Consider the following 55,080-nt stretch of genomic DNA (forward strand, 5'->3'; position numbering starts at 1 on the left):
TAGTTGATGCGCGCTCGTCTCACGAGGCCCACAATCTCCTTCCCGTGCTGACCTTCTATCCACAGGCACATCTCATGGTCTTCATCGATGTTGGTGCATCGGAGGCGATTCGGGACGTAATGAACGCAGGTGCCCGGGGAATTCTCACTAGTGATGCTTCTGCTCGGGAAATTCAGCGGGCAATTTCCGACGTTGCGGCGGGCCACGTCTTCTTGTCACGATCCGCACTTCTCGGATTGCTAGAGGTATTGCGGAGAACTCATTCCGCCGCCCAGCCAGTGCTGTCACGTACCGACTTACCAGCACTTACTGGCCGAGAACGGGAGGTCGTTGAATGCTTGGGCAAGGGACAATCCAACCGCGATATCGCGAAAGAACTCGGTGTCTCCGAGGCGGCCGTCAAAGGCCACCTTTCACGCATCATGGTGAAGTGGTGCGTCCAAGATCGGCTACAGGTACTTGTCGCTGCTTTCGAGGCCGGCGTGCTCCGCGTCGGGGAGTTAGGCGGGAAGGCCCTCGGCTCCGGGAATATCGACCCGGGCTATGCTGACCAGTTGTCAAATTTTTCGACCAAAAGTATATCCAAAATGGATAATAGGCTACTGCTAAGTTCTTCCTCAAAAAAATAGTGTTGGCAACGTGTCGGGGGATTCCCAACGCATCACTATTACTTTGTGGGGAGACGTAAATGGGTGCAGTATTGAGGTTTGTCTATTGGGTTCTGCAGCAGGCATGGCGCTGGGGATGGACCACCGTCAACAAGATCGCCACGTGGGCTAGGAACAACTGGCCGACGGTTCAGCGGTGGCTGGAGCGTGGTGTGACCTTCGGTACGATCGCACAATGGATCATGCAGATCCTGGGGATTGGCTGACGTATCTCTGATACTGGTGTGGCCGGGGCGCTGCAGCCTTGGCCACACCAGTGGTTTAGGAACACGGGCTATACATGTGGTTAGCAATACAAAAAAGGGGACACGATGGCCGGCACACAGGCTGACGGCCAAGGCACATGGTCTGGGTGGGGCCGGGCCGTGCCTTCGCATTCCTATGCGTCCACGCTGCCACCGGCGGCCTTGCATTACCTCATGATCCGTTCCACCTTCGAGGTGCTGGTGACGGGAGTCGTCTCCTGCGGTCTGGCACTCTGGCTCGTCCCGAGCGGGTGGAAGTCACCAACCCTCATTGTTATGGCGATCCTCATCATCGCCGGCCTGATCATTGATGTGCCGATAGTTAGCCGCCTCACGACGCGCCACACGTCGTACCACGTGGACGCGGACGCGGTGCGGATTAGCCGGGGTTTCTTCCTGTCCAAGGACACGGTTTTATCCACCGCCCAGATCCTGAATATCTCGATCATCGAAGGCCCGCTGTTACGGCGATTTGGCTTGGCTAAGGTCAGGTTCACTACTCTCAATCACGTCGAGCCGTTGGGGCCCGTGGAACGTGGTGTAGCTGTAGATATTCGTCGACAGGCGTTGGCCACATACTTAGAGGCGTCCACTAGTGGGCACTAAAGCCCCGCAACGGCTGCCGATGAGGGCGATGGCGGCGATGTCCCTCCATGGAGCCCCAAGCATGCTCAGCCTGCTGGTCGCAGGATTCCTTTACTGGAACCAGCCAGGGCTGTGGCCCGGGCCTGTCACAATCTACCTGGTAGGCAGCCTGCTCATTCTCCGGTTGGCTAACCCCGTCTACGCTTGGGCGACGGTGAGGTACGAGATTTCCAGGGAGGACTTCTCCCTCACCCGTGGGCTGCTCTTCAGGAAAACGAGCACGACCGCCTGGTGTGACGTCTCCGTCGTGGACATCGACTCACCCTGGGCCTTTCGACGGTTCGGACTGGCGGTCGTCTCACTGCGCTCCGGCGGCCAAGACGATGCGAAAATCGATATGGCCGGCATCGACAAGGCAGATCTAGAGGTGATCGTCCAGTATGCCCGTTCCCTTGGGGCTCCGCGCTCACAGTCTGAACCCCCCGATGGCGAGGCTAACGGTGTCAACGAAACGGTCCCGGAGTCGCTGGAACGCGCGGGCCGGACTAAGGTGTACACCGCCCGGAAGAGGGACCTCGCGGCTGCTAACCTCATCTATGGCCATGTGGTGGTGCTAGGCACAGGTGCTGTTCTCGCAGCGTTCGACGCGGTGGAGCAACTGGTAAATCTTGATCGTGCCGTAGAGATCTTCAGATCGCATCCGTTTGCAGGAGGCATAGTGCTCTGCGTGACGGTCCTCCTCGGCGGATCGGTCGCCGCCGTGGTGAAATATCATGGCTTCACGGTGAGTAGTCTTCCTGGTGGGCTCTCCATCAGATACGGCTGGCTTTCCACCCACCAACGTGACATTAGGTCTTCCGCCGTCGGCGGGATCAGGGCCCGCCGCAACCTTGTCGAGATGCTTCTTGACCGCGTACGGATCGCGCTTCTAACTACGGACTCAGATGCACAAATGGGAACCAACATAGTCTTTCCCTCGATGCCGCGCAGGCAGGTGAAACAAATTCTCAGCACAGGGTTACCGGAGCTTCCAGTGCCGGCCTTGCTGGCATCCTCGGGCCGCGAATCTATCGCCAGATCGATAGTGCTCCTCGCTGCGATCGGTGCACCCGTACTCGCTTCCGGTTGGCTTGTGTACCGAATGACAAATGCTGCCCTCGTCCCGGCCGCGGTGGCAACGACGGGTCTCTGGTTCGTCCTCGCCCTGGCGGCCCGCTTGGCCAAGGCAAGGTTTTCGGTGAATGGAACAAAAATAGGATGGGCCAGCCGTGCCTTCCTTGACCACGAGGTGGTCCTAGCGGCCACTAGTGTGCACTCGATGTCCGCTACCAGGACTGGCACAATGAAGATGTGCCTCGTGCGGGTCCACTACTTTGCGGGTCGGCCCAAAACGTTGGCTGCGCTCTGCTTCTCTCACTTGGTCCCGAATCAGCTGAGTCGCCTAGTGGCCGACACCTCATCTGAAATTGCTGCCGCCCGGCGGCGCCATGCTGTAAAGCAATCCACCACAGAGGAGTTTGTGCAGCAATGATTCGCGTTGACAACCTGAGCAAAAGCTTTGGGAGCAAAAGGGTGCTCCAGGACGTCTCTTTCAGCGCCGCGCCAGGGCGGATTACCGGATTTGTTGGCCCTAATGGCGCAGGTAAGTCCACGGTGCTGAAAACCATTGCAGGATTGGTGCATCCTGATACGGGCTCCGTCGACGTGAACGGAACAAAGTTCGCGCAGGCCCTGCGTCCGGGGGGCACAATGGGACTCTTCTTATCAGCGGAATGGCTCCCGGAGCATGCCACAGCTGCCGGCATCATGGACTACGTCTGCCAACTGCAAGGACTGCCACTTACGTGGGGCAGAGACACCCTTGAGAAAGTTGGACTGGCGGGCGCGGCCCAACAACGGGTCCGTACCTTTTCCTTGGGCATGCGCCAGAGGCTGGGAATCGCAACGGCGACGGTAAGCCGTCCGGCCGTGCTGGTTATGGACGAGCCCATCAACGGACTCGACCCGGATGGAATTGCTTGGATCCGGTCGTTCCTAACATCTGCGGCGTCTGAGGGAGCAACGGTCCTCCTGTCATCACACCATATGGCCGAACTGGCAGAAACGGCGGATGACATCGTTATGATTGGCGGCGGCCGGATCCTCGGGCAGGGGAGCATCGGGGAATTTGTGTCCCATTTGGACGAGACAGGGTACTACCTCGAATCCCCGAACCCTGAAATCCTGCTGGTCGCGATGGCCCAGAAGGGTTTCCGCGCCACCCGAGAACGGGGCGGAATCCTTGCATACCATACGAACCCGACTGAACTCGCATCCGTCGCCTTGGAATCGGGCGCGGGGATCTCTCATCTGTCACGGATGACCCGAAGCCTCGAAGACACATACTTCGAGGTCCTGGCCCGGAGCACATCTGGAGGAACGGAATGACCATCAGCAAATTACCGATCGACGACCGCGCCCCCGTGGCCCAACAAAGGCTCGGCGATGTGGCCTGGGCCGAGTTGCGGCGGCTCCTCAGGAAGGGCGGCGTGCCCATCCCGGTCATCGTAGCGATCACCGCAGGGTTGGTGAGCGGGATAGCGACGATGCTCATCATGAAGTCACTGGCCCCGGAACCCAATAGGGTCTTGACCACTACCTCTGTCGAAACTGGCGCATTCGTCGGTGCCTTAGTCCTCTCTGTTGCCGCCGTCTTTGCGGTTGGGCGGGACCATACGGGGCAGTTGGGCTTGGGGTTGTCACTGACACCGAAACGCGAGAGGCTCTTCATGGCCAGAGCGCTGTCCTGGGCTGCTCTGACAGCAACCACCACAGCTTTAGTCACGATTGTCCTCGCGGGGCTCGGGCTTATCCTGTCCGAAGGCAACTATGCGGAGTCAGGTATGCTGAGCGTGGCAGCAACCGTCGTGGCCAGCACAAGCGTGGTTCTGATTGCCGTAGCCTTGGCCCATCTCGTGGGACGGGCCTTCGGGGCCGTGTTACTGCTCATCGGGGTAAATGTCCTCCTGCCCTTGGTGGTCTTCGCTGTGGGTGCCATGATCCCCGAGCAAGCGGCGGGGGCGGTAGATGCCTTGGTAAACGTGACACCGACGCCACTGTTCATCAAAGCCATCAGTGCGACAACCCTCGAAGAGTTGGGCTTGGGCTCTCTGCTCATCGGCCAACTTGGTCTTGCGGTCTGGGTGCTTGTCCTCGGCGGACTGGCCCTCACGGTCTTTCGCCGCCGAAACCTTTAACGCCTTTGCTAATGCCGGGTCACCACCAGGCATTAGCACCACACCACAATGACGAAGGAAAGCTTTGGCAAAAATTAGAAACACACGTCATGAGGACGGCCCCTCTCGTAGTAAGCCGCCCGGTGAACCGGCGTCAATGCTGGCACTGTTCGCCACCATCCTAATTGTGAGCATCGGGTTGGCGCTGTGGACTGATATGAACATCGGCCTGCGTGGGATCATCGCAATCGTCGCCGGCATCGCCGTAGCCGCCGTCACCCTAGCCCTAGTCAACCGGCGCGTCACACAGCAAAGGCGAAAGTGACAGCGCCAACCGGAGTTTCACCCGTACAGCATCGCTTTTATTGGCTTGCCTCTGCAGTCAGCCGTTGAGCACTACAAGGAGCACGTCGACGTCAATGACAACGCCCCGCGGACGGCCGTACCAGCCGCTACGCCGTAAGTCAGACAGCGCGTCCTGAAGAGGTCCGTTTCCTTCTCGGAGGCGGACCTTTTTCAGGCATCCAAGCACAAAATCGCTCAAACGCGCGAAGTGCCTTCCTCGGACGGTTCACGATGGCGGTCTTCGTCCCGTTCTGGAACGGCCTACCTATAGGTGGCCAAAGCAACCCGCCCGGATGAACCCTTTGACCCCGTCTTCCTGGACTCTAAGATCATGAACCCGGCGCTGGCCGACGAGTTCGAGCCCATGGGTAGCGGGGAAGAAGCTCCGGCGTGATGCTGGAGCGCAACCCCTCTTAGGGCCTCTCCCCCAGAGGTTGAATAAACTGGCATGCACGGGTATCCATGGGGGCGGGAGTACTGGACGCGCCAGACTTCAATGCGTGGGATGTTGGGCAAGGCCGTCGAGTTCTGCTGAGGCGGCCTGTCAATGACATTGTGCCGTGCCCGCTCCGGTAGGGTCTGCGTATGGAGCCCATTAGACGCTTTTCAACTGAGAACTACGCGGCAGCGCTTGAGTCGTGGTCGTTTCTTGAACTTTCCGACAAGCGGCCGTTGTTCACTTCACCCTTTGGCGATGTGTTCTTTGAAAGTCAGGACGGCTTCTGGTTTTTGGACCTGCTTGCTGGTGAGTTAAGCCGTCGCTGGGAAACTGAAGGTGACTTCAGTAATTCTTTGAATTCCCGAGAAGGCCAGGATGAGTACCTCATGATCGGGTTGGCCACTGAAGCTGAAAGCGCTGGCCTTCGACTTGGTGAAGCTGAGGTTTACAGCTTCCGGGTTCCTCCGGCACTCGGCGGTGCGGTGGATCTGGAAAATGTCGAGCTGAGCGACTTTGTCGTGGCCATCAATATTGCGGGGCAGATCCATCAGCAGATCAAGGATCTCCCTCCTGGAACGCCGATTAGTGGCGTGTCTCTGAATTGATCGTTCTCATCTCCCTGTAGGAGCGCGGCGAACGGCCGCCATGTACTGGGCTTACGCAGCGGATGAATCTACTGCGTGGCGTTCGATGGTGGTAAGGGAGTAGCCGAGGGTTTCGGCGATGATGGCCACGGGTGCGAGTTTGGTGAGTTCGTGGAGGGTTCCGAGTCGTGCGGCCCGGGTGCTGAACAACTTGCTAAGTCGGGTGGAAGCGCGACAGAGCCTTCCGCGACCTGGGGTTCCCCGAGTGACCGAAGGGCGCGCCAGAGTGCGGCGCCAAAGAGTGCCGAGGCTGCCACGAGTCCGGCCATCCACCACGGCTTCATGGATGGTCCGCCAGACCGGGTTGGCTTCCCGGCGGGATTCGGGGCGGGCGGTGTGGCCTTCGGGGTGATCCGGGTTATCCGCTTATGAAGTCGGGGAGTCACGGTCCCCGCTCCGCCGGTTAGTTCGTCGGCAATCGTGCGCAGGCGTGCGTGAATCCGCGGAGACGCAGCCTCGCGGCCGCTGTCTATCCTGGTCAGCGCCCGGCGTAAGGCGGCTTCCATTTCGGGGGTTGCCCACTCCCTGCCCTTGGCCAGATGGATGCGGAGGTTTTCTTGGAGATGGTGGGAGCGAGGGGTGGGGCCGGTTTTTGGTGACGTATGCTCGAGTGCCTCCAGGGGCGGATGTCCACGGAACAGCTGACGTTTTCTCTACAAGCAGTCTTGTTATGTCGGTGTCGAAGTTTTCCTTGCGGACTTCCTCCTGGACGCTGACGTCGTCGGTCACGGTGTCCTTGTCGAGGCGGGCGCGTCCGACCGGGACGGTTTCCTTATCGACCACGGGGCGTTCCTCGTGCACGGTGACTTCGTGTTCGTCCTCCTTAAGGTCCGGGCCGGATATCGCGGTGTCGCGGTTACCGGTGAGGGGTTGTGGCCGGTGGCGTCGCCGAAGCGGAGTTCTGAACGAACTTGCCCAGCAGGTAGGGGAGTGCCGCTACTCCTACATGACCAAGAAACCGCTGAAAACACGGCACCTCCTCCAGCCATGACAACGACAAGGAACGCAGTCCGGACGTCTGAGGCCTCGCCGCCTTCCCCCGCGCACCTTCATATTCGCCTCCGCCGCCCCGGCCGCTCTGCAGGAAACCGTACCGTGGATGAAGCTTCCGTTCGCTGACTGCGTGCCTCGATAGCCGCCCCCTACCCCTCAAAGCGGCCTGATGCCGCAGCAGTCGACGGCTGCTGGAGGGCGAGGCTTCCGAGCCCCTGGTGCACCCCGGCGGCATTGCTGGTAGTGGGGTTGGTTGGTTTGGGAGTTAGTGCCCGACCGCGGTTGTGCCGAACATCAGCGTTCTTCTGCTGACGTCGTAGAAAACCGTTCCGGCCGTAGAGAGCAGATCCTGCAGGTTGTCAGCATCGTCAGCGTCAAGAGTCAGCACCTCCTCCCAGGCTCCTTCGTCCAAGACAAGCTGCAAGGTCCACGTGCCGGGAGCGCCAGCTTTTCCTGCCACCCAGCTGAACTGGTAATGGCTGAGCTGGCGCACCTGGATGCTGTCGTCAGTTATCGGCTGTTTGGGAGAAGGGCTCATGACCTGTCCTTGCCGGCTGCGCCGAGCGCAGCCTCCTCGCGGGGATGGGTACCGACCAGCACCAGCTAAAAGCCGCAGGGCCAGCCGGACCATCAATCTAACGGTGCTCCTCAACGCTGGCAATGCCCACAGGCAACCCAAGTGCCGGCAGCGGCCAACCCCTGCTGCTGATAGAGCTCAAATCACCCCTTGGCTCCACATCTGCAACAAGAAAGCTGGGGAGGCATTGTCTGCAGGCCGACGGTTGCAGAACATGGTTGGTTTCAGACGATGGCCTCGTGGTTTTTCTCTCGGCAGTGGCGGCTGCAAGCCTCCTCTGAGCGCCGCCTGGTTGGGTGCTGTTTGGCAGGGTGTACAAGGGGTCTTGCCTCATCGGCGATGTCCGGCCGTCGAGCAGGCTTCCAGCTCTACATTGGGCACCTGTCTGGGAGCCTGTCTATTCCCGGACGGTCCGGTCAGTTTCTGCCGGACGGCGCAGCCCGAAACGCTCGATCAGCTGCGGCAGTGACTCGAAGTCCATCTGCAGCCCGTACTTGCGGTTGGCCCTCGCCATGCCTTCCAGATCCGGGGGTCCATCAGGGGAGGGGGACCCGATCTCTTCGAAGTATCGCTCGAATCCTGCCGGCGAAATGATCTTCAGAACCCGGGCCTGCACTTCACCGGCATTCCAAAACGTGTGCCACTGATTCTTCGGTTCCCGGACGAGCTCTCCCGGGCCGGCGTGAACAACCTCTTCACCGAGAAGAAACCCGATCCGCCCAGCGATGACGATAGTGAATTCATCTTCACGGCGGTGCATGTGTAGGGGCGCCGCGAGTTCCCGCGGGGCGAGCACATACTCGACAACTGAAAAGCTTCCCGCCGTTGCCGTGGCGTCGAGAACGGTCCGGGCAGTCATGGCATCCCCGAAGCGGACCAGGGGACCTGAGTCGGCGCCGACCGGCCCGCTCTTCTTCGTGCCCATGGCACCAATGGTCCGCGGCCTCTTGCTTGCACGCAATGTTCAAAGCGGAAAGACGGATCGGCCGGCCTACTCGATCGGATAGAGTCCGAGCTCCTGCTGCACGGGAGCGCAGCTTTACGACTGCACCGCTGGCGCAGCCGTCATCCTTCTTATCTGGGTGGCAACCCTCATGTCCTGCTGAGATGGTGAGATTTGGTTCAGTGTTCAAAGGGGCAGGAAGCCGGTGGGTTGTCAGGACTTGGTGGACAAGCGATGCCCTAACCCACTGGTCAGTGGCGCATCGTCACCTAATGGGAGATGCTGGCTGCGAACGTCACAGAGGCATTCTTGATCGTTGATTTCCTCATCACGCCGATTGCCACGGAGAGGCGCCATGGCTGCAGCCCAACATTTTTTCCTGTCTGAGATCCGACACCACCCTGTCTTCCACTACGAAGGGCACCGCATTGGCGTCCTCGCCGACGTCGTCGTACAGCAGCAGCGGGAGGACTGCGGGCAGGTCCTTGGACTGGTCGTCACGGTGGGCACTATTCGGGTGTTCGTTTCGGCCACTGGCCTGACTGCGCTCACCCCCGAGCGGGTCGAGCTCGCCTACACCACGGTCGACCTCGAGGAGTACACACGCAGCAGCAATGACATGCTCCTCGTCGAGGACATCCTCGACCGCAGCCTCGTCGACCACGTAAACGGAGGCTCCGTCATCATCTACGACGTCCAGCTGACCCAGACTCTCGACGGATGGGCCTGCACCGGATTCGATGTCCGCCACCCTGTCTGGCCAAGGCTCAGCCGCAGGAACCGCTCCATACGCGATTGGCGTGACTTCGAACCCCTCACCCTAGCGGGGGACGATCTGGCCGGGACATGACATATGCTGACGGCCGGGAGCATGGAAACCCCACTTAGGGCATAGAGCGCCTGGAAAATGCAGATCGACGGTTCCCCACCGCCGATAACCGGCCTTCCGTCAACTAATGCCGAGGGTTTCACCCCAGCTTGGCTTGGCGCAGATACTGATACACCGTCTCCCAACTGATCCCTTTCGAGGGCAAGAACGGAGTTGGGAACACCGCTATCGGCACACCCGACCAGCTCGCCGGCTAGGCGCGATTACCAGGCTCCACAGCACGGTGGCCTTGAGCTTGGCAAGGTCCTCCAGTGACACTGGACTCTGAACCAGCCTTCGATCTCCATACCTATATCCGGGCGTCTGGGACATGAAGGGATCCTTCCGAGGGGAATGGCGGTGTCGAGTTAGTGACATGACCCGTCGGGGTGCCACCATCGTGGAACGCCGGCGGACCGGCCGTCAATCACCAAGCAGTCCGGGCGCTGCTGTGACCGGTACAGGGTGCCAGCTTCCGGCACCTGCAGCGGAAACCGAACGCGTGAGCTCAGCTGGTTTTCAGTAAGAGCAGCATGACGGAAGTGCCCGGCATAAGGGATTAGCCTGACGGACAGAGACGGTCCCCCTGGTGCTGCTCTCCAAAATTCGTGGTGCACGAACGACGATAAAACCGAACCCACCCCTCTTCTGAACTATGAAGCCCAACGCCGATAATGAAGAATCCGTCAAAGCTGCTTTCTGCTGCTGCGGAATAACAGAATCGCCGGCGAGGGCTCCAGGAACGTCTGGCCTGGCGCAGGTACTGGTACCCGATTTCGGGCTCATGCCGTAGTCGAAGGCGAGGACGGATTGGGAATTCCGCTTGCCACCCCGCTGTACGAGCTCGACTGCCCGTTCCGGCTAGTACTCTGCCCATCTCGTTGGCTTGCGGTAGCTTTTATTTCGGTGCGGGACCCGTACCTGCCTCCGTGCCCGGCCCCGTCGTTGGAACCAATTTCCAGTCGAAAGACCCGTTGTCCCGGAGTGTTATCCGAAGGAACCCGTGGGTGTTGCTGAACCCGCTTCACAATGTACGGCGGGCTGCGGCGAACCCTATGAAAAACCTCGGGTAATACCCCGCTAATTGTCTGGCATATCCTGAGCACACTCCGAGTACCGGACCGGGACCGCCCGCTCCATCGGGGAACAGTCAGAAGCTCAGAAAGGCATCATCAATGGAGATGAAGATCAAGGACCACTGGGACCGGCTTAGCCCCGCCACGCAGCGGTGGCTAATCAACAACCCCGGATGCCTGATCCTGCCGCGCACCATGACGGAAGAGATCTGCCAGGAAACCGGCGTACGGCCTGACTGTGACGAGCACGGCCAGGCGGTGCTCTCCCAGCAGGACCTGGATTTCATCCGGGCCAAGGCGGAAGGAACCCAAACAGCCCCGCCGGAGCACCGTTTCTTCGACGCAGTCCAGCCCGGGGAAGGCACCTAGTCCTTCCGTGCGGACCGGCCGTCACATCGGGCGGATGTTCTCCGCCTGGGGCCCCTTCGGGCCCTGGGCTACCTCGTTAAGGGAGTTTGGGACCGGCGGCGGGCTGGGCGTCCACCGGGATGGGGGGCAAACCCAGCGGAGCTTCCGCCGTCGGCCTGTCCTAAGGGTACGCCCGGCGGGCCTTCCCGGCGCGGTGCGATGTGCCGGGACGGGCAGTCGGGACGGGCATCCGAAGCTGCCGTCTCCATACAGGGTCTATGCAGGCCGGGCAGTGCGGGGTAGCTTCAATAAAAGAGCCTGCGTGTCATAGTCTTTCCGCAGGGGACCCCTCCAGGGATTGCGCACTCCCTCGAGCTATCGCCGCTGTAGCCGCATGGCGGCCATCCCGCGCAGCTGAGGAAAGAGCCTGCCATGGCCACCTCTCAATTCCGGCAGCTCCTTGACGCTGCCACCGCACCGGCTCCGGGAACAGACACGCTGCCGGGCGCCGGCTGCCGCTGCGGCCTGAGCACCAGCTGGTGCATGCTCCACGGGATGACGCCCAAGCACGACGCGTCCTTCCGCAACGGCAGGCAAATGCGTTGTTGCATCAACATCCGTGAGGGCAGGCCGAGAAGGCAAGGCTGCGCCGCGCCCGCCTGCATTTTCACCAGCTACCCGCGGGTAGCCTGATCATGTCATTCGGATTTCACGGCTTCCGTCATGGCGGAGGCGGGCGGCACCGTGGACTGCCGGTGATGTGCGGCAACTGCGGCACAGACCGCCACCTCATTATCAGATCCGTCGTGGATATGCCCGGCCAGCCGGCTGATGTCGTGCTGGTTTCCTACACCTGCAACCGGTGCGGCACCTTCAGTGAACACCCAGCCCACGTCCCTGACCTGTCGATGATCCTGGCACGTCCGGAACAGGCAGGGGATGTACTGATATTCGGCGACCACTACATGCACTGCGGGCAGCCGATGAAAAGAGCCGGCTCAGAGCTGCACAAGCTCTCTGCGCCACTGTCCACTGAAGATACAGCCGAGGACACCTTGGGCGTCTACCTCTCCACCCGGGTTCTCAGATGCGACTGCGGCTTCCAGATGGAACTGCCTGAATGACCCAGCCACTGCAAGCGCTAATCGAGCCCATACCCCAACATCAGCCAGCAGTCAGAACCGTCCCGCCGGTTCTGACTGCACTCTCACCCCTTCAAAGGAGATCCCGCCATGAAAGAAGACAACAGCCCCCGCACTGGAGAAACTGCTGCACGGACGGGAGTCAACGACCACGCCTGGGAACGCGAGCACCGCCACCCCACACCCACCCAGACCCGCGGCATACTCCAGCGACGAAGGGATGCCGAGGCAAAGCTGGAGCAGCATCAGCAGGAAGCCCGGCGCAAGATCGCCGAATAACCCGAAAAGCTCACCCCCTGCGCCGCATGGGTGGCCGAGATAACCGGCTCCGATGCGCCTTGACCCGGCCTTCCTGGACATCCCCGCCGTGAACCGGGTGCTGACAGACCAGTTCTGAACATCCGTGTTTTGGGAGTAAAACCGTGGCCGGCTGCCGGAAACAGCCACTTCTGCGGCCACTCCTCCTGCCGTTTTTCAAACGCAGATAACCATGATTCAGTCAGGTTGTCCCGGTTTCAGCGACGGCGGAACGATTCGGGTCGGCAGGGGAGGGGATTCAGGAGAGTTTGGCCTGGCGCAGGTACTGGTACACCGTTCCCCGGCTGATGCCGTAGTCGCTGGCGAGGACGGATTTGAGGATTCCATTCGCTGCCCGCTGGACCAGTTCGGCCGCCCGTTCCGGTGTGAGGGTCTTCTTCCGCCCTTTGTAGGCGCCGCGCTGCTTGGCCAGGGCGATGCCTTCCCGCTGCCGCTCCCGGATCAGGGAGCGTTCGAACTCGGCGAAGGCACCCATTACTGAGAGCATGAGGTTGGCCATGGGGGAGTCCTCCCCGGTGAAGACCAGACTCTCTTTGACGAACTCCACCCGCACGCCTTTTGCGGGTGAGGCCCTGGACGAGAGCGCGCAGGTCATCGAGGTTGCGGGCGAGCCGGTCCATGCTGTGCACGACGACTGTGTCCCCGTCACGGGCGAACCGCAGCAGCTCAGTAAGCTCCGGTCTGGACGCGTCCCCGCCCGAGGCTTTGTCCGTGAAGACCCGGTCCAAAATCTGGCCTTCGAGCTGACGTTTCTCGTTCTGGTCAAGGGTACTGACCCGCACGTATCCGATCCGCTGTCCAGCCACCGATGCCTCCAGACCCCCCTCGCCCTGTCAGCTTGAGTTCTAGGGCCTTCCCAAAAGAACGTCAAGACATCTGGTTTCACGTCGTCAGGTTGGGGTGTACCTCAGCCTGCTATTGGTCGAAGTGCCGTCCCACGTCCGGGAGAATGGGGTCATTCGTACATCTTTTAAACGTACAGCGCCACGGGAACCCTCCTTCGCCGGAGGTTCCGACGGCACTTACCAGGTCTGGGAGCCAGCCGGCGCAGGACGCGGTTGCAGCTGTAACTCACGAGAGCGGATCGCCGCGCCACGTCATTACGGGTGGATGTCAAGGCTGTTCTTCGTCGGGTCCAAACCTTAGGCTGTGCTTCACATTTATCGACCTGTGGAGGCTCCTGTGCGTGTGCTTGGAAAGACCGACCGGGCGGTTCAGGCCCGTCATCTGCAAGAAGCCCTCATCGGCCGTCTTGCCAAGGGCAGGGAATGGGCGACACCGGGTGTCGAATCGGCCCTGCGCCGCGCGCTCGAACGGGTTGATGCTGGCATTGACATCGCCTCGCCCCGTCTGCAGGCCACTTTAAGGGCCATTGCCGACGAACTGGCCGGGGGAGTGGAAACGGTGACCCCGCGGTTGCATGAGCGTATAGCGCGGATCATTCCGGAGGCAGAAGTGTCGGTCACTGAGGCCCGGCGCGGACGCTTGGCGGGGAAACCGTGGTTGGTCGCAGCCGTTGCCATCGCGGCTGCAGTCGCCGGAATCTCCCTTTGGCGTGTGCTGGGAGCCGAACCGGCAGCGGAACGCCAGGAAGAGACCGCACCGGACGTCCAGCCAGTCCCGGCCGAACCTGCCGCAACCACCCTGCCGGGCTCACCTTCAACCCCGCCCTGACAAGACGGCCAGCGTGGGGCTACTGGAGTCCCGGCCGGACTGGCGGGCACGTCCCACGCGGCCGGTGATGGTGGGCGGTAGAGCGAAGAGCACTTCCTCCAGCAACGGCTGAATTGAATCCTCGTTTCGTTGTTGTCGAGGATGGGACGGATGGGTGGGCCCTGTGGAGGTTGTTCTTTGCCCTATGGGCTATCGTTCCTGGGTGCTGCTGCCCTGACCGTTGTTCTCGTCGGGGTGCTGGTTGTTGCGGTGCTTTTCGCGCAGTTCCCGTCCCAGGCGGATGTCTTCTTCTTCCTTTTCCTGGAGCTTTTCGCTTTTCTTGGTATCGCGCGGCGGCAGCTGGAGGGTTTCTTCGGCTTCGATGCCGGCCTGCAGCTGCCGGCCCCGTTCCATTTCGGCGTCGAACTCGGCGCCGAACAGCAGGGACATGTTCAGGATCCACAGCCACAGCAGCATGATGATCACGCCGCCGATGGCGCCGTAGGTTTTGTTGTAGTTGCCGAAGTTGGCTACGTAGAAGCCAAAGCCCAGGGAGGCCAACAGGGAGATGACCAGGGCAATGAAGGAACCAACGCTCATCCAGCGGATTCTAGGCTGGCGGACGTTGGGGGTCCCTGGTAAAGGATGGCGATGACGACGACCAGTGCGATGATGACCGGCCATTTGGCGATGTTCCACACGCTCAGGGCCACCCCTCCCAGCCCCAGGAGGTTGCCGATGGCTTCGGCGACGGGGCCGCTGATGACCAGCATGGCCGCGAGCAGCGCCACGGAAATCAGCGTCACGCCGAGCATGGTGCCGCGGAGTTTCACGAAGCCGCGGCCCTCGTCTATTTCGTAGATCCGCTTCATCACCCGGCCGAAAGCGGTCACGTACCCTGAGGCGGACCAGAGCGCGGTGGCCAGACCGATGACCAGGGTGAGGCCGGCAGCCGGTGAGGTGGTCAGCTCCTGGATGGGTCCGCGGATCATGTCCACCGTTGATCCGGGGTGCAATGCCCTTGACGATTTCCAGGAGTGCCGCCGTCGTCTTTTCCGCCTGGCCAAAGATGCCGAGCGAAACGAGGGCGAGCAGGGCCGGGAAAAGCGAGAAGACGGCGTAGTAGGTCAGCCCTGCGGCCAGGTCCGGGCCCTTTCTTAGCTCAACGCCCAATGGTCTCAACGCATCAGCGGGACCGCGCTCCTGTAGCACGGCCCCGCTGGCGACCCTAGAGAGTTCTACGTGTTTTGGACGTGGTCCTTGGCATCAGGTCCTGGCCCATGTCTTTCGCGGTTTCAGTGAGCTGGCTCGTCATGGGTTCGGCCGCGCCCTTCAGGGCCTCGGCAGCTTCGCGTTCTCTCCTGCTGGGCGGGATCAGGGAGGAGGCGAGCAGCCCGGCGCCGAAGGCGATCAGGCCCGCAGCGAGCGGATTGCCCTGAGTCTTGGCGGCGGCCTTGTGAGGGACGCCGGAGACGGTGGACCGGGCGTCGTGGAGGGTGGAGCTGACACGCAAGCCGGCGTCACTGAGAGTGGAGCTAATGGCGGACACGCCGTGGGTTCGGCTGGTTCTCTCCCATTCTGCCGTCAGTCGTGCTTGGGCTGCCGGCTAATGGGGTGGTTGGCGTGGTTGATGGCTTCCTGGATCAGCCGGTTCAGATGGTCGTCGCGAATGGAATAAATGACTTTGCGCCCCTCTTTGCGGGCGTCGACCAGGCCGCTGAGGCGGAGCTTTGCCAGGTGCTGACTCACGATGGTTCGGGCGGAACCAGTGGCATTGACCAAGTCGGCTACGCAGGCCGGTCCGGCTGCCAGGACCCATAGAAGGTGCAATCGGGTGGGTTCTGCGAGCAGCCGCAACGTGTCGGCTGCCGCCTCGAGCCGGTGTCGGTCCGGTTCGATGGGGTGCCGGAATGGTGCCTGCACGAAGTCGATCATGTACTTGCTTTCGTCAATAGAACCAAGACAGCGCCTCCTCGCTCTCCGACCGAGGCGTACGTCCTCCTGACAATGCCATTATCCCAAGGACCGGACCGCCACTGTGAGGCGTGCGGACCGTGAAGCAGGCGTACGCAGCATGTCACTCCATAGGCTGCCCTTGGCAGGCAGCGGACGTGTTTTGTAGCCGGCCGGGCCTCCGCTCCCTTTAGTGCTGCTGAGTAGTCCCCGACACAGGTCATGTCACTTACCCGCGGACCGGTGGGACTCGCGGAGAGCACTGGTCTATGCTCCGTTGACACCAGGTAATTGCGGGGTGGAAAATTTTTTTAATCATACCGACACGTGCGCAGTTGCTGACATGTTTCTTGCAGCGGCGCAACCTTCCGTCCGGGTCTTAGCTGGTAGGGCTAAGTCATATGGTGTTCGCGCTTCACTGAGGTGGCGCGGGCGGCGCCGAAGGAGGCGTTTTATGGAGGCGACAGGTGGATTTTGGGGAGCGGTCACCTTCCTCAACAGGGATGAGGCGCAGACCGTCGATGTGCTGGCCGGGCTGATAATACCCGGCTCCCAGGAAGATCCCGGGGCTCAGGAAGCGGGAGCCGTTCTCTATATTGACCGGGCCTTGGCGGGTCCTTACCGGAATTTGCAGGGGTTGTATCGTAGCGGCCTGGCGGCCCTGGATAAGAGCTGCGTCGAGCGACAGGGGCGCAGGTTCGTCGAGCTTGACGAGGGCGAGCAGACTTCCGTTCTGGAGTGGCTTGCCGCGGGTGGGCTGGATACGGCGGTGGCTGCAGAACGAGCGGAATCCGAGGACGAGGACAGCAGCGACATTGGGTTCCTGCCTTACTTCTTCGCAGTGGTGAGGCAGCACGTGGTTGAGGGGACGTTCGGGGATCCGGTGTATGGGGGCAACAGGAATGCAGTTGGCTGGCGCTTGGTGGGATTCCCCGGCGCCCATTGGGGTTACGGCGAGGATGCGATGCAATACGGGTTTGATGCGTCTGCCCTGCCGGTCGTAACCCTTCAGGATCTGCGGAACGAGCGAGAGCAGCGTAAGGGAGAGCCGGAACGTGGCTGAGCATGCGGACATTGTGATCGTTGGCCTTGGTGCAGCCGGCGGGGTGCTGGCAAAGGATATGGCGCAGGCCGGGATGCGGGTGGTTGCCCTTGAAAAGGGCCAGCGGTATGCGGGAGAAGATGTCGAAGTCAAGCACGATGAGCTGCGGTACTTCGTCCGGCAGGAAATCTCCCCGAACATGGGCAGTGATCCCATGACGTGGCGCCCGAGTAGGGATGCTACGGCGCGTGTTCTGCCGTGGTCCTCGGGGCCGCTGGCGTTGGGCCCGTTGTTCGTGCCCCCCTCCGTTGGAGTAGGCGGCGGCACGATTCACTGGGCGGCATGGGCGTGGCGGTTCCGTGATGCTGAGCTGCGCCTGCGTTCGACCCTGAGCGAGCGTTTGGGCGAGGAAGCGGTGGCTGGCACGGCCATCGTCGACTGGCCTATGGGGTACGACGAGCTTGAACCGTATTACGAGCGCGCCGAGTATGAGATCGGGGTCGCGGGCAAGGCGGGCAACCTCAACGGAGAGATCCAGGAAGGGGGAAACCCGTTCGAACCACCGCGAAAGCGAGAGTACCCCATGCCGCCGCTGCGCATGACGGCAGGCGACAGGCCCTTCTTTGAGGCAGCGAGGCGGCTTGGCCTGCATCCCTTCCCCGCCCCGGCTGCAGTGAACTCCGTTGAGTACCAAGGGCGAAGCGCCTGCGTGTACTGCGGGTTTTGCCGGGACTACCCCTGCCACGTCGGCGCCAAGTCCAGCAGCGCGGTGGCCCTACTTCCGCAGGCCCTTGAGACAGGCAACCTGGAGATACGGCCATATTCGCGGGTGTTCGAGGTGAAGCGGGACGGAAGCGGGAGGGCTTCGGGCGTGCGTTACCTCGATCTCGTGCGGAAAGAGGAACGCGAGATCGATGCCGGATACGTGGTGCTGTCGGCATACGCGCTGGAGAACACCCGGCTGCTGTTGGCATCGGGCATCGACGGTAACGGCACCGTCGGCAAGTACTTCATGACGCACAACTATGGCTGGTTCACCGGCACGCTGCCGGACTGGACCAACCCATTCGCCGGGCCGGCCGTTGCCACCAGCGTGATCGATGACTACACTTCGGAACTTGCCAGCGGTGACGGCGCGGTCTGGGGCAGCCCCATCATCGGCTTTGGCGGGGACGTCCAACCGGTGGAAGCCACCAGGAATATGCCGGACTCCGCACCGAAATTCGGGCAGGGCTTCAAGGACTGGATGCGGGAAAACTACCGGCGCACCTTCAGCATGTATCACCAGACCGCCACATTTCCCCGCGAAGAGTTTTTCTGCGACCTGGATCCAAACGTTAAGGACGCGTTCGGTCAGCCCGCGCTGCGGATCACTCATGACTGGACGCCCCGGGACGAACAGGATGTGGAATTCATGCAAGGCAAGAAGCGCGAAATCGCACGCGAAATGGGCATGCTCGAGTGGTGGGAGGCGCCGACCGCACCGCCTTACCATGTCTCCACTCATGAGGTGGGGACCCACCGGATGGGTGATGATCCGGCCACCTCAGTTGTCGATCGTTACGGCCAGTGCCACACCGTGCCTAACCTGTACGTCCTCGGTGGGGGACAGTTCCCCACCTACGGCGCCTACAACCCCACCCTGACGATCTACGCGCTGGCCTACCTTGCAGCCGATCACCTGCGGACGGAGGCCGGGGCAGAGACCAAGAGTGAGGTACCGAACCGCTGATCCGAGAGGTGCAGGCAATGCCAGTCGTACAGGTCCACATGAGGGCAGGCCGCTCTGCCGAGGAGAAGCGGCAGCTCATCAATGCGCTGACCGACGCCGTGGTGCGGGTCCTGGGCTCAAAGAGGGAGAGAATCGTCGTTCTCCTGGACGAGATTGATCCGGAAAGCTGGGGACAGGGCGGCCGGCTTCTCATTGACGAATTATCGGATCCGGAGGAAACATGATGGGTACTCCTCACGTCCTGGGCATCGAAAGAACCTTCACAGGCGTCGCCGATTCGGAGACGTGAGATGGAACGTGGCCTGAAATGACTGCCGAATCGGTGGCTGCGCTGCTCGCGACGCTCAGACAAGCCACCCTTTATGATCTCGAGCAGCCACGGTACGCGGGAGCGCCTATCTTCGCGGCGCACCGTCCCGGGTTCGTCTATGCGCTGCACCGCCGGCATGAAGCCGGGATGGGGGAAGCCAGGACGAGCGCCTCGGGTCTGATCATCACGGCTGAACATTCCGGGACCCATATTGATGCTCTCTGCCACCAGGCCGTTGATTTGGAGATGTTCGGCGGGCGTCGTGCGGACGCGCAAGTGCAGAGCTCCACAGGATTCAGCGAACTCGGGGTGGAGACTATCGCTCCCATGATCGCCCGAGGCGTCCTGGTCGATATACCGCGGCACCGGGGAGTGGACCGGCTCCCGGCAGGCACCCTGGTCCGGGCAGACGAGCTGAAGGCCGCCGCCTCCGCGCAGGATGTATCGGTAACCGCCGGCGATGTCGTCCTCGTGCGGACCGGCGATGGATCGCAGTGGCACGACCCCGACGCATACCTTCAGGGCGCGGGCATCTCTGCTGAAGCGTCGGAGTGGCTCGCCGACCTTGGGGTGCAGGCGGTAGGAGCGGATAACGTGGCGTGGGATGCCATTCAAGCGGACCCGCAACGCGGGAGCCTCCCCGGCCATGTGGTCCTCATAGTCCAAAACGGGATCTATATCCTCGAGAACCTCCAGCTTGAAGGGCTCGCGGGGTCCGGGCACCAGGAGTTCATCTTTGTGTGCCTCCCCCTGAAAATGGTCGGCGTGACCGGATCCCCTGTCCGTCCCTTGGCGGTGGTGCCGGCATGAACACGACAAGGCGCGGAGGCGCTACCAGTCCCATACCTAGCCGCAGAATGTCCCACGTGCACGTCCCGAGTCCCCGCACCCTTGAGGGTGAGGACCCGGCCTTCATGCACCCATCAGCCCCACGATGACAGCCTGACCAGGAAAGGAGAAGGCAAAATGGCAAGCACGGACAAGCCGGCCGGCGGGCCGGCGCAGGGAGCTTCCAAGAACCGGGCCCGTGTCCCGGCAACGGCAGTAGGGGCTCTGGTGTTCCTGTGGCTGGTGTACGCGATGAACGCGAATACGCGCCAAATCTTCTACTACGTCCTGCCACCGATGGTTGAAGAGTTCAGGCTGTCACCGGAGGAGGCGGGCATAGTCAGTACGATCGTGACGGTGGCAACGGCGGCGCTGGCAATCCCGGCCGGCGCCTGGTTCGACCGCGGCGGACATGGCTGGGCACGAAAATACCGCAACGCAATCGTGGCGGCTGGCTATTTCCTGTTCTCCATCCTCACCGGCATCGCCGCGCTGACGAAGACGATCTGGAACGTCGTGGTGATTCAGTCGATCAAGAATGCCTTCGGCGGCGCCGGAGAAGCGGTCGAAGTGACCGCCATGGTCGAGTGGTACCCGGTGGAGAAGCGGGGTCTTGCCCTCGGGATACAGCACGCGGCCTATCCATGGGGAACGGGTCTGGGGGCCATCGCCACGGGCGCAATCCTTGCCGCCTTCGGGCCGGAGAACTGGCGGTACGTCTTCCTGATCATCCCGCTGGCGATGATCCCAATCTGGATTAGCTGGTGGTGGTACAGCTCCCCGAAACGCTACCGGAAGTTCGAAGAGGACACCGAGGCGGCGGGCCTCACCAAGCCTCTCGCCAGCGGGGCCGGCGCCGAGCAGCGGCACGCCGAACCCGGTGCGTTGCGCCGGAGCCTGGCTAACCCGAACATCCTGGTTCCCGCGCTGGCATCCATGTTCGGGATCATGATTTACACCGGGATCAGCTTCTGGCTGCCTGCGTACATCGCCTTCGTGGGTGGTTTCAGCTTCGCGGAAGCCGCCGCCTACAGTGCCGTGTTCACGATCACCGGCGGGATCGGCCAGATCTTTTGGGGCATCGTCTCGGACTACATCGGACGAAAGATCAGTCTGATCATCGCGTTCACGTGGCTGGCGATCGGCCTCTATCTGCTGCGGTTTTCTGCGGTGAGCCTGACCGTGCTGATCGTGGTGCAGCTCATCGCTGGCCTGGCCACGAATGCTATCTTCCCCGTCCTCTACGCCTTCGGCTCGGACTCTGCAGAGCCGGGTGCGGTGGGGACGGCGAACTCGATCCTCCTGTTCTTCCTTTACGTTGGAGGCGTTTCACCCCTCGTCATCGGATGGCTGATCGGACTTGGAGGAGGATTCGCAAGTGAAACGGGATACTTCTACGCCCTCTACTTCCTGGTGGCTGTGGCGCTCATCTCCGCAATCATCATCGCGCTGTTCACCCGCGAGACCGTGGGGCGCTTCAAGGACCGTGACCGCGCCTTGGTCTCCCGTGAACGGACCCATGTGCGGCCGGGACTTCCCCAAGAGTGAGGCCCTTACCCGCCCTCCCCGGGCTGAGGCCCATGTCATTGATCTCATCCGATGAACAAGGAGAAACCGATGGGAATGAGTTACGAGCAGGCACGCCAGGCGTTGGACGCGGCACTGGCCAAGGCCAGGGAGATCGGCTCCCCTTCCAGCGTGGCCATCGTTGATGCAGGACGCGAGCTCCTGGCCTTCGCGCGACAGGACAATGCACTCTTGGCCAGCACCGAGATTTCGGTGGGAAAGGCCTACACCGCGTGTTCTATGAAGATGGCAACGAAGGACATCGGATCCCTGACCCAGCCGGGCCAGCCCCTGTACGGTCTGGAGCACACGCACCAGCGTCCCCTGATTACTTTCGGAGGGGGACGGCCGCTGGAAATCGGCGGCGAGATTGTTGGGGCTGTCGGAGTCGCCGGGGGCACTGTGGATCAGGACGATGAGATAGCGGCCGCCGCGGTCGCGGCGCTCAGCCAGCCTTAGGAGGAATGAATGCAATTGGAGGGAAAAAGGGCGATCATCACCGGTGCCGCTACGGGCATCGGGGCAGTCACCGCCCAGATGTTCGCTCGGGAAGGTGCATCGGTCGTTGTAGCGGACATCAACGAGGAGAGCGGCCAGCGCACGGTCGAAGAGATCCGCGACCAGGGCGGCGCAGCTCACTTTGTCCGAACCGACGTGAGCAACGAGAACGACGTCGAGGCACTCATCAAGCAGGGAACCGACGCACTGGGCGGCCTTGACATCCTTTTCAATAACGCAGGAGCGCAGCGCTCGGGCCCTATAACCGAGTTCGATCAGACCCAGTGGGACCTGCTGATGGCGGTCAACCCCCGCTCTTGCTTCTTCGGTGTCAAGCATGCCGTGCCCGTCCTTCGCGCCCAAGGCGGCGGATCCATCATCAATATGGCCTCACTCGCGGCCGTGAAGGGCGGCGCCGGCCTCACAGCGTACGCTGCGTCAAAAGGCGCCATCGTAGCCTTCACCAAGGCACTCGCCCCGGAGCTTGCCCCCCACGGGATCAGGGTCAACTGCGTTTGCCCCGGATGGATCGACACCCCGTTCAACAGGCCCGCCATCGACTACATGGGCGGACCGGAGGAACAGGAACGCGTCGTCAAAAAAATCGTCCCCATGGGCCGCCAGGGAAAACCTGAGGAAATCGCCCCGATAGTCGTGTACCTAGCTTCGGACGGCTCCTCCTACATGACCGGCCAGGCGCTCGTCGTGGACGGGGGCGTGTACTAGCTAGTACTAAGAGAACGCTCAGGAGGGTAGCTAACAATGTCCTTAAGAGCCACCGTCGCTGCACAGCTCCGTCTACGCCGATGACTCTTCCGAATGCGCCAGCTCCGCAAGCTTAAGTCCGTGGCGTCCTCACGCCGGCCAGGCTAAAACTCCCCTATTTGCCCTTGCTTTCAACGCCGATAACCGGCCTTCCGTCAACCTGAGAGCGGGGGGTGTGATACCCAGCTGCGGGTGACGGGCGAGCCGCCAAAGGCGCCCTGGTCAATAATTCCGCGAGGGAAAGTCATCACGCTTTCTACCGATAAGGACCGTGGAGCTGGCAGCTGCCCCCTTGAGCCTGGACCTGCTCGCCGAGCGGTGCCTAAGGGATGGTTAACGCTGGGGACGCCTGAAGGCCTAGCTCCGGGCTGGATCCCCATGGATCCGAGGGGTCAACCAAGGGAGTCATTCTCCTTCTTCATGAAGTAGTCCACGCCGGTATAGCCCCCGTCGGCGACGATGGAGGCCCCGTTGATGAACGATGCGTCGTCGCTGAGGAGGAAGGCGACGACCTTGGCGATGTCGACGGGGCTCCCATTGCGACCCAGGGGAGTGAGGTTCGCGGCTTCGTAGGATTCAGTCAGTATGCCGGAGTCGACCCAGCCAGGGGTTACGGCGTTGACGCGGACTCCCCGGGGTCCTAGGACGTTGGCGAGGCTTCGGGTCACTGACAGCAGAGCCGCTTTGCTGGCCGAGTAGGCGATGCTTCGGAAGGACCCGATGAAGGCATCGGCGCTGGCGATGTTGACGATGCTCCCGCCGGCGGACATCTGGGGGCCGATTGCCTGGGCAAGGATGAGGGGTGCCGTCACATTGACCTCGAAGGTTCGGTCCCAGCCATCAAGACTCATTTCTTCGAACGGTTGCTTCTCGAGGATCCCGGCATTGTTGACCAAGGCGCCCAAGGAAAATTCATCACGAATCCCGCGGGCGAAGTCGAGTGTTCTGGATCTGTCCGCCAAGTCCAGCTGACGTATCTCCACGCCGTGCGTGCGTGCCAGCTCCTTCGCTTCATCGAGGCCGGTGTTGTAGGTTGCTACGACGGTCCAGCCGCTCTCCGCTAAGCGTTCGGCAATCGCCCGGCCGATCCCTCGCGCACCGCCGGTTACGAGCACAGTGCCCTTGCCTGTCATCGTGACGCCTCCGTTGAATAATCGTGTGGGGTACGGATAGACATACTGTGAGACCAGGCACCGTCGGACGCTAGGCCGGTTTCAATGGACTAGCGGCGCCCGGACGGGTTTCCCCTAGACCCTGTCTCCGTCCGTCTCTTCCTGGAACTGAGCGATGAGCGCTTCGAGTCTTGCCCGCCGGGGCATCCAGACTGAGTATCTGACAGGCATGGCAAGAAACAGCGGGCGAGGAAGTGATGGGGGAGGTGTGGGTCGTTCCCGGAATCTCCTCGCTACGCATGTCCATCGATGCATTGCCTGACGGTGCCCCGCCAAGCGGGGCACCGCTTTTTACCTGGCTCTATCTGCTGTCACCATTGGTGGGCGACGTCGATCACGAGCCTGGATCCGTTGCCGGGACCTGCGAGGGTGAAGACCTTGAAGGGGAGCCGGGCGCGGACGCCGAGGCCCAGGGTGGTGCGGCCTTCGAAGCTGCCTGCCCAGGCGACCTGCCGGAAGGTCTGGTACTTCGAAACGTTGGTTACCTCTGAGCGGTTGGCCGGCACGAAGGTGGCCTTGCCGGTGGCGCTGTCATAGCTGGGTGAGTGGGCGGTGACCTGAAGGAATGCACCGCCCCTCAGCTTGATGGGCAGTACGGAGCCGTCCTGTACAACCTTCGAGACATAGCGGACGTTGTAGCCGGATGCCTTCCCCTTGATGTCGATCACCAGGCGGTCGAAGCAGTAGTACTTTCCCGAGCGCACATTGGTTACCGATGCAGCGCTCATGGCCGGGCTGGTCTTGGCGAGTGAGCCCCATGCCAGTCCGCAGTAGGAAGGGGTTGCGGAGGCGGACCCCGGAACCATTAGGCCCAGCCCGAGAGCCATGATGATGGCAGTGAGCCAGGCGCTTACTTTTTTCATGAGGGTACCCCTTTCGGGTGTGAGTGACGGGATGACACCAGAATAGGAGCGCCAAAAGCCCTGATCGAGGGATGTTTCCGGTTCTTCGTGCAACCGTTAAACCGCGGGAAAACCGGTCACGGGAGCGTAAATCCGGGGGCCTGTTTCGGGCCGTCGAAAGACTTTCGTGGCCTTTTCTCAACTCGCCCGTTATCGCCGGTAACAGGCCAATGGGCGCCGGAAGGCGATTCGATAGGGAACGCTGCTCATCTTTCCCGGGAGGACCCAGGACCAAGCCAGATAAGGCAGCGAGCACGCGGTAGACAATACGAGCCTCCAGCCCATCACTTGCGGCGCCGCCTGTTAAGCCCCTTAAGGTCGGCCAAGGGTGGCCGTATTCCCTTGCGGAACACCATGCCTGGGGGCAGTCCCTCCACGGTCACACGGGACGCCGACACATCGAGCGTGACCCGTGCCCCACCTACTGGCAGGTTAGTGGTGTGCAGGCCTCCCCAACTTTCCGGCAACGCGGGATCCATCCAGAGCACGCCAAGGGCGACATCTGCCTCGTAGCGCAACAGGCTCCGGATCAGCATTACGGGCGTCGCCGAGGCCCATGCTTGCGGAGAGCAGGCCGTCGGGTAGGGGAGCGGCTGGGGATAATCCGAACGGCTGAACCCACAGAACAGTTCGGGCAGCCGGTTGTCCGTGTGTTCGGCGGCGTCCATCAGCGCGGAGGAAAGCCGCTGCGCTTCCTTCACGAAGCCGTAGCGCATGAGACCTCCGACGATGAGCGCATTGTCGTGAGGCCAGACGGAGCCGTTGTGGTAGCTGACCGGGTTGTAGGCACCCATGTCCGTTGCCAGGGTGCGCACGCCCCAGCCGCTGAACATTTCCGGGGACATCAGCCGGCGGGCAACTTGTGGTGCCTTATCCTCGTCCACGATGCCTGACCACAGGCAGTGGCCCATGTTGGAGGCGCAGGCGTCGACGGGCCGCTTATCCCGGTCGAGTGCGATCGCGTAGTACCCGCGGTCCGGCAGCCAGAACTGCTCGTTGAACTGTCTTTTCAGCCGCTCCGCACGTTCCCCGAGATCATTCGCGAGAGGCTCGTCGCCTGCCTCGTATGCCATCCACGCCCGGGCCATGTAGGCGCTGTAGACATAGCCCTGCACCTCGCACAGCGCAATGGGCGGCTCGGCAAGCCTGCCGTCGGCGAAGTTGATCCCGTCCCAGGAGTCCTTCCAGCCCTGGTTGGCGAGGCCCTGGTCGTTGAGCCGCTTGTACTCAACGAACCCATCGCCGTCACGGTCCCCGTAGTCCCGGACCCACTCAAGGGCACGGTCTGCATGGGGCACCAGCGCTGCGATGTCCTTGGCAGCAAGTCCCCAACGGCTTGCTTCGCCGAGCAGGGTGACGAACAGGGGAGTGGCGTCGGCAGTGCCGTAGTAGGCCGATCTGCCACCGAGAGCCAGGCTCGTTCCGACATCGAGCCGCACCTCGTGCAGAATTCGGCCGGGCTGCTCTTCGGTCAGCGGATCCACTTTCGTGCCTTGCCGGTCAGCCAGCGTCTGCAGCGTGCCCAATGCCAGCGTTGCGTCGACTGGCAGGACCATAAACGAGGCAAGCAGGGAGTCCCGCCCGAACAGTGCCATAAACCATGGTGCGCCGGCCGCGACAACCATGCGGTCGGGATGGTCGGGGTCAACGATGCGCAGTGCCCCGATGTCGTCGTGGCTGCGCATGAGGCTTCGTTCTACGGTGGGATTGCCCACCCGGGGAAGCGGAACATGTGCATCCCATGCTTTCTGACGCCGCTGCTGTGCTGAGATCATCTCGGCGGAAAGGACGACCGTCGGCAGGCCCGCGTCGACTTCGGTTTCGGCGGTCAGCGGCAGCACGGTCGCCCGTACACTCCACTTCCCATGCGCCGGGACGATCATCCGCACGAGGAGACCTTCGGCGCTGGCCTCGGCGTCGCGCATCCGCACCACGATCCCTTGCCGTGTCTCCTGCCATGCCGCGTCGATCGTCACCGACCCGGCCCGCGTGCGCCGGGTCTGCTCCCACAATCTGTGGAATCGGCCTTCTTTAACTTCGAAAAGGCCCGCGAAGTCTGCATCCACGGCCAGGGCGATCTCGCAGGAGGCAGGCTGAAGGGAATAGTTGTGGACCGTGATGTCCTCCACGATGCCGTTACCCAGCTCGCGGTTTCGTTCCACCGTCAAGGGGCTGTCCGCGCGGCCATCGCCCAGCGCGGCCCTCCCCATGTACGTGCCCTGGTAAGGCGAAGGGGTCCACGCCCCCAACGGCTCCACTGGCTGTCCATTTACGGTGAGCGACCATCGTGACAGTATCCTGGCGTCCCGATGGAAAACACCGTGAGGGTGATGGGGGAAGATGTCACCGTTCTGCAGCGATATGCAAAAGGATGACCCTGCCACCAAGGTCAGGGCTCCCTGCCCGATGGGCCCGGCCGCATTGTCTGCGTTCCATCCAGCCATCTCAGGCTCCTTGCGAGCAACGCCGTACTAACCTGAGCCGAATCTACGCCCATCGGAGAACGCCTGCCAGATGTGGTCCTGGGCGTGGACATTCTGCTGCGCCACTTCAAAGCCGCCGTGGATGTTCCGCGTGCATGTCCCCGTTCTGCAGCGAGATGCAGAAGGACGATCCCTCGACCAGAGTGACTGTCCCCGCCCCCAGAGGACCTGCCGCCGTGTCAGCATTCCAACCAGCCATCCCGGCCCCTTCATGAAACCAATGCCAGCGCTCCCTGGCCCCGCGGTCAGACTGCTGCACGTCCTACCTGCTGTCGAATCGACGCTACTCGTGCTTGCCCTCCGATGCCAGAGACCCGACACCCGAGAGCCTTCAGCGCGGAGGGAACGATTCCGTTTGTAATCAGAGGTCCGGCGCTTGCTTCAGCAGCTATATACCTTCCGAGTGAGCTTATGAGTTCCGCGCAGAGGCACAGAAGTGGGTGGTGGTGCTGCATCTGGCCATCCGGCTGGTCGGGCTAGTCTCATGGCCGAATACCCTGTGGATTCTGGCTCCGGCATACGGGACCCCGGGCAGGGCTGCTTAGCGGAGCACCATTGTCCTGTTGCCGTGGAGGATGACCCGGGCCTTCGCAGTGCCAGCGGACGCGGTGAGGTATCCATTAGGGCAACCCCCGAGAAATACGACTGCGTTGCTTCTCTCGCAACAACTATGTTGCTCAAGCTTGCGCCCTAAACTGCCCAAGAATGTTTCATCGCCCGCAATTCTCGGCGAGCCGCAGGTTTACCGGAGCGAAAAGTCATTGACCGTGGCGCAGATCACCCTTATTCTTAAACAACAGTGTTGCTCTCAATGCAACCCAAATCACTATTGGTGGATCTATGAGTAACGAAATATCCTCATTGTCTCCGAAGGACCAGGCACAGACCGTCAACGGAGACGGTGTTAGCAAGGAAACCCGCCGCAGGGTCGTCGCCGCCAGCTTCATCGGCAACTTCGTGGAGTGGTTCGACTACGCCGTCTACGGCTACCTCGCCGTCACGATAGCCAAAGTCTTTTTCCCCGAGTCGGACCCCCAGACCGGACTTCTCCTGACCTTCGCCCTTTTTGCGATTTCGTTCCTGGTGCGCCCGCTCGGCGGGTTCATCTGGGGCCATATCGGAGACAAGGTGGGCCGCCGGACAGCCCTCTCCCTTTCAATCCTGATCATGTCCGGCGCAACATTCTGCATCGCGCTGATTCCGGGCTATGACGCGATCGGGCTCTGGGCGCCCATCCTGCTCCTAATCATCAGGGTTGCGCAGGGCTTCTCCGCTTCCGGTGAGTACGCTGGGGCCTCGGCCTTCCTGGTGGAGTACGCCCCCGCTAACAGGCGCGGCCTGTATGCTGCCGTGGTCCCGGCCAGCACCGCCGCGGGCCTGCTCCTGGGTTCCCTGATCGCAGGCCTGCTGACCACCTTGCTTTCTCCGGAAGCGATGCAGAGCTGGGGCTGGCGGCTGCCGTTCCTACTGGCGGCCCCGATGGGCTTGATCGGCCGGTATATCCGGACCAAGCTCGAAGACACGCCCGTGTTCCGCCAACTGGCCGCCGAAGATCATAAAGATGCGGCACCGGTGTCCAGCCTGTTCCGGAACCATTGGCGGCAGCTGCTGCGGGCTGTCGGGGCCGTGCTGCTCAATGCCGTCGGCTTCTATGTGATCCTCAGCTACATGCCCACCTATTTGTCCTCGGAGCTGGGCTTGGGTGAAACGGAATCATTCCTGGCCACAACCATCGCTCTGGTTACCTACATCGGCTTCATCTTCCTCACCGGCATGCTGTCGGACCGGTATGGGCGCAAGAAGGTGCTCATTAGCGCATCGGTCGCGTTCATCGTTCTGACCGTCCCCGCCTTTGCGCTGCTTGGAACCGGGAACTTCCTGGTCATCGTCCTGGTCCAGATCCTCCTGGGCGCCATGCTCACCCTGAACGACGGCACCCTGCCCAGCTTCCTGGCGGAAATGTTCCCAACCCGTGTCCGTTACAGCGGTTTCGCGGTCAGCTTCAACCTCTCAAACGCCCTTTTCGGCGGCACCGCCCCGTTCATGGCAACGCTCCTCATCTCGGCCACAGCCAACGATCTGGCGCCAGCGTGGTACCTCGTCGCGGCAGCCGTCATCTCCCTCATCGCGGTCGCACTGGGCAAGGAAACCGGCAAAGAACCGCTCCGCCACGAATAAAACAGACTTCTTCAACTTCCTCACTTCGAGAAAATGCACCACAGAAAGGTACTACCACTATGACGACCACAGCATTCGAGAACGCCTCATCCGTCGCCGAACTCGAGCGCACCAAAGTCCTGCACAACGGCCAGAAGGAGAAGCTCACCTTCTCCGATGCGGAGTTCGAGCGCCGCCTGGCGGGCCTGCGCCGCATCATGGCAGAGAAGGAACTGGACGCCGTCGTCCTGACGAGCTACCACTCGATCAAGTACTACTCCGACTTCCTGTTCACCTACTTCGGCCGGTCCTACGCCATGGTGGTCACGAAGGACGACACCGTAACGGTCACGGCAAACATAGACGCCGGCATGCCCTGGCGCCGCAGCTACGGGGACAACCTGGTGTACACGGATTGGCGCCGTGATAACTACATCCACGCCATCCAGGAAGTGCTGCGCACCCGTGGCATCACTGTGCGCCGGCTCGGCGTCGAGGACGACTCCCTGCCGCTGGACAACCGCAACAAGATCCAGGCGGCCTTCGGGTCGGCAACCCTGGTGGATGTGGCCCAGGCGGCGATGCGCCAACGCATGATCAAGTCCGCCGAGGAGATCGAGGTCATCAAGCACGGGGCGCGCATCGGCGACCTGGGCGGCGAAGCCATCCGCAATGCCATCACCGGCGGCATCACCGAGTACGAGGTGGCGCTGATCGGAACCGAAGCCATGGTTCACGAGATCGCCCGCACGTTCCCCGACTCGGAGATCCGGGACACGTGGGTCTGGTTCCAGTCCGGCATCAATACGGACGGTGCGCACAACTGGGCCACCACCCGGAAGATCCAAGAGCACGACATCCTGTCGCTGAACTGTTTCCCGATGACGTCCGGCTACTACACGGCACTGGAACGCACGCAGTTCTACGGCGAACCCGATGCCCGCTCCCTGGAACTGTGGAACATCAACGTGGAAGTCCACAAGCGCGGCCTCGAACTGATCAAGCCCGGTGCTGTCTGCAAGGACATCGCCGCCGAACTCAACGAGATCTACGTGGGCCACGGACTGCTGGCCAACCGCACTTTCGGTTACGGACACTCCTTCGGCGTCCTCAGCCACTACTACGGCCGGGAAGCCGGACTGGAGCTCCGCGAGGACATCGACACTGTGCTCGAACCCGGAATGGTGGTTTCCATGGAGCCGATGATCACCGTTCTCGACGGCCAGCCCGGAGCCGGCGGCTACCGCGAGCACGACATCCTGGTGGTCGGCGAGGACGGCGCGGAGAACATCACGAAGTTCCCGTTCGGACCCGAATACAACATCATCGGCGCCTAACCTTCATCCATGACCACGCCGGAAGCGGCGCCATCATGGCGCCGCTTTCGGCGCCTGTTAAGGAATGATGGGTAACACCATGAGCGCAACAGAACCCGAGACCACAGGCAACGGCGACAGCAAGGGCGCTTCCGTCATCGTCAACGCGATCGCCGTCCTCCGCACATTCACGGCGGAGGAGCCCCTCCTGGGGGTCACCGAAATCGCAAACCGCGTCGGCCTGCACAAAAGCACCGTCTCCAGGATCCTGGCCACTTTTGAGCAGGAGCATCTGGTGGAACGGGACGCCGAGACCCGCCGCTTCCGGCTCGGACTCGGACTGATCGCTGTGGCCGGACCCCTGCTGGCCGAGCTCGAGGAGCGGCGCGTTGCCTACCCCGTGCTCCGCGAACTGTCGGAGCAGACCGGCGAAACCAGCGCCCTCATGGTATGGAGCGGCGATGAATCCATCTGCGTGGAGCAGATCGCGAGTCGCCACCAGATCAAACACACCACGCCGCTGGGAGCACGGTACAACGACGCGCTGAGTTCCTCCGTCCAGGTGTTCCTAGCCCAAGAACCGGAACCCCGCGTCCGTTCCCTCCTCAACAGCGGAGCCATCGTCTACCCTGGCCTGGACGAATGCAGCCTGGACGCCTACCTTGTTCGGTTGAAAGACGACCTCCGGCGCGGCTGGGCCATCAACTACGGGGAAACCTCCATCGACGAAGTGGGCCTGGCAGCACCTGTCTACGATCACCGCGGCGACGTGGTGGCCGCCGTGCTAATCCCTGCACCACGGTTCCGTGTGTCCCAGGACCGGTTGGAGGCGCTCGGCGAATCCTGCGCCGCGGCAGCACAGAAAGTCACGGCACGTCTGGGAGGACGCGCTCATTTGCACTGACACTGAGGTCAGGACAGGAGGAGGCAACCTCTCGACTAGGGTGAACGAAACCAAAAGGCGCTGCTCCGTATTTCCCCATCTCCTGCCTGCTGCAAGGACGCCCTCTGTCTGCCAGCCGCACACCTGTTCCGCCTGATTCCTCGTCTTGGCATACCCAAGTTTTCCGGGAGAGCTTCCAGCGCTTCGATCGGCATCGAGGGCTGGCTGCTTCCTTGATTTGAGTACGTCCGCCTCCGAGGATTACTGCCCGGCTTCGCATCACGCAGGCGTCAGCTGGTTCCTAGGAGGCCAACGAGTGGAAAATCGAAGAAACCTGGACAAGGAGACGGTTCAGAAGGTTCTGGCGCTGCGGTTGCGAACCAGTTGTTTGAGCCGTTGTGGAACGCGAACAACGTGGACCATGTCCATATCACAATGGCCGAGGACATCGGCACGGCCGGCCGGGCGGGGTATTACGACGGCGTTGGCGCAGCGCGCGACCTGATCCAGAACCACCTTCAGGCTTCTTAAGTTTCAGTGACGGACGCGAGTTCCTGAGCCACCAGTGTCGGAAATTGCACAACGAAACGCGGCTGCAGAGCTGGGTGGACGTCTTTCTCCGCGACTATTGGGCTGGTTCCTTACGCCGATAACGCACGTTTCGTCAACCTATACGGGCGGGGCGAGACTCTTGCGCCGTTGGATGAGGTCAGGGCACGTCTGCCGGGCCCGATTCCTACGCTTCCGGGCAAAGCGAAGGGCGCACCCCGTTCGCAGAGTGCGCCCTTCGTTGCCGTCTGGTCAGTCCTTCTTGAAAGCGTCCTTGACCTTTTCGCCGGCTTGCTTCAAATCGCCTTTGGCCTGGTCGGCTTGGCCCTCGTTCCGCAGGCTTTCATCGCCCGTGGCGGCACCTGTGGCCTCCTTGCCCTTACCGCCGGCCTTCTCTGCCGCGTTCTCGATCTTGTCGCCCAATCCCATGGTGTTCCCTCCTCTGGTTGGCAGCCGCTTGCATTCGGCTACGAACATAATAAGCATGCTTAGCAATAAGTAATCAAGTGGACGTGCGGATGCTCCGTAAGTCAGGACGATTCACTCGGTGATGCGGGTCCTCATAAACACTCGGTGGCTGGGGTCATGTGCCACTCGCGGGCGCCGGAGCTATAGGCCCCTGACCGGCTTCTTGGCTGGTCTCTGCCTAGCCTTGCTGGACTCGATTGAGAAAGTGACTGGTGCGGTTTTGGAGGCCCTCAATCTGGCGGAGGACGACGGCTGCCGGGTCCGGGTTGATCTCATTGGCCGGAGGTTCCTTTCGCACGTTCTCGCAGCACAGGAAGTCTGCGCAAATTAGCGTGCCAACGGTGTTCCCGTCACGTCCGGACTGGCCAGCGCGCTTGGCTACCCAAAGGAGCACATCTTCCTTGGAGAACACGTCCCGGCACAACTCGCAGAGCACTGAGCGGTTCTTCTTTGCGCCGCCTTCGGGTGCGCGGAGCATTATCCCAGTCAGGCCTTTTTGCCCGGGCACTACCAAGTACCCCCGAAGCGGCAGCTTCTCGTCGCGCCAGCCCAGGAAGTCCAGGTTGTCCCAGTCCTGGGAATCGAGGTTTTTGGGCAGAGTGAGCTTTGTTGCCTCGGAACGGGTTGCGTTGATAAAGGATGAACGGATCTGCTGCGGCGTGATTGCCTGCATGACTGACTCTTTCGACGATGTGGTTTCCCCTTCCGGGGAGGGTCATGGAGTGTCAGCTTCCGGGCGCGAAAAGGACCGCAATCCACGTCTTTGTCAGTTGGAGACCTGAAGAACTAGGGACGGGTCCGCGTCAGGGGAAACTGGGCGCAGCAACGGGCACACTGCAGGCCATGACGGCCACCTCGCTCACTATGGCCGCAGCGACCGCAAAGGTCCCCCGCGAGCTCATTGCCTCGTCTCCCCACCTTTTCACCAGATCATCCCGGTTCCCATATCGTGCCAAACCATATCCAGATCTGTCCAAAAGGTTGTTGCCACCACCCTTGGCAAACGTAGCGCCTGCTGCGAGCAGCAGGAAAGAAAGCGAGTACAGATACACCATTCTCGGTTCAGGGCCGGTGGTAGGCCATGAGCAGTTCGGCCATGGTTCGGGCGCGGGCGGCAGCGCGGGAGTCGCCCTCGGCCGCGGCGACTATGGCTCCCTTGATCAGGATGTGAATGGACCAGGCGAAATCGTGCGGGTCGTTAAGGCCAGCAGATTCTGCGAGTTCCGCGATCTGTTGCCGCGTCCTATCCAAGTACTGGATGCTCGCTTTCCCTAGGGGGTGGTCGGGGCCCATCTCCATCATCACGTGCAAGAAAGAGCTGACCTGGACCGCGCCCTGGCGGAACCAGTCGTCGAAGACGTCAAAGATGGTCAGCATGGCATCCTCGTCGCTGGTCCCGCGCCGGGCAATTGCGTTCTGGATCGCGGCAGTGCGTTCCAGGTACCACTGCTCGAGGAAGGCAAGGACGACATCGTCCTTGGAGCGGAAGTGCCTGTAGAAGGTTGCCTTGGCCACACCCGAAGCACGGATCAGTTCGTCCACTCCGACGTCCCGAATCCCGCGCCGGGCGAACAGCTCGTATGCGACGGCAGCGATCTTCTCGCGAGGCTTGTCCGTTGCAGGGCGCACTGGCTGTTCAGCCCTGAACTCTGGTGTCTGCACACACGGATAATACACAATACGGCTGGGCCGAGACAGACCGTTCTGTCCCAAGACAGCCGGGGTGCACCATTCGCCCCGGAGCGGGACACCATGAATTTCGTCCGCACGCGCGGCTGCGACGTCATGAAGGTCCGGCAGGTACTTCTCCTGCTCTTCGATCTTGCGGCGGTATAAGTCATGGGCGGCTTGTTTCGTGGTCCCCAGTGCTTCGCCGATCTGGGCCCACGTCGCGCCGGCCTCACGGGCGGATTTGATGACGTACCAGCGCCTGGCCGTGAGCAGCTCGACGGCCTTGGCGTTCGCACGCAGCGCCTCAAGTGCTGCGACTTCAGATACCCCGCAAGGAACTGTCCTGTCGCCGCCCGCGCCTGGTCGCTGCCGGTCAAGAGAAACACCCGGTCTCGGATTTCATACACATTGACAGACCACTTGGGCGTAACGCTCGAACCGACGGGATCGCAAGCAGATGCGGGGTTCTCTCGTCTAACGGCCGGCCAAGATCGAGGTCGAACGCCGATGACGCACGTGGATGTTTCCACTCCAGGAAGCCTGTCAGCATTAGCCGACAGGCTTCCTAAGTTTGTTAGTGGTCAAAACTCGTTCGTTGCCCTGGTGCTGGCGTGAACCTAGGCCTCCACTTCTTCACGAGGTCCGACTACCTGCCCTACCGGAGCTCCGCGCAGAGATCAATCTCCTGCCCCGGTGAGCCCACCAGGTTGACGGCGCCTGTAGTGAGGTCGAAGGCGAAGGTGACGCGCCCGGTGTGCAGAGTGGTCGAGACGCCTCCGGGAATGTCAGGGCCGTTCAGTGTCAACCAGTTGTTCCGCCCAGTCATCGTGACGGTGAAAGCATCTTCTTCGAATTCGGTGGTGACCTTCGATCCCCCCGATGTTGCGGTAAACGTCTTGCCTGGCACCGGGTTTGAGGGGTCCGGGCCGTAGTTGATGTAAGTGAACTCCGTTGTTCCAAGGGAGGACACAACGGTGCCACGCACCGAGCCATCCTTGTTCAAGAGCTCCTTGTAGTGAATGTTTCCTCCGCCCGTCCATGTGTAGCCGACGTTGAAGTCAGGGCAGGCGAAGCCGGCAGGGATGTAGGCCGGCCCTTCCGGCTGGTCTGGGCCGACGGCGGCAGCTGGCATTGCAGGTGTGAGCAGGGTGGCGGCCAGGATGGTCGGCAGTGCAAGAAGTGCTTTGGTGGCGGTCATTTTCTTCCTCGATTTTTGGGCAGAGCGGTATTGAGAAAAGGGCATAACGGCGTGCCTCTGAACGGGATATTCCCTGACGGTGGCTAGGGGTGAGTCCTTGAGTTTGCGCCCGAAGGGGCGTCTCGGTGAACCAGATTACTCGTAAGCAGCCAACCGCACCAGATGTTTATCTAACGAATGTATAAATCCGTCCGCGCTTCTGTGGAGGGTATTTCTAACGCCGATCAGCGCGTCTTCGTCGCTGATCGTGCAAAGGCTCCGGGAATGCCCGTAGGAAGATCACTTTGCGACTTCCAGCTCGGCGTTCCACGTGTCGAGGTCGGCATCCTCCCAAGAGCCGTAGGTAGGATTGGGCAGGATGAACCAGTCGTCGCCGAAGTGCTTAGCGTCTTCTTCAACGAGCTGCCGCTGCTGGTCCAGATCCGCGTGGGCATAGTCCCCAGCGAAGTCATGTAGGGTATCGCCGAGTTGCATGATGACCTCGTGTTCCTCCTGGATTTTGGTGCGCCGCTCCTCCTTCGACGGGCCCAGCAACCGCACGTGGTCCTTTGATACTTGGGGGAAGTCCAGCTCCTTCAGTGAGGTGATGGTGGCATCGAGGTTCTCCTCGGTCCGGTCGGAGAGGTAGTAGATCGAGACGCCCATCTCATCGGCAGTCTTGAGGAACTCGGCGGCGCCCGGGATCGCGGATGGCGAGCCCTCGAGCTCCCACTGGCCCCAGGTATCCCAGACGCTGTAGTCGTGGCAGGCGCTCATGTCGCGGGCCAACAGCTCGGTGTTGTCGATCGCGGTCTCGTCCAGATCGGTGATAATCGCGAGGTTCTTAGACTTGGCTTGCTTGACTCTCTCCTCGAGGCGCTCGCCAGCGATCCGGTAGGTCTGGGACTGCAACGCCTGTGCCTCGGCGCTTTGCTGCTGCCAGCGCAGACCCATCGCGTGTTCCTGTACTGCACAATTCTCGGAGTTGCGGCTCTTGTCCGCACCCTCAGCGCCCTGGTCGACGGCGGCGCAGCCGGCGGCGGCCAGCAGGGACACGACGGCGATACTCGTGTAGGCAATGCTCATGGGTCTCTTCAAGGTGAATCTCCTTGTTCAGTAGATGGACTTGACCGGCTTCTCGCGCATTGTGATCAAACTCATATGGAGGACAGTAGCGAAGGTTGAACAAGCGTTCAATACCCCGGGTTGGCTCCCGTGTCCGGCACGCCCGGCTGTCCGATCCCTATCCACGAGGCCGCCCGTGATTCCTGTGACGCTGCATGAGGGGGACTGGAAAGATGCTCAGATTCGCTGTTGGATAGCTGCAGATACAGCAATGGGGGGCAACGAATGGTACGAGTAATTTTCCATGATCCGTTTGTGGACAAGGAGCCTATTTCCATCGAGCCGTCAAAGGGCTCGTCTCCCGTTCCTAGGCCTGCGCCGGCAGATCCGGCCGCTCCAAAGCCGCGGACATTGCCCCCTCAAGGCCGTGAACGTGAAGTGCAGCAGCTCATCTACGACCTTGCGGTTCTTGCCGCTAAACAGGATCCGCCGGCGTCATAAACATGGCAATTAAGCTGGTGCTATCCGAACGATCAACGTGCGGACAAAGGAGTGAGTGACATGCCCAAGACCGGCAAGAATGATCACGCCCGCAAGGACGAGCTTCCCTCGACCCTGCAGCGCTCAGAGCAGAAAGCCCAGGACACTTTCGCCAAAACCTATGATTCCGCCCTCGAGTCCTACGACAACGACGAGAGCCGGGCTGCCCGTGCAGCGTACGCCTCGCTGAAGCACAGCTACGAGAAGGTGGGCGACCACTGGGAGCCGAAGGAGAAGCGCGGACCGTCAGACAAGCGCGCGGAGGAGGGACTGGATTCGTCTCAACCCACGGCCGGTGGCGTGGATGCGAACGCGTCGAAGGAGCATCTCTATAAGCGTGCGCAGGAACTGAACATCGACGGCCGTTCGAAAATGAACAAGGACGAGCTCGTCACAGCCCTCCAGAAAGCCAATGACGCCGCAACCCGAAAGGCGCGGGGAGACTAGCCAGGGAACCTGGATCAGCAGCACCGAGGACCTACAACCTCTCACCCGGCCTGTTCACCACTGTGACGGTCCGGGGCGCCTGGAAGGACAGGAGCCGGATCCATTCGGGCTCATGGTCCAGCAGCCGGATTCCCGGCAGCGCGGCGGCAGTTTCCTGGACGGTGACGGACGCCTCGAGTTCTGCCAGCTTGGCGCCGAGGCACCGGTGGATGCCCGATCCGAAAACCAAGCCCAAGGGGGACGGCGTGTCCCTGCCCGGCGTGCCGGGCAGGGAGGGCTCGGCCGGTGCCGTGATGTGGTTCGCGGTCAGTTCGAGGAGGATCTCGGTGCCGGCCGGAATCAGGTCCTCGCCCAGCAGGGTGTCCTGCGCGGCCACGCGGCGCCATGTCGGGACCGACGATTCGGTAGTAAGCACGTGCCGGACAACGGACCTGGAGCCGTCCTCGGAGGCTGCGTCCTTCCACTCCAGCGGTGCGGATCCCTCCAGGAGCCGGAACAGGGTGGTGCTGATCAGCTGGGTGGTTGTTTCCTGGCCGGCGATCAGCAGGAAGTAGCCGAGCGAACACATTTCCGGCCTGGAGAGTCCGTGTTCGGACAGCGACTTGAACAGGTTGCGTCCGGGGGCAGCCTCGGACTCGGCGACGAGCCGGCGCAGCCAGACGTAGAAGTCGGCGGCGCTGCGGGCGAGCTCGAGCTGCCGCTCCTCGCCGGGCCATCCCCAGAACAGTTCCATGGAGTCCAGGCCCCACTTTTTGAGGGCTGCCAGGTCCCGTATGGGCAGCCCGAGGAGTTCGAGCATGACGACGGCGGGCGGGAACGCTGCCACCGCCTGCACCAGGTCCACCTGGCCGGACTGCTCCAGCTGCCCGGCCGCGTTCCCCGCCGCTTCCCGCACCAGTTCCCGGATACGCGGCTCCATCGCGGCGACCTTCGCCGGCGTGAAATAGCCCGCCACGACCTTCCGGATCCCCGCATGCGTGTCGGTGTCGTTGCTGGCCAGGACCGGAGGCAACGCGAACCCTATGCGCTGCAGCACCCGCAGGGCGGGACCCGCAAGCGGTGTGACAGCAATCAGGGCATTCGCGGGACTGAAGTCGGAGGGCCGGTGCAGGGCTTCCTTGACGACCTCGGGGTCACGCACCACCAGATAGGGGCATCGGGCCTGGCCGGGGCGTTCCGCCGGCTCCGGGCTTTCGATGAGCGGCTCCGCGGATCCCGCAGGGGAGAACGCCGGGCTCATGCGGACAGGCCGTTCAACCAGGCGCCCGCTTCGGCACGGAAGGTGGCCGGGGAGAGTGCCGCGGCGTGCTCGGGAATGGCGCCGAGTAACGGCACGCCCAGCGATCCGAGCACGTGCCGGTTGCCGATGTGCACAAGGTCCGGATCGGCGGGCCAACTGCCGAGCACGATCCCCAGGGTCCGAAGGCCCCGGGCCTCCAGCGCCTCAAGGGTCAAGTCCGTGTGGTTCAGCGTTCCCAGGCCCGGCCGGGCGACGAGCACGAATGCCGCCGCCAGGAGCGCCCCGAGTTCCGCCAGGGTGCCGCCGTGGGTGTCCAGCTTCACCAGCAGGCCGCCCGCGCCCTCAACCAGGACATGGTCGTGGCATGCGGCAAGGTCGCGGATCTTCTCCGCGTGCGCAGCCACCCGCGGGAGTTGCGTCCCGTCGACGGCGGCAGCCGCCACCGGGGCCAGGGGCTCCCGCAGCACGACGCCGGTTTGTGCTGACACGACTCCGGCGAGCCGGACAATTTCGGCCGCATCGGAATCACCCACGGCGGCTCCTGACTGGCAGGGCTTGTAGACCGCGACGCTCCTGCCCTGCCTGTCAAGGGCGGCGGCGAGGGCCGCCGTCGTTATTGTCTTGCCCACTCCCGTGTCTGTTCCCGTGACCAGAATGATGTCCGGCAGGTTCATGGCAGTTCCTCCAAAATGCTGCGAAGCACCGCGCAGCTGTCTTCGATTTCCTGGGGTGTCAGGGTGGCGCGTGCGGTCAGCCGCAAACGCGAGACTCCGTCCGGGACGGACGGCGGGCGGAAGCAGCCGATCCGGACGCCGGCCGTGCGGGCGGCTTCGGCCGCTGCCAGGGCAGATTCGGCGGACGGCATGGTGACGGACTGGACGGCTCCCGACGCCGGGAAAACGGCGGCGCCGAGCGCTGCAAGGGCAGGCGCGAGCCCGGCGGCAAGCGCCGCCGCGTTGCTGCGGACGGCTTCCGCCCGCCAGGGTTCGTCCCGGATGATCCGTACCGCGGCGATGGCCGCTGCTGCGGAGGCGGGTGCGAGGCCGGTATCGAAAATGAAGCTCCGGGCCCGGTTGATGAGGTGTTCCCGAAGCAGGGCGGATCCCAGGACGGCTCCACCCTGGCTGCCCAGGGCTTTGGACAGCGTCGCGGTGACGATCACGTTCGGATGCCCGGCCAGGGCGGTCCCCGCCACGGAACCGCGGCCCTGAAAGCTGCCGCTGCCCGTGATGCCGAGGCTGTGCGCCTCGTCAACCAGCAGCACCGCGTCATGCTGCTCGGCCAGGCCCAGCAGGTCCGGCAGCGGGGCTTCGTCGCCCAGCACACTGTACAGGGATTCGACGGCGATGATCGCCCGGGGCTCCGTCCGGTCAGCCAGCAGGCGGCCGGCCGCCCCAAGGTCGTTGTGCATGAACGATTCCGTGCGTGAGCGGCTGAGCCGGAACCCGTCGATCATCGAGGCGTGGCACTGTTCATCCGCGACGATCAGTGTCCCCGGCCCGCCCAGCGCCGTGATAACACCGACGTTTGCAAGGTAGCCGGAGGAGAACACCAGTGCCGTCTCCATGCCGGCCAGGAGGGCGAGTTCCTGCTCCAGGTCCAGGTGCAGCTGCGTGGTGCCGGCCACCAGCCGCGAGGATGTGGCGCCCGAGCCCCACCGCGACGCAGCAGCCGCGGCAGCGTCCGCGAGCCGCGGATCCGCGGACAGGCCAAGGTAGTCGTTGCTGGCCAGGTCGATGAACTGTTCGCCGGCGGCGCGGGGGAGCGGGCGGCGGACCAGGCCGCGGCGGTCCCGGACTGCGGCCTGCCGCTGGAGCCACTGCGTCATCGAAGCGCTCATCCCGCACCGCCCACTCTCGTTGGGGCGCACTTCCGCGCCGCGACGTGCCCATGCACTTCGGCCTCATGGACTTCGGCGACGGCCGCCGTCATGCCGGCGGTGATCTGTTCGATGTCAGCGGCCGTGCTGATGTACGGGGGCATGGTGTAGACGAGGTTACGGAAGGGGCGGACCCAGACGCCGTGCCGGATGGCCGCGGCAGTGACCGCTGTGACGTCGACGGAGTCGTGCAGTTCAATGACTCCGACTGCGCCGAGGGTGCGGACATCGCGGACGGCCTCGAGTTCCAGAGCGGGGGCCAGCCCGGCCTCCAGTCCCGCGCTGATGCGGGCGACGTCGGTACGCCAGCCGCCGTCGTCGATGATGCCGAGGCTGGCGTTCGCCACCGCACAGGCCAGCGGATTTCCCATGAAGGTGGGGCCGTGGAGGAGCGCCCCCGACGGGCCGCCGGACACGGCGGCTGCTATGTCCGCGGTGCAGAGCATCGCGGCGAGCGTCAGGTACCCGCCGGTCAGGGCCTTGCCCACGCACATGATGTCCGGCACGACGCCGGCATGGGCGGCCGCGAACAGCTCCCCGGTGCGGCCAAAGCCGGTGGCGATCTCATCGAAGATGAGCAGCAGCCCGTGCCGGTCCGCCACCTGGCGCAGTGCTGTCAGGCATTCGCCCGGGTAGGCATGCATGCCGCCGGCCCCCTGGAGGAGCGGTTCGACGATGATCGCCGCCAGCTCCCCGGAATGCGCGGCCGCGAGGTCCCGCAGCTCTGACGCCCACGCCTGCACCGCCTCGGGTGTCGCGGAAGCAGCGGCAGGGGGACGGGGCGCAAACACGTTGCCGGCCAGCAGCCCCGGAAAGGCCGAGTGCATGCCGTCCACGGGATCGCACACGCCCATCGCCGCAAAAGTATCGCCGTGGTATCCGCCGCGAAGGCTCAGGAACCGCTGCCGGGATGGCATACCCGATGCGGTCTGGTACTGAACCGCAAGCTTCAGGGCAACTTCCACCGAAACCGAACCGGAGTCGGCCAGGAACACGCGCTCCAGGCGGGACCGGCCCGGCGCCGACGGGGCCATGTCCACCAGGCGCTCGGCGAGTTCCACGGCCGGGGCATGGGTGAGGCCGCCGAACATCACGTGGCTGAAGCAGTCCAGCTGCCGCTTCGCGGCGGCGTCCAGCACAGGGTGGCGGTAGCCGTGGATCACCGACCACCACGAGGACATCGCATCCACCACCTCATGCTGCCTGCCGTCGTCCCCGCGGAGCCGCAGCCGCACGCCGTCGGCCGCCTCCACCTCCCACAGCGGAAGGTCGGGGGACGCCGGCGCGTAGGGATGCCACAACCGTGCGCGGTCCCGCTGGACCAGACACGCCTGTGCTGCAGCTGGCGCCGATACCCGTGTCATCTGGCAACCACCCCGTGGCGGGAACATTCCGCCGTCCAGCCCAGCGGCGTCACCTGGACTTTCATGCGGCGCCGGCAGGCGGCGCAGTAGCGCGGCGGTTCCATCGCCAGGCGCTCCGCGCAGCGGTGGTGAAGGTTCGACGCCGGGCCGTCGCCGCCGTCGGACGGCTCGCCGCAGAGCCCGCAGAACTGTGCCGGACCGGTGGTTGAGCTTAGCGAGACCATGCTTACAGCGACTTCTGGAGTTCCTTGATGGGCATGTTCAGCTCGACCAGGAGGTTGAGGTCGGCCGTCGCAGGCCGTCCCAGGGTGGTGAGGTAGTTGCCCACGATGACCGCGTTGATGCCCCCGAGGAGGCCTTCGCGGGTGCCGAGATCGCCGAGTGTCAGTTCGCGCCCGCCCGCATAACGCAGGACGGTGTGCGGCATCGCGAGTCGGAACGCGGCGATGGCGCGGAGGGCGTCCTTGCCGTCCATGATGCCCTGGTTTTCGAGCGGGGTTCCGGGCCGCGGGTTCAGGAAGTTCAGCGGAACCTCGTGCGGCTCGAGGGCGGCGAGCTGGGCCGCAAGTTCGGCCCGCTGTTCCAGGGATTCGCCCATGCCGATCAGGGCGCCGCAGCACAGTTCCATGCCCGCGGCCTTGACCATGTTGCAGGTCTCGAGACGTTCCTCGTAGGTGTGGGTGGTCACCACCTCCGGGAAGTAGCTGCGCGCCGTTTCCAGGTTGTGGTTGTAGCGGTGGACGCCCCACTCTGCCAGCTGGTCCACCTGGCGCTGGGTGAGCATTCCCAGCGAGCAGGCGATGTTGATGTCCACAGCTTCGTTGATGCGGTCGATCGCGAACTTGATCTGGTTCATGAGCTTGATGTCGGGGCCGCGGACAGCGGCGACGATGCAGAACTCCGTGGCACCGGTGGCGGCCGTTTCCTTCGCCGCCTTGACCAGCTCGGGGATGTCCAGCCAGACTCCGCGCACGGGGGAGTCGAAGAGCCCGGACTGGCTGCAGAAGTGGCAGTCCTCGGGGCAGCCGCCCGTCTTGATGGAGATGATGCCCTCCACCTCGACGTCCTCGCCGCAGTGGCGCAGCCGGACCTCGTGGGCCAGCTGCAGTGCAGCGGGGATGGCTTCGTCGGGCAGGCGCAGGACGTCCACCAGCTGGTCCTGCGTCAGGCCCCGGCCGTCCTCGAGGACCTGTTGGCGGGCGGTTTCGAGAATTTCGTATCGTGCGGGAAGTGCTGCCTGGATCGTCATTGATGGTCCTTTGCGCTGACTAGCTGCGGATTTGCCTCACAGCCGACGCTAGTTTTTCCATGACGATGGGATTTTGTTGGGTGTCTACAAGAGAGCAGGCCGGGCTTTGGTGACGGCCCGCAGCCTGTCACCAAACGCGCTCAGCCGGGCCCGCCTTATGCTGGCAGCCGATTCGGGCCGCCGAGCCAGTAGAGGGCGACGTCGACATCTCTGGCAGTCCAGGTCTGACCGTGCCGCTTCGCGATCGACCGCAGATCTTCCACGAACTCCATGTAGCGCTTGTACCTGCCGGGTGCTGCGGTGAGCGTTCGGCCCAAAGACTCCAGCCCGGCGTTGGCGCGCCGGTCATACACTGCCATCCGCAAAGGCGCTGCAGCCAGCAGAAGAGCTGACGCGTAGGCGTCTCCCTTTTCGAAGCCAGGCAAGGGCGACAGTGCGCTCCGGCCGGCAGAAGCCGCTTTAGGTACGGAGAGCGAGAGGTCGTTCACGGCAGCTACAGCCTGCTCCGTCACCGCACGCACTTCCAGATCCCGCATTTTCATCAGGTCCCGGACCCATGGTGTATCCGCACGGAGCCGTTTCCAGAAAAGCAGGGCCCCCATATCGGCCCTGCCGATACTGGCGGTCGCCTGAACTCGATCAGCGACTTCCGTGAGGACCTCGTCGTATGCCGGCGAGGTTGCTGCCATGTAGGCGGTGTGGGCTGCGTGCAGCGCTTCCCAGACCTTCGAGTCGGCCATAGCGCGGGGTGTTTCGTCCTGCTTATCCATAGTTTGAAGCATGCCACCTGTACCAAGACCCCTGGTGAAACTATGGTGAACAGTTCAGTTGCGACCCAGGGCCGGTGCGGCCGCTTGTGGAACCGTGTTCACTTCCGCGACGCCTTACCTTCCCGTGCGTGTGGCCTGTGGCGGCTAGCTTCGCCCTCATCACCGACCCAACACGATGTGACGGAGCATGCCATGCCACTGCCTACACGCGCCCGAATCCTGGGTGCCGCTGCTGCACTTTCCCTCCTTTCCTCCGCCGCTTTCGCCGGCGCCGCCGTTGCCGACGACCAGGGCCGCCAGCCCAACCCGGACTCTTTCTCCTTCGGCGTGATCGGCGATGTGCCTTACGGTTCCGAGCAGGTTGACCGCTTTCCGCAGATGGTCACTGAACTGAACACCCAGGACGAGCTGAGTTTCGTGGCGCACCTGGGCGACATCAAGGCAGGATCGGCCGAGTGCAGCAATGAATACTTCGCCGCCATCAAGGCCCAGTTTGATCGGTTCGAGGCTCCGCTGGTCTACACGCCGGGCGACAATGAATGGGTTGACTGTCACCGCGTCAACAACGGTTCCTACAATCCCCTGGAGCGTCTGGATGAGCTGCGCGAGGTGTTCTTTGCCGAGCCCGGCAAAACACTCGGCGGAAACATGCCCGTAAAGTCGGCTGATGAGGCGGGGCTGCCCGAGAACGTCACCTTTGCAGAGCAGCGTGTGGCCTTCTCTGTCGTCAATGTCCAGGGCTCGAACAATTCGCAGCTCCCGTGGACCGGGCTTGGACTTGACGAACCCACTACCGAGCAGCTCGCGGAAGTCCGGTCCCGGACTGCGGCGGACGTCGCGCAGCTGAAGCAGACGTTTGCCGACGCCCGGCGGACCAACGCCCGTGCCGTGGTCGTGATGACGCAGGCCGACATGTTCGATCCCTACGTGCTCTCCCAGGGAGTAAAGAAAAACCCCGAGCTGGTCAGCGGCTTCCGGCCGATCGTCGAAGCCATCGCGCAAGGTTCCCGGCAGTTCGGCGGGCAGGTCTACCTCTTCAACGGTGACTCCCACATCTACAACGACGACTCGCCCCTGGCTGCGGGATCGCCGTGGCTTGAGGTCTACGGCCAGGAACCCCTAGGCAACCTGCGCCGCGTGACGGTGGAAGGCGCGGCCACGTCCAACGAATGGCTGCGGGTCACCGTTGCTCCCAACGCGTCAAACGGAGAGGCGCTCAGCTGGGAGCGCGTGCCGTACACCTCCTGAACGGAGCACGGCAATAAAACGGCAATAACCAGGGAGTGTCGGGCATGGGCGCCTGACGCTTGGTGGTGGCACACCACCAATTCGGGTGGGCAGATTGGCGTCCCGGACCTCTCTTCCAAGGTTTTCAGAACCCCGCCGGCGCACTATGAACTCTGTTCGACGGACAGATAGTCGTGCAGGCTTGGAGGAAGTCATGGCCGCCCGGACACCTTGGTCCCACAACCACATACTTGCCGCGGAGGGCGTCTTCCCCGGCTGGTCTGCCATGTGTGTGCCCATGCCGGCCTGGGCATCAGGGGCCGGGGCGCTCTACACCCCAGCGCATAAAATCGGCCGTCCAGCGGGGATGTGACGATGGATTTGCCTGATGACGCCGGCGGTACGGCTGGGACACTGCTCGAACCATCACCAACCATCCACACAATGACGGCTGAACTATGAAAAATGGATCAAACCCGACTATTCGTGACGTTGCCGTCAAGGCCAGGGTCTCGCTCACCACGGTGTCCTACGTGCTGTCCGGACGGCACGGCGGCACTACCAGGATCAGCCAGGCCACCCACGACCGGGTGATCGCTGCCGCCGCCGAGCTCGGGTACGTGCCGAACCAGGCGGCCCGGGGCATGCGCCTGGGCCGGACGGACCGGGTCGCCATTGCCATCGGCGACCTGGAATGGCCGCCGGACCGCGCCCTGGCTGCGGCGGCCGCGGCCATCCTTCCGAAGCACGGCTACCAGGCAGTCATCATCCTGGGCGGCGCATGGCGGCAGTTCATGCTGGCCGGCGGTGCCGACGGAATCATTGTGGGCGCCCTGCCGCCCCACGCGGCGGACGACGGAACTGTCAGTGAACTCGCCAGGCGGGGGATCGCACAAGTGGTCATTTCAGCGGTCATGCAGCCCGCCGGCTTTGACGTACTGGTTCCCGGCGTCGCTGATCCTGCGGCGGCCGGCGCGGGGGCTGAGCCGATTTCCGAGCTGGCCGTGGACATGCTCGTGGACCGGCTGGCCGGAAACACACCCGCCCACGGTGTCCGCGTGGCCGCGCCGAGGCGGCTGACGATGCGAGGCGCCTCCCTCGACGCTTACCGCGAGGCTCCTTCCGGCGCGGGTGCCTTCTCGCGGATTGCCCGCACGTGAGCCCTGCCCGCGCCCAGGGCGTGACAAGCAATCATGAATCCCTGCTGGCAGCGGGCGCGCGAGGCCGAGCACAGCGCCTCGTGTAACAATCGGGAGAGTGGGCACTTTTTCTGCCCGGTGCTCCCGCTGGATGCCTTATGACGTCTCCAGTCACGCCCCGTAGCCCTCTTTAACGTCCGCGACACATTGACCGGCAGACGGGCATGCATCCCCTCCTGCGGAACCGAATACGTCGTTATATGTACCCCTTCTTACGGCCTGTTGCGCTGCGTGACCGACCGGCGCCCATACGGCGGGAACGGCTTCTTGACGCGGCGCATTACGTCCGGTTTCCCCTCATGACCAGGCTCTTCAGGCCCTGGATTCATCTCTGCTCTGATGGTGGACACGAGCCAACCACCGGCGCTACGACGACTCCAGACGACCTGCTGAAGGGAACCCATCCATGACCTCCGGTACCGGCCCCATACCGAAAATCAGCCTGCAGAACATCACCAAAAGATTCACCGTCAGGCCAACGAAAGAGAATCCGGAAGGGTCTGTCCTGACGGCCCTCGACGGGATTTCCCTCGACGTTTCCGCGGGGGAATTCATTACCCTCGTTGGCCCGAGCGGCTCAGGCAAAACCACGCTCCTTGACCTGCTTGCCGGCCTGAGCAAGCCGGATACCGGCAGGGTTCTCGTGGACGGCAGGGAAGTCACGGGACCTGGCCGGGACCGCGCCGTAGTTTTCCAGCAGTACGCGCTCTTCCCCTGGCGGACCGCCGCCGCGAATGTCTCCTTCGGCCTCGAAGGACCGGGCAGCGACGGGAAGCGCCTCAGCCGGAGGGATCGTGCCCGCAAGGCCAGCGAATACCTGGAGCTCGTGGGCCTGGGCGGTTTTGAGGACCGGTACCCGCACGAGCTGTCCGGCGGAATGAAGCAGCGCGTGGCGATCGCCCGGTCCCTGGCCTATGAGCCGGACGTCCTGCTAATGGATGAGCCCTTCGCGGCGCTCGACGCCCAAACCCGCGAGCAGCTGCAGGACGAACTGCTGCGCATCTGGGCCACTACGGGCAAGACCATCATCTTCATCACTCATGGCATTGACGAGGCCGTCTACCTGGGCCAGCGCGTCGCGGTCCTCAGTTCCCGTCCGGGCCGGCTCAAACAGATTGTGGACATCGATCTGGGCGACCGGTCCGGGGATGAGGACGTCCGCTCCAACGCGGCGTTCGTCGAGCACCGGCACCAGGTCTGGTCGCTCCTGCACGACGAGGTCCGGCGGGCACAGCAGGCCGGCCACGCGAAGATCCAGCCGGACGGTTCAGCCCCTGACGAGGCACCGGTCCCCTCCACCGGAAAGGCAGCATGATGAGCACTTCCACCCTGACCAATAACCAGCAGACCCTGGCCGATACCGCGGGCACGGCAGCCGCCACAGCGGACGTCACGCAAGGGAACCGGCCGGTTGCCGGGATACCCGGGGCGGCCGCCGCCAGGTTCCGCTCCGGCGCCCGGCATGCGGGGCGCGTACTCTGGGCATCAGGCGCCATCCTCCTGTTCCTGCTGCTGTGGGAGCTCGGCCCCACTTATCTGGCACCCGCCTCCACGCGGGTGTTCCTCCCGCCGCTGCACGTGGTGCTCGAGGCCCTGGCATCCCTCGTTGAGAAGGGCCAGCTGCAGAACCACCTGGCGGCAAGCCTGAGCCGCTCGGCCAGCGGCTTCGGCATCGCCGTGGTGGCGGCCGTGGCCCTGGGACTGCTGGTTGCCTGGTACCGGTCCCTGGACAGGTTCCTGAATCCGCTCCTGGAGGTCTTCCGAAACACCGCCGCCCTGGCGCTGCTTCCGGTCTTCACGCTGCTCCTCGGCATCGGGGAAACGTCCAAGATCAGCATCGTGGCCTACGCGGCGTTCTTCCCCGTGCTGCTGAACACCATCGCCGGCGTCCGCACGGTGGATCCGCTGCTCATCCGGGCGGCCCGCTCGCTCGGACTGTCCAGCTTCGAGCTCTTCCAGAAGGTCATCCTGCCCTCAGCGGTGCCCACCATCTTCACCGGAATCCGCATGGCCGGAACATCCTCCATCCTCGTGCTCATCGCGGCCGAGATGGTCGGAGCCAAAGCGGGCCTGGGATACCTGATCGTGAACTCACAGATGAGTTTCCTCATCCCGGAGATGTATGCGGGGATCCTCACTGTTTCGCTCCTCGGCCTTCTGGTCAACTACCTGCTCGTCGCCGTCGAACGCCACTTCTCCCGCTGGCGGACCGCCGTCGGATCACAAGCCGCCTAGCGGCGCCCCCTCCAACACCGTAAGGAACCAACTATGACTGCATCCACACGTGCAGCGGCCGACGGCGGACGCCAGCTTCATCTGAATGCCTTCCTCATGAGCACCGGACACCACGAGGCGTCCTGGCGGCTGCCCGAAACCGACAGCTTTGCGGGCACACAGCTTGCGCACTTCCAGCGGCTGGCGCGGACGGCCGAACGGGGGACCTTCGATTCGATTTTCTTCGCCGACTCGCCCGTACTTCACGGCGACGTCCGCCAGCGCCCGTACGGCACGCTCGAGCCTACGCTGCTGTTGAGCGCTATCGCGGCCGTCACGGAGCGGATCGGGCTGATCGCGACGGCCTCCACCACGTACAACGATCCCTACAACCTTGCCCGGCGCTTCGCCTCGCTGGACCACATCAGCGGCGGGCGCGCCGGCTGGAACGTGGTGACCACCGCCGGTGAAGCGGCGGCGCGGAACTTCTCACTGGAGGACCAGCCGGCACACTGGCGGCGCTACGAGCGCGCCGCCGAATTCCTGGACGTGGCCCGGAAGCTCTGGGACAGCTGGGAGGACGGGGCCACCGTCGGGGACAAAGCTGCCGGGCTCTGGGCGGACAGCTCCCGTGTCCGCGCAGTGAACCACGCCGGGCGATACTTCCGGATCCAGGGGCCGCTGGACGTGCCGCGGCCGCCGCAGGGCCATCCGCTTATCGTTCAGGCCGGCTCTTCGGAGGACGGCAAGGACTTCGCGGCCCGGTACGCCGAGGCGGTGTTCACCGCGCAGCAGACCCTGCCGGAAGCCCAGCGGTTCTATGCCGACCTGAAAAAGAAGGCCGCCGCCGTCGGAAGGGATCCCGAGACCATCAAGGTTCTGCCGGGCATTGTCCCCATCATCGGATCCACCGAGCACGAAGCGCGCCGACTGGAACGGCAGCTCGACGACCTCATCCACCCAGAGCACGCGCGGAAGCAGCTGGCCAGCGTCCTGAGGGTGTCCCCGGAATCCCTCCCGCTGGACGCACAGCTGCCGGAGGACCTCCCCTCCGAGGATGCCATCGAGGGGGCCAAGAGCAGGTACACCCTGATCGTGGACCTCGCCCGGAGGGAACGCCTTACCGTCCGGCAGCTCATCGGGCGGCTCGGCGGCGGCCGCGGCCACAGGACCTTCTCCGGCACACCCGAACAGGTTGCCGACGCGATCCAGGGCTGGTTCGAGAACGGAGCGGCGGACGGCTTCAACATCATGCCGCCCGTGCTTCCGTCCGGACTGGACGCGTTCGTGGACCACGTCGTCCCGATCCTGCGTGCCCGGGGCCTCTTCCGCCGCAGCTACTCCGGCACGACGCTCCGCGACCACTACGGTCTGGCCCGGCCCGGCAACGCCTATGAGAGCGATGATGATTCATCAGACCTGAAGAGAAGAGAGCTCCTTGTATCCGAACCATGAGCCGTCGAATAGCGTCCTGAACCGTGACCTGGACCAGGCCTCCCTGCGGGAAGCCTTCGGGCACGTCCCGTCCGGCGTGGCGGCGCTGTGCACTCTCGTGAACGGGGTGCCACAGGGGATTGTGGCATCGACCTTCACCGTGGGCGTCTCGCTGGATCCGCCGCTGGCGATGTTTGCCGTGCAGAACGTCTCGAGGACCTGGCCGCTGGTCCGGGCCGGCGGGCGGATCGGCGTTTCGGTCCTCGCCGCTTCGCAAAGCGGCGTGTGCCGGCAGATTGCCTCGAAGTCGGCGGAGCGTTTCGCCGGTGTGGGGCTCACCGCCACGGAGCCGGGAGCCGTTTTCCTGGACGATGCCGGACTCTGGCTGGACTGCTCGGTGGAGAGCGAAGTCCCGGCCGGGGACCACACGGTTGTCCTGCTCCGGGTCCATGGGACCTCCGTCCGGGACAACAGCCGGGACCCGCTCATCTTCCAGGGTTCGGAGTTCCGGAGCCTGGAGGTTCCGAGCTACGTTTGAGCGCTGTTGGGTTTCGAAGCGACCGCTGCCACGTGCGCAGATGTCAGCTGGCGGCGGCGTAGTCGCGGACGGCGGCTTCGTCCATCGTGAAGCCGCACTGGCAGCGGTAGGTGATCGGCTGCTCGGCCGGGGCCGGCTGGGCCAAGGAAAGCCCGTCCACGTGCAGCGGCTGGCCCGGGGATAGTTCATTTGGGTCCACCAGCTCCATAGGCCTGCGGCAGTGCACGCGGGAGCTGAAGGTGGTCATCAGCCCGGTATCCAGGGCCGACAGCGTGTCATCGCCGAGGCCGGCGGCAGCGCCGGCCCAGCCCGCCCGGGCTGTCTTCTTTGTGGCGTCCGGGCGTTCGTTCAGGGTAATCATGTTCATTCCTTTGGGCTTTTCACGGGGCTGCCGGCTCGGTCGGGCCCCGCCGCGAACTGCTTGCGGGAGTAATGCTTACCCGGTAAGCAAAGCATGCTTACTATTCTTTGCGCAAAACGCAACGCCGCTCGGCGGGGCCGGCGAACAGGCGGAGCGTGCCGCGAATAGCCGGGCTAGGGGAAGTCGATCCGCATGACGGCACGCCGCGGCGTCGGCCGGCTGACCTCCGAGAACCCGGCATCGGTGAAGACGCCGCTGCTGCCGACGTAAAGCTCGCCCCAGGAGTACTGCTGCCCGGGCCGGGTAACGATCGGGTAGCCCTCGATGGCCCGGGCGCCGCGCTCGCGGGCGAACTCGACGGCGGCGCTTGCCAGCGCGCGGCTGACCCCGCGGCGCCGGAAGCCGGTGCGGGTGACGAAGCAGGTCACGGCCCAGACGGCGTCGTCGGCCCTGTCTTCGTTTCGGTCCGCCCACGGGACGCGCATGCGCAGCATGCGGATGTAGGCCGTGCGGGGCTCCACGGCGCACCAGCCTGCCGGCTCGCCTCCGAGGTAGGCGACGAGTCCGCTCGTCGACTTGGCGCCGGGGTTCCCGCACCCTGCCTGTGCGTGCAGGCGCGCGGCGAGCTCCTCAACGGGAACGGATTTCCAGTCCTTGTCCCGGATCTTGAACCACTGGCACATGCAGCGGGAAGCCTCGCCGCGCGTGCCCATGACGGCCTTCAGATCATCCCAGGACGCTTCATTCGCGGGCACAATGCGGATGTCATTGGCCGGTTCCTGTTCCATTCCTCGGCACCGCCTCTCCTAATTCCGGCCGCCGCTTCGCGGCCGGTGGACACGACGTTGCCAGCGGGCTCCGTGGACGTCAAGGGCGGTTTCGCCGTGCCCGTTCGACGTCGGCGGCCGCCTCCGTCTGCCCAAGGGCGCCGAGCCCCGCCACAACTCCGTCAATGTCGGCGTCGGGCCGGTTCTGGCTGAGCTTGGTCTTCGCCTCGATCCTGGTGATGAGCAGCTCGATGCCGACGATGGCGCGCAATTGTCCTGAAACGTAGCGTTCCGGGGCATCGTCCACGCTCCACGGCCGCTCTGATCCCGCTTCGTTGAGGTCGGTCAACTGCCTGACGTGGTTGCCCAGCCAGGCTTGGTCGTCATGGATCGCAAGCGTCCCGTACACATGCGCCGTCGAGTAATTCCACGTCGGCACAACCCGTCCGTGTTCGGCCTTCGATGCGTACCACGACGGCGAAATGTAGGCGTCCGCGCCCTGGAGGATGACGAGTGATTCCCCCGTTGCCGGCTCGGAGCCCTGAGGGTTGTTGCGGGCGAGGTGTCCCTGCAGGGCGCCGTGTTCACCGATCGATGGATGGTAGACGAAGGGCACCATGGTGGCGAGCAGGCCCCGTCGGGTCATGGTGACCAGATTGGCCGCGGCCGGCCGGGTAAGGAGGTCGTGGATTGCGTCGGGGCCGGCGGCGAAGTGGGCTGGGATGTACATGGCATCTTCCTGTGGTTGGTTAGGGGACGTGGTGCAGGTCATCGGGGCGCGGTGGTGCCGGCCCCGGGTGGTGCCGGCCGCGGGTGGAGCCGGACGCGGACTGCGGCGGCTGCGCACAGAATGACGGCGACACCTCCCGTGATGGTGGTCCAGGTCAGGGTCTCGCCGAGCAGGAGTCCGGCCCAGCAGATGGTCAGCACGGGCTGGATGAGCTGAACCTGGCTGACTTGGGCCAGCGGACCGATGGCAAGGCCGCGGTACCACGCGAAGAATCCCAGAAACATGCTGACGACGCCGAGGTAGGCAAAGGCCGTCCACTGGGCCGGGGTCGCGGATAGGGGCTGCTGGGCAACGGCGAGTGCCGTCAGGATCACCATGAGCGGTGATGCGAGAACGAGGGCCCAGGAGACGGTCTGCCAGGCGCCGAGTTCGCGGGCCAGCAGCCCGCCTTCGGCGTATCCGATGGCCGCGGCCGCGACGGCGCCGAGGAAAAGGAAGTCCGCCCAGTGCAGCTGCCCGAAGCCGCCGGATTGGGCGAAGGCGAAGACGATCGCCGCCAGTGCGCCCATGGCCGTCACGGCCCAGAAGGCTGCAGGTGGCCGTTCGTGCCCCCGAAGGACGGCCGCCGTTGCCGTCGCGGCCGGCAGCAAGGCGATGACGACGGCGCCGTGACTGGCGGGCGCGGTGGTGAGGGCGAATGACGTAAGCAGCGGAAAGCCGACGACGACTCCGGCGGCGACCACGGCCAGCCGTGCCCACTGTGCCCTGCGAGGAAGGCGCTGCCGGGTGAGGGAGAGCGCGAAGACTGCGAGGACCGCCGCCACCACCGCGCGGCCGGAGCCGATGAACAGCGGGGAAAGCCCCGCCACGGCCACGCGCGTGAACGGGACGGTGAACGAGAATGCAGCTACTCCGAGGAGGCCCCACCACAGTCCGTTGCGCGGACCGGACGATACCACTGGGCGAATCAGCGTAGTAGCGCTACTATTGTCTCTCATGAATAACGATAGCAGTTCCCGGATTGCAACGCGACTGCGGGAATGGATCTCCAAGGCCGCGCCCGGCGCAAAGTTGCCGTCCACGCGGTCCCTGGTCGCTGAGTACCAGGCCAGCCCGGTCACGGTGCAGAAAGCGCTGCAGACCCTCACCGGGCAGGGCCTGATCGAGAGCCGGCCCGGCGTGGGGACGTTCGTGCGGGCAGTCCGCACTGCCAGGCCATCGGACTATGGCTGGCAGACGGCGGCCCTGCGCTCACCTCTGACGCCGCTCCCGTCGCCCTCCACCACCATGCGCGACGTGGCCAATGACGCCATCGCCTTCCATGCCGGCTACCCGGACCGGGAACTCCTGCCCGAACGGCTGGTGCGTGCCGCCCTCACCCGTGCAGCACGCGGCGACGCCGCGGTGTCCCGCCCGCCCGCCGCCGGCCTGCCGGAACTGCAATCGTGGTTCGCCCATGAACTCGGTGCCTCGACGCTGGCCGGAACCACGCCGCCGAACCCGAGCGACGTCGTCGTACTGCCGGGAAGCCAGAGCGGGCTCAGTTCCATCTTCAGCGCCCTGGCGGGCCGCGGGCAGCCCCTGCTCATGGAATCGCCGACATACTGGGGCGCCATCCTGGCGGCGGCGCAGGCCGGCGTCCGCGTTGTCCCGGTGCCCAGCGGACCGGACGGGCCGGACCCGGTAGAACTGGCCCGGGCTTTTGACGAAACCGGCGCTCGCCTGTTTTACGCCCAGCCGAACTACGCGAACCCCACCGGTGCGCAGTGGGCCGCGGGGCGGGGCGAAGAAGTCCTGGATGTGGTGCGCGCGAAGGGTGCGTTTCTGGTGGAGGACGACTGGGCGCACGACTTCGGCATCACCACCAATCCGGTGCCCGTTGCCTCCCGCGACGACTCCGGCCACGTGGTGTATCTTCGCTCCCTGACCAAGAGCGTGTCTCCGGCCATCCGCATCGCCGCTGTCATCGCGCGCGGCCCGGCACGTGAGCGGATCCTCGCGGACCGGGCGGCCGAGTCGATGTATGTCAGTGGCCTGCTCCAGGCCGCGGCGCTCGACGTCGTGACGCAGCCCGGCTGGCAGACGCACCTGCGCAGCCTGCGTCACCAGCTCCAGTCACGCCGCGACCTCCTGGTCACCAGCATGCGCGAGCATGCCCGGCAGGCGCACATCGAGCAGGTACCCAAAGGCGGCCTGAACCTCTGGGCCCGCCTGCCCGACGGGACCGACCTCGAACAGCTGACCCGCGACTGCGAAAGCGCCGGGGTCATCATCGCCGCCGGGCGGGAGTGGTTCCCGGCAGAGCCGGCGGGCCCGTTCATCAGGCTCAACTATTCGGGACCGAACCCGGGTGCCTTCCCGGAAGGCGTGCGCATCATCGGCCAGTGCATCGAACGGAACGCCCACTAGGATCCGCTCAACGGGCTGGTGTGTCCGGGGGCGTTCACATCGGTCAGGGCTACATTGATTCTGTGGAGCAGAACCTACAGCGCATGAGTGAGTTGCAGGGCCTGGTGGCCCTCGTG

Annotated in this window: 59 protein-coding genes and 3 pseudogenes (2 of these 62 only partly in view); 35 read left to right on the plus strand and 27 right to left on the minus strand. The window is 63.6% G+C overall.

What is annotated here, in order from left to right:
• The 9 genes from ACIP90_RS03850 to ACIP90_RS03890 form a co-directional block, all read left to right on the plus strand.
• Window positions 1-629, plus strand: partial view of a DNA-binding response regulator gene (locus ACIP90_RS03850; RefSeq protein WP_400577127.1) — the 3' portion only. Its footprint begins 187 nt before the window's first position; only the last 629 of its 816 coding nucleotides appear in the window; its start codon lies beyond the left edge, outside the window; its stop codon occupies window positions 627-629.
• A gap of 59 nt (window positions 630-688) precedes the next feature.
• Window positions 689-874, plus strand: a complete 186-nt coding sequence (locus ACIP90_RS03855; protein ID WP_400577130.1) for a hypothetical protein — start codon at window positions 689-691, stop codon at window positions 872-874.
• Window positions 875-979: 105 nt separating this feature from the next.
• Window positions 980-1,519 carry a PH domain-containing protein gene (locus ACIP90_RS03860; protein WP_400577132.1) on the plus strand — a complete coding sequence of 180 codons (540 nt, stop codon included), beginning with the start codon at window positions 980-982 and terminating at the stop codon, window positions 1,517-1,519.
• A 61-nt stretch (window positions 1,520-1,580) separates the two neighbouring features.
• Window positions 1,581-3,029 carry a PH domain-containing protein gene (locus ACIP90_RS03865; RefSeq protein ID WP_400577135.1) on the plus strand — a complete coding sequence of 483 codons (1,449 nt, stop codon included), beginning with the start codon at window positions 1,581-1,583 and terminating at the stop codon, window positions 3,027-3,029.
• Entirely contained in the window at window positions 3,026-3,925 is a 900-nt protein-coding gene (locus ACIP90_RS03870; protein ID WP_400577136.1) for an ABC transporter ATP-binding protein, read from the plus strand. Before ACIP90_RS03865 ends, ACIP90_RS03870 begins: the two co-directional genes overlap by 4 nt.
• The gene (locus ACIP90_RS03875; protein WP_400577137.1) at window positions 3,922-4,734 is read left to right on the plus strand and encodes a hypothetical protein; all 813 of its coding nucleotides are present in this window, start codon (window positions 3,922-3,924) and stop codon (window positions 4,732-4,734) included. The genes ACIP90_RS03870 and ACIP90_RS03875 overlap by 4 nt, the downstream gene beginning before the upstream one ends.
• Before the next feature lie 136 nt (window positions 4,735-4,870).
• The gene (locus tag ACIP90_RS03880) at window positions 4,871-5,038 is read left to right on the plus strand and encodes a hypothetical protein (RefSeq protein ID WP_400577138.1); all 168 of its coding nucleotides are present in this window, start codon (window positions 4,871-4,873) and stop codon (window positions 5,036-5,038) included.
• A 291-nt stretch (window positions 5,039-5,329) separates the two neighbouring features.
• Window positions 5,330-5,452: a hypothetical protein gene (locus tag ACIP90_RS03885; RefSeq protein WP_400577139.1), complete on the plus strand. Its 123-nt coding sequence runs from the start codon at window positions 5,330-5,332 to the stop codon at window positions 5,450-5,452.
• A gap of 191 nt (window positions 5,453-5,643) precedes the next feature.
• On the plus strand, window positions 5,644-6,102 hold the full coding sequence (locus tag ACIP90_RS03890; protein WP_400577141.1) for a T6SS immunity protein Tdi1 domain-containing protein: 459 nt from the start codon (window positions 5,644-5,646) through the stop codon (window positions 6,100-6,102).
• A 51-nt stretch (window positions 6,103-6,153) separates the two neighbouring features.
• Here ACIP90_RS03890 and ACIP90_RS03895 read toward each other — a convergent pair whose 3' ends face one another.
• The 4 genes from ACIP90_RS03895 to ACIP90_RS03910 form a co-directional block, all read right to left on the minus strand.
• Window positions 6,154-6,291, minus strand: coding sequence for a hypothetical protein (locus tag ACIP90_RS03895; protein ID WP_400577142.1), 138 nt, complete (start codon window positions 6,289-6,291; stop codon window positions 6,154-6,156).
• Window positions 6,292-6,507: 216 nt separating this feature from the next.
• Window positions 6,508-6,984, minus strand: a complete 477-nt coding sequence (locus ACIP90_RS03900) for a YsnF/AvaK domain-containing protein (RefSeq protein ID WP_400577700.1) — start codon at window positions 6,982-6,984, stop codon at window positions 6,508-6,510.
• Between the two features lie 415 nt (window positions 6,985-7,399).
• On the minus strand, window positions 7,400-7,672 hold the full coding sequence (locus ACIP90_RS03905; RefSeq protein WP_400577143.1) for a hypothetical protein: 273 nt from the start codon (window positions 7,670-7,672) through the stop codon (window positions 7,400-7,402).
• A 436-nt stretch (window positions 7,673-8,108) separates the two neighbouring features.
• A complete protein-coding gene (locus ACIP90_RS03910; RefSeq protein WP_400577145.1) occupies window positions 8,109-8,636 on the minus strand; it encodes a cupin domain-containing protein in 528 nt (175 codons plus the stop codon).
• 373 nt (window positions 8,637-9,009) lie between these two features.
• On the opposite strand from ACIP90_RS03910, the gene ACIP90_RS03915 reads away from it, so the two are divergent.
• The 5 genes from ACIP90_RS03915 to ACIP90_RS03935 all read left to right on the plus strand — a co-directional run bounded on the left by ACIP90_RS03915 (window position 9,010) and on the right by ACIP90_RS03935 (window position 12,367).
• On the plus strand, window positions 9,010-9,504 hold the full coding sequence (locus tag ACIP90_RS03915) for a hypothetical protein (RefSeq protein ID WP_400577146.1): 495 nt from the start codon (window positions 9,010-9,012) through the stop codon (window positions 9,502-9,504).
• A gap of 1,193 nt (window positions 9,505-10,697) precedes the next feature.
• Complete coding sequence (locus ACIP90_RS03920; RefSeq protein ID WP_400577147.1) at window positions 10,698-10,967, plus strand: hypothetical protein; 270 nt, start codon at window positions 10,698-10,700, stop codon at window positions 10,965-10,967.
• A 411-nt stretch (window positions 10,968-11,378) separates the two neighbouring features.
• Window positions 11,379-11,639, plus strand: a complete 261-nt coding sequence (locus ACIP90_RS03925) for a hypothetical protein (protein ID WP_400577148.1) — start codon at window positions 11,379-11,381, stop codon at window positions 11,637-11,639.
• A gap of 2 nt (window positions 11,640-11,641) precedes the next feature.
• A complete protein-coding gene (locus ACIP90_RS03930; protein ID WP_400577150.1) occupies window positions 11,642-12,070 on the plus strand; it encodes a hypothetical protein in 429 nt (142 codons plus the stop codon).
• 108 nt (window positions 12,071-12,178) lie between these two features.
• Window positions 12,179-12,367 carry a hypothetical protein gene (locus ACIP90_RS03935; RefSeq protein WP_400577151.1) on the plus strand — a complete coding sequence of 63 codons (189 nt, stop codon included), beginning with the start codon at window positions 12,179-12,181 and terminating at the stop codon, window positions 12,365-12,367.
• Window positions 12,368-12,644: 277 nt separating this feature from the next.
• Here the strand turns inward: ACIP90_RS03935 and ACIP90_RS03940 are convergent.
• Window positions 12,645-13,212, minus strand: a pseudogene (locus tag ACIP90_RS03940) (recombinase family protein).
• Between the two features lie 376 nt (window positions 13,213-13,588).
• Between ACIP90_RS03940 and ACIP90_RS03945 the strand changes: the two are divergent.
• Complete coding sequence (locus ACIP90_RS03945) at window positions 13,589-14,080, plus strand: hypothetical protein (protein ID WP_400577152.1); 492 nt, start codon at window positions 13,589-13,591, stop codon at window positions 14,078-14,080.
• A gap of 189 nt (window positions 14,081-14,269) precedes the next feature.
• Here the strand turns inward: ACIP90_RS03945 and ACIP90_RS03950 are convergent.
• The 3 genes and pseudogenes from ACIP90_RS03950 to ACIP90_RS03960 all read right to left on the minus strand — a co-directional run.
• Window positions 14,270-15,208, minus strand: a pseudogene (locus ACIP90_RS03950) (YihY/virulence factor BrkB family protein); the annotation flags it as partial.
• Window positions 15,209-15,287: 79 nt separating this feature from the next.
• Window positions 15,288-15,608 (minus strand): hypothetical protein, encoded by a 321-nt coding sequence (locus ACIP90_RS03955; RefSeq protein ID WP_400577154.1) that lies wholly within the window; start codon window positions 15,606-15,608, stop codon window positions 15,288-15,290.
• A gap of 35 nt (window positions 15,609-15,643) precedes the next feature.
• The gene (locus ACIP90_RS03960; RefSeq protein WP_400577155.1) at window positions 15,644-15,994 is read right to left on the minus strand and encodes an ArsR/SmtB family transcription factor; all 351 of its coding nucleotides are present in this window, start codon (window positions 15,992-15,994) and stop codon (window positions 15,644-15,646) included.
• Between the two features lie 472 nt (window positions 15,995-16,466).
• Here ACIP90_RS03960 and ACIP90_RS03965 point away from each other — a divergent pair, with 472 nt between their 5' ends.
• The 7 genes from ACIP90_RS03965 (at window position 16,467) to ACIP90_RS03995 (ending at window position 22,714) form a co-directional block, all read left to right on the plus strand.
• Window positions 16,467-17,075, plus strand: coding sequence for a gluconate 2-dehydrogenase subunit 3 family protein (locus ACIP90_RS03965; protein WP_400577156.1), 609 nt, complete (start codon window positions 16,467-16,469; stop codon window positions 17,073-17,075).
• Window positions 17,068-18,786: a GMC family oxidoreductase gene (locus ACIP90_RS03970; RefSeq protein WP_400577157.1), complete on the plus strand. Its 1,719-nt coding sequence runs from the start codon at window positions 17,068-17,070 to the stop codon at window positions 18,784-18,786. The genes ACIP90_RS03965 and ACIP90_RS03970 overlap by 8 nt, the downstream gene beginning before the upstream one ends.
• 17 nt (window positions 18,787-18,803) lie before the next feature.
• On the plus strand, window positions 18,804-19,010 hold the full coding sequence (locus ACIP90_RS03975; RefSeq protein ID WP_400577158.1) for a 2-hydroxymuconate tautomerase: 207 nt from the start codon (window positions 18,804-18,806) through the stop codon (window positions 19,008-19,010).
• Window positions 19,011-19,093: 83 nt separating this feature from the next.
• Window positions 19,094-19,906, plus strand: a complete 813-nt coding sequence (locus ACIP90_RS03980) for a cyclase family protein (RefSeq protein WP_400577160.1) — start codon at window positions 19,094-19,096, stop codon at window positions 19,904-19,906.
• A gap of 156 nt (window positions 19,907-20,062) precedes the next feature.
• Window positions 20,063-21,472: an MFS transporter gene (locus ACIP90_RS03985; RefSeq protein WP_400577161.1), complete on the plus strand. Its 1,410-nt coding sequence runs from the start codon at window positions 20,063-20,065 to the stop codon at window positions 21,470-21,472.
• Between the two features lie 69 nt (window positions 21,473-21,541).
• Entirely contained in the window at window positions 21,542-21,949 is a 408-nt protein-coding gene (locus tag ACIP90_RS03990) for a heme-binding protein (RefSeq protein ID WP_400577162.1), read from the plus strand.
• A gap of 9 nt (window positions 21,950-21,958) precedes the next feature.
• Window positions 21,959-22,714 carry an SDR family NAD(P)-dependent oxidoreductase gene (locus ACIP90_RS03995; protein ID WP_400577164.1) on the plus strand — a complete coding sequence of 252 codons (756 nt, stop codon included), beginning with the start codon at window positions 21,959-21,961 and terminating at the stop codon, window positions 22,712-22,714.
• 431 nt (window positions 22,715-23,145) lie between these two features.
• Here ACIP90_RS03995 and ACIP90_RS04000 read toward each other — a convergent pair whose 3' ends face one another.
• The 3 genes from ACIP90_RS04000 to ACIP90_RS04010 form a co-directional block, all read right to left on the minus strand.
• Window positions 23,146-23,886, minus strand: a complete 741-nt coding sequence (locus tag ACIP90_RS04000; protein ID WP_400577166.1) for an SDR family NAD(P)-dependent oxidoreductase — start codon at window positions 23,884-23,886, stop codon at window positions 23,146-23,148.
• Window positions 23,887-24,236: 350 nt separating this feature from the next.
• On the minus strand, window positions 24,237-24,788 hold the full coding sequence (locus ACIP90_RS04005) for a hypothetical protein (RefSeq protein WP_400577167.1): 552 nt from the start codon (window positions 24,786-24,788) through the stop codon (window positions 24,237-24,239).
• 323 nt (window positions 24,789-25,111) lie between these two features.
• A complete protein-coding gene (locus tag ACIP90_RS04010) occupies window positions 25,112-27,271 on the minus strand; it encodes a glycogen debranching N-terminal domain-containing protein (protein ID WP_400577169.1) in 2,160 nt (719 codons plus the stop codon).
• Between the two features lie 879 nt (window positions 27,272-28,150).
• Here ACIP90_RS04010 and ACIP90_RS04015 point away from each other — a divergent pair.
• From ACIP90_RS04015 to ACIP90_RS04030, 4 genes and pseudogenes are all read left to right on the plus strand, one after another.
• Complete coding sequence (locus tag ACIP90_RS04015; protein ID WP_400577170.1) at window positions 28,151-29,488, plus strand: MFS transporter; 1,338 nt, start codon at window positions 28,151-28,153, stop codon at window positions 29,486-29,488.
• Window positions 29,489-29,547: 59 nt separating this feature from the next.
• On the plus strand, window positions 29,548-30,804 hold the full coding sequence (locus ACIP90_RS04020) for an aminopeptidase P family protein (RefSeq protein WP_400577172.1): 1,257 nt from the start codon (window positions 29,548-29,550) through the stop codon (window positions 30,802-30,804).
• Between the two features lie 79 nt (window positions 30,805-30,883).
• A complete protein-coding gene (locus ACIP90_RS04025; protein WP_400577173.1) occupies window positions 30,884-31,687 on the plus strand; it encodes an IclR family transcriptional regulator in 804 nt (267 codons plus the stop codon).
• A 313-nt stretch (window positions 31,688-32,000) separates the two neighbouring features.
• A pseudogene (locus tag ACIP90_RS04030) lies at window positions 32,001-32,185 on the plus strand (glucose-6-phosphate dehydrogenase); the annotation flags it as partial.
• A 282-nt stretch (window positions 32,186-32,467) separates the two neighbouring features.
• Here ACIP90_RS04030 and ACIP90_RS04035 read toward each other — a convergent pair.
• The 5 genes from ACIP90_RS04035 to ACIP90_RS04055 form a co-directional block, all read right to left on the minus strand.
• Complete coding sequence (locus tag ACIP90_RS04035) at window positions 32,468-32,644, minus strand: CsbD family protein (protein ID WP_400577174.1); 177 nt, start codon at window positions 32,642-32,644, stop codon at window positions 32,468-32,470.
• A 217-nt stretch (window positions 32,645-32,861) separates the two neighbouring features.
• Window positions 32,862-33,356 carry an FBP domain-containing protein gene (locus ACIP90_RS04040; protein ID WP_400577176.1) on the minus strand — a complete coding sequence of 165 codons (495 nt, stop codon included), beginning with the start codon at window positions 33,354-33,356 and terminating at the stop codon, window positions 32,862-32,864.
• Between the two features lie 389 nt (window positions 33,357-33,745).
• Window positions 33,746-34,345, minus strand: coding sequence for a TetR/AcrR family transcriptional regulator (locus ACIP90_RS04045; protein ID WP_400577177.1), 600 nt, complete (start codon window positions 34,343-34,345; stop codon window positions 33,746-33,748).
• 664 nt (window positions 34,346-35,009) lie between these two features.
• Window positions 35,010-35,552 carry a hypothetical protein gene (locus ACIP90_RS04050; protein WP_400577178.1) on the minus strand — a complete coding sequence of 181 codons (543 nt, stop codon included), beginning with the start codon at window positions 35,550-35,552 and terminating at the stop codon, window positions 35,010-35,012.
• A gap of 279 nt (window positions 35,553-35,831) precedes the next feature.
• Window positions 35,832-36,629, minus strand: coding sequence for a 5'-nucleotidase, lipoprotein e(P4) family (locus ACIP90_RS04055; protein ID WP_400577179.1), 798 nt, complete (start codon window positions 36,627-36,629; stop codon window positions 35,832-35,834).
• Between the two features lie 528 nt (window positions 36,630-37,157).
• Here ACIP90_RS04055 and ACIP90_RS04060 point away from each other — a divergent pair.
• Window positions 37,158-37,583, plus strand: a complete 426-nt coding sequence (locus ACIP90_RS04060; RefSeq protein WP_400577181.1) for a ChaB family protein — start codon at window positions 37,158-37,160, stop codon at window positions 37,581-37,583.
• A 31-nt stretch (window positions 37,584-37,614) separates the two neighbouring features.
• Here the strand turns inward: ACIP90_RS04060 and ACIP90_RS04065 are convergent, their stop codons facing one another.
• The 7 genes from ACIP90_RS04065 to ACIP90_RS04095 form a co-directional block, all read right to left on the minus strand.
• Window positions 37,615-38,823, minus strand: coding sequence for a cytochrome P450 (locus tag ACIP90_RS04065; protein WP_400577182.1), 1,209 nt, complete (start codon window positions 38,821-38,823; stop codon window positions 37,615-37,617).
• Window positions 38,820-39,497, minus strand: coding sequence for a dethiobiotin synthase (gene bioD, locus ACIP90_RS04070; RefSeq protein ID WP_400577184.1), 678 nt, complete (start codon window positions 39,495-39,497; stop codon window positions 38,820-38,822). The genes ACIP90_RS04065 and bioD overlap by 4 nt, the downstream gene beginning before the upstream one ends.
• Window positions 39,494-40,651 carry an 8-amino-7-oxononanoate synthase gene (locus tag ACIP90_RS04075; protein ID WP_400577186.1) on the minus strand — a complete coding sequence of 386 codons (1,158 nt, stop codon included), beginning with the start codon at window positions 40,649-40,651 and terminating at the stop codon, window positions 39,494-39,496. The genes bioD and ACIP90_RS04075 overlap by 4 nt, the downstream gene beginning before the upstream one ends.
• 8 nt (window positions 40,652-40,659) lie before the next feature.
• Window positions 40,660-42,066 carry an adenosylmethionine--8-amino-7-oxononanoate transaminase gene (locus ACIP90_RS04080; RefSeq protein WP_400577188.1) on the minus strand — a complete coding sequence of 469 codons (1,407 nt, stop codon included), beginning with the start codon at window positions 42,064-42,066 and terminating at the stop codon, window positions 40,660-40,662.
• A complete protein-coding gene (locus ACIP90_RS04085; protein ID WP_400577190.1) occupies window positions 42,063-42,290 on the minus strand; it encodes a hypothetical protein in 228 nt (75 codons plus the stop codon). Before ACIP90_RS04085 ends, ACIP90_RS04080 begins: the two co-directional genes overlap by 4 nt.
• A gap of 2 nt (window positions 42,291-42,292) precedes the next feature.
• Window positions 42,293-43,315, minus strand: a complete 1,023-nt coding sequence (bioB, locus tag ACIP90_RS04090) for a biotin synthase BioB (protein WP_400577191.1) — start codon at window positions 43,313-43,315, stop codon at window positions 42,293-42,295.
• Window positions 43,316-43,470: 155 nt separating this feature from the next.
• Window positions 43,471-44,085, minus strand: a complete 615-nt coding sequence (locus ACIP90_RS04095) for a hypothetical protein (RefSeq protein WP_400577193.1) — start codon at window positions 44,083-44,085, stop codon at window positions 43,471-43,473.
• Window positions 44,086-44,277: 192 nt separating this feature from the next.
• Between ACIP90_RS04095 and ACIP90_RS04100 the strand changes: the two genes are divergently transcribed.
• The 6 genes from ACIP90_RS04100 to ACIP90_RS04125 all read left to right on the plus strand — a co-directional run bounded on the left by ACIP90_RS04100 (window position 44,278) and on the right by ACIP90_RS04125 (window position 50,697).
• Window positions 44,278-45,333 (plus strand): hypothetical protein, encoded by a 1,056-nt coding sequence (locus tag ACIP90_RS04100; protein ID WP_400577195.1) that lies wholly within the window; start codon window positions 44,278-44,280, stop codon window positions 45,331-45,333.
• Window positions 45,334-45,770: 437 nt separating this feature from the next.
• A complete protein-coding gene (locus ACIP90_RS04105) occupies window positions 45,771-46,472 on the plus strand; it encodes a LacI family DNA-binding transcriptional regulator (protein ID WP_400577197.1) in 702 nt (233 codons plus the stop codon).
• A 445-nt stretch (window positions 46,473-46,917) separates the two neighbouring features.
• On the plus strand, window positions 46,918-47,826 hold the full coding sequence (locus ACIP90_RS04110; protein ID WP_400577199.1) for an ABC transporter ATP-binding protein: 909 nt from the start codon (window positions 46,918-46,920) through the stop codon (window positions 47,824-47,826).
• Entirely contained in the window at window positions 47,826-48,746 is a 921-nt protein-coding gene (locus tag ACIP90_RS04115; RefSeq protein WP_400577201.1) for an ABC transporter permease, read from the plus strand. Before ACIP90_RS04110 ends, ACIP90_RS04115 begins: the two co-directional genes overlap by 1 nt.
• 33 nt (window positions 48,747-48,779) lie before the next feature.
• Entirely contained in the window at window positions 48,780-50,180 is a 1,401-nt protein-coding gene (locus tag ACIP90_RS04120; RefSeq protein WP_400577202.1) for an LLM class flavin-dependent oxidoreductase, read from the plus strand.
• A complete protein-coding gene (locus tag ACIP90_RS04125) occupies window positions 50,164-50,697 on the plus strand; it encodes a flavin reductase family protein (RefSeq protein WP_400577203.1) in 534 nt (177 codons plus the stop codon). The genes ACIP90_RS04120 and ACIP90_RS04125 overlap by 17 nt, the downstream gene beginning before the upstream one ends.
• A 43-nt stretch (window positions 50,698-50,740) precedes the next feature.
• On the opposite strand, the gene ACIP90_RS04130 is transcribed toward ACIP90_RS04125, so the two are convergent.
• From ACIP90_RS04130 to ACIP90_RS04145, 4 genes are all read right to left on the minus strand, one after another.
• On the minus strand, window positions 50,741-51,058 hold the full coding sequence (locus tag ACIP90_RS04130) for a hypothetical protein (RefSeq protein WP_400577204.1): 318 nt from the start codon (window positions 51,056-51,058) through the stop codon (window positions 50,741-50,743).
• Window positions 51,059-51,231: 173 nt separating this feature from the next.
• Window positions 51,232-51,846: a GNAT family N-acetyltransferase gene (locus ACIP90_RS04135; RefSeq protein WP_400577205.1), complete on the minus strand. Its 615-nt coding sequence runs from the start codon at window positions 51,844-51,846 to the stop codon at window positions 51,232-51,234.
• A 79-nt stretch (window positions 51,847-51,925) separates the two neighbouring features.
• Window positions 51,926-52,555, minus strand: coding sequence for an FMN-binding negative transcriptional regulator (locus ACIP90_RS04140; protein ID WP_400577206.1), 630 nt, complete (start codon window positions 52,553-52,555; stop codon window positions 51,926-51,928).
• Window positions 52,556-52,593: 38 nt separating this feature from the next.
• On the minus strand, window positions 52,594-53,553 hold the full coding sequence (locus ACIP90_RS04145; RefSeq protein WP_400577207.1) for a DMT family transporter: 960 nt from the start codon (window positions 53,551-53,553) through the stop codon (window positions 52,594-52,596).
• Between ACIP90_RS04145 and ACIP90_RS04150 the strand changes: the two genes are divergently transcribed.
• Together ACIP90_RS04150 and ACIP90_RS04155 are read left to right on the plus strand one after the other, a co-directional pair.
• The gene (locus ACIP90_RS04150) at window positions 53,552-54,964 is read left to right on the plus strand and encodes a PLP-dependent aminotransferase family protein (protein WP_400577208.1); all 1,413 of its coding nucleotides are present in this window, start codon (window positions 53,552-53,554) and stop codon (window positions 54,962-54,964) included. The genes ACIP90_RS04145 and ACIP90_RS04150 overlap by 2 nt on opposite strands.
• An 83-nt stretch (window positions 54,965-55,047) precedes the next feature.
• Window positions 55,048-55,080 carry the 5' portion of an SDR family NAD(P)-dependent oxidoreductase gene (locus ACIP90_RS04155; RefSeq protein ID WP_400577209.1) on the plus strand. It continues 723 nt past the right edge of the window, so only the first 33 of its 756 coding nucleotides appear in the window; it begins with the start codon at window positions 55,048-55,050; its stop codon lies off the right edge, out of view.

It is taken from the genome of Arthrobacter sp. NPDC093139 (assembly GCF_044754165.1).
Taxonomy (GTDB): Bacteria; Actinomycetota; Actinomycetes; order Actinomycetales; family Micrococcaceae; genus Arthrobacter.

Coding starts and splice junctions, on each gene's coding strand:
- ACIP90_RS03860 (WP_400577132.1), top strand. CDS start 980: ATGGCCGGCACACAGGCTGACGGCCAAGGCACATGGTCTGGGTGGGGC.
- ACIP90_RS03890 (WP_400577141.1), top strand. CDS start 5,644: ATGGAGCCCATTAGACGCTTTTCAACTGAGAACTACGCGGCAGCGCTT.
- ACIP90_RS04135 (WP_400577205.1), bottom strand. CDS start 51,846: ATGGAACAGGAACCGGCCAATGACATCCGCATTGTGCCCGCGAATGAA.
- ACIP90_RS03980 (WP_400577160.1), top strand. CDS start 19,094: ATGACTGCCGAATCGGTGGCTGCGCTGCTCGCGACGCTCAGACAAGCC.
- ACIP90_RS04025 (WP_400577173.1), top strand. CDS start 30,884: ATGAGCGCAACAGAACCCGAGACCACAGGCAACGGCGACAGCAAGGGC.
- ACIP90_RS03925 (WP_400577148.1), top strand. CDS start 11,379: ATGGCCACCTCTCAATTCCGGCAGCTCCTTGACGCTGCCACCGCACCG.
- ACIP90_RS04105 (WP_400577197.1), top strand. CDS start 45,771: ATGAAAAATGGATCAAACCCGACTATTCGTGACGTTGCCGTCAAGGCC.
- ACIP90_RS03875 (WP_400577137.1), top strand. CDS start 3,922: ATGACCATCAGCAAATTACCGATCGACGACCGCGCCCCCGTGGCCCAA.
- ACIP90_RS04140 (WP_400577206.1), bottom strand. CDS start 52,555: ATGTACATCCCAGCCCACTTCGCCGCCGGCCCCGACGCAATCCACGAC.
- ACIP90_RS03985 (WP_400577161.1), top strand. CDS start 20,063: ATGGCAAGCACGGACAAGCCGGCCGGCGGGCCGGCGCAGGGAGCTTCC.
- ACIP90_RS04130 (WP_400577204.1), bottom strand. CDS start 51,058: ATGATTACCCTGAACGAACGCCCGGACGCCACAAAGAAGACAGCCCGG.
- ACIP90_RS04020 (WP_400577172.1), top strand. CDS start 29,548: ATGACGACCACAGCATTCGAGAACGCCTCATCCGTCGCCGAACTCGAG.
- ACIP90_RS03960 (WP_400577155.1), bottom strand. CDS start 15,994: ATGATCGACTTCGTGCAGGCACCATTCCGGCACCCCATCGAACCGGAC.
- ACIP90_RS04075 (WP_400577186.1), bottom strand. CDS start 40,651: ATGACGCAGTGGCTCCAGCGGCAGGCCGCAGTCCGGGACCGCCGCGGC.
- ACIP90_RS03965 (WP_400577156.1), top strand. CDS start 16,467: ATGGAGGCGACAGGTGGATTTTGGGGAGCGGTCACCTTCCTCAACAGG.
- ACIP90_RS04060 (WP_400577181.1), top strand. CDS start 37,158: ATGCCCAAGACCGGCAAGAATGATCACGCCCGCAAGGACGAGCTTCCC.
- ACIP90_RS04040 (WP_400577176.1), bottom strand. CDS start 33,356: ATGCAGGCAATCACGCCGCAGCAGATCCGTTCATCCTTTATCAACGCA.
- ACIP90_RS04115 (WP_400577201.1), top strand. CDS start 47,826: ATGAGCACTTCCACCCTGACCAATAACCAGCAGACCCTGGCCGATACC.
- ACIP90_RS04035 (WP_400577174.1), bottom strand. CDS start 32,644: ATGGGATTGGGCGACAAGATCGAGAACGCGGCAGAGAAGGCCGGCGGT.
- ACIP90_RS04065 (WP_400577182.1), bottom strand. CDS start 38,823: ATGAGCCCGGCGTTCTCCCCTGCGGGATCCGCGGAGCCGCTCATCGAA.
- ACIP90_RS03905 (WP_400577143.1), bottom strand. CDS start 7,672: ATGAGCCCTTCTCCCAAACAGCCGATAACTGACGACAGCATCCAGGTG.
- ACIP90_RS03935 (WP_400577151.1), top strand. CDS start 12,179: ATGAAAGAAGACAACAGCCCCCGCACTGGAGAAACTGCTGCACGGACG.
- bioD (WP_400577184.1), bottom strand. CDS start 39,497: ATGAACCTGCCGGACATCATTCTGGTCACGGGAACAGACACGGGAGTG.
- ACIP90_RS03855 (WP_400577130.1), top strand. CDS start 689: ATGGGTGCAGTATTGAGGTTTGTCTATTGGGTTCTGCAGCAGGCATGG.
- ACIP90_RS04000 (WP_400577166.1), bottom strand. CDS start 23,886: ATGACAGGCAAGGGCACTGTGCTCGTAACCGGCGGTGCGCGAGGGATC.
- ACIP90_RS04100 (WP_400577195.1), top strand. CDS start 44,278: ATGCCACTGCCTACACGCGCCCGAATCCTGGGTGCCGCTGCTGCACTT.
- ACIP90_RS03865 (WP_400577135.1), top strand. CDS start 1,581: ATGCTCAGCCTGCTGGTCGCAGGATTCCTTTACTGGAACCAGCCAGGG.
- ACIP90_RS04080 (WP_400577188.1), bottom strand. CDS start 42,066: ATGACACGGGTATCGGCGCCAGCTGCAGCACAGGCGTGTCTGGTCCAG.
- ACIP90_RS03880 (WP_400577138.1), top strand. CDS start 4,871: ATGCTGGCACTGTTCGCCACCATCCTAATTGTGAGCATCGGGTTGGCG.
- ACIP90_RS04010 (WP_400577169.1), bottom strand. CDS start 27,271: ATGGCTGGATGGAACGCAGACAATGCGGCCGGGCCCATCGGGCAGGGA.
- ACIP90_RS03995 (WP_400577164.1), top strand. CDS start 21,959: ATGCAATTGGAGGGAAAAAGGGCGATCATCACCGGTGCCGCTACGGGC.
- ACIP90_RS04050 (WP_400577178.1), bottom strand. CDS start 35,552: ATGACCGCCACCAAAGCACTTCTTGCACTGCCGACCATCCTGGCCGCC.
- ACIP90_RS04150 (WP_400577208.1), top strand. CDS start 53,552: ATGAATAACGATAGCAGTTCCCGGATTGCAACGCGACTGCGGGAATGG.
- ACIP90_RS03870 (WP_400577136.1), top strand. CDS start 3,026: ATGATTCGCGTTGACAACCTGAGCAAAAGCTTTGGGAGCAAAAGGGTG.
- ACIP90_RS04120 (WP_400577202.1), top strand. CDS start 48,780: ATGACTGCATCCACACGTGCAGCGGCCGACGGCGGACGCCAGCTTCAT.
- ACIP90_RS04110 (WP_400577199.1), top strand. CDS start 46,918: ATGACCTCCGGTACCGGCCCCATACCGAAAATCAGCCTGCAGAACATC.
- ACIP90_RS04145 (WP_400577207.1), bottom strand. CDS start 53,553: ATGAGAGACAATAGTAGCGCTACTACGCTGATTCGCCCAGTGGTATCG.
- bioB (WP_400577191.1), bottom strand. CDS start 43,315: ATGACGATCCAGGCAGCACTTCCCGCACGATACGAAATTCTCGAAACC.
- ACIP90_RS03910 (WP_400577145.1), bottom strand. CDS start 8,636: ATGGGCACGAAGAAGAGCGGGCCGGTCGGCGCCGACTCAGGTCCCCTG.
- ACIP90_RS03920 (WP_400577147.1), top strand. CDS start 10,698: ATGGAGATGAAGATCAAGGACCACTGGGACCGGCTTAGCCCCGCCACG.
- ACIP90_RS04095 (WP_400577193.1), bottom strand. CDS start 44,085: ATGGATAAGCAGGACGAAACACCCCGCGCTATGGCCGACTCGAAGGTC.
- ACIP90_RS03975 (WP_400577158.1), top strand. CDS start 18,804: ATGCCAGTCGTACAGGTCCACATGAGGGCAGGCCGCTCTGCCGAGGAG.
- ACIP90_RS04085 (WP_400577190.1), bottom strand. CDS start 42,290: ATGGTCTCGCTAAGCTCAACCACCGGTCCGGCACAGTTCTGCGGGCTC.
- ACIP90_RS04015 (WP_400577170.1), top strand. CDS start 28,151: ATGAGTAACGAAATATCCTCATTGTCTCCGAAGGACCAGGCACAGACC.
- ACIP90_RS03915 (WP_400577146.1), top strand. CDS start 9,010: ATGGCTGCAGCCCAACATTTTTTCCTGTCTGAGATCCGACACCACCCT.
- ACIP90_RS03990 (WP_400577162.1), top strand. CDS start 21,542: ATGGGAATGAGTTACGAGCAGGCACGCCAGGCGTTGGACGCGGCACTG.
- ACIP90_RS04005 (WP_400577167.1), bottom strand. CDS start 24,788: ATGAAAAAAGTAAGCGCCTGGCTCACTGCCATCATCATGGCTCTCGGG.
- ACIP90_RS03930 (WP_400577150.1), top strand. CDS start 11,642: ATGTCATTCGGATTTCACGGCTTCCGTCATGGCGGAGGCGGGCGGCAC.